Annotated in this window: 53 protein-coding genes and 2 tRNA genes (2 of these 55 only partly in view); 19 read left to right on the forward strand and 36 right to left on the reverse strand. The window is 73.2% G+C overall.

What is annotated here, in order from left to right:
• A protein-coding gene (locus BCAV_RS13445) for an ABC transporter ATP-binding protein (RefSeq protein WP_015883153.1) crosses the window boundary here: on the reverse strand, positions 1-686 show its 5' portion. It extends 355 nt beyond the left edge of the window; 686 of the gene's 1041 nt are visible here — the first part of the coding sequence; it begins with the start codon at positions 684-686; its stop codon lies off the left edge, out of view.
• A gap of 105 nt (positions 687-791) precedes the next feature.
• Between BCAV_RS13445 and BCAV_RS13450 the strand changes: the two genes are divergently transcribed.
• From BCAV_RS13450 to BCAV_RS13460, 3 genes are all read left to right on the forward strand, one after another.
• Entirely contained in the window at positions 792-1496 is a 705-nt protein-coding gene (locus BCAV_RS13450; protein ID WP_015883154.1) for an ABC transporter permease, read from the forward strand.
• 10 nt (positions 1497-1506) lie between these two features.
• Entirely contained in the window at positions 1507-2199 is a 693-nt protein-coding gene (locus BCAV_RS13455) for an ABC transporter permease (RefSeq protein WP_015883155.1), read from the forward strand.
• A 130-nt stretch (positions 2200-2329) separates the two neighbouring features.
• A complete protein-coding gene (locus BCAV_RS13460) occupies positions 2330-3340 on the forward strand; it encodes a glycine betaine ABC transporter substrate-binding protein (RefSeq protein ID WP_015883156.1) in 1011 nt (336 codons plus the stop codon).
• 55 nt (positions 3341-3395) lie between these two features.
• On the opposite strand, the gene BCAV_RS13465 is transcribed toward BCAV_RS13460, so the two are convergent.
• Positions 3396-3471, reverse strand: a tRNA-Lys gene (locus BCAV_RS13465).
• A 171-nt stretch (positions 3472-3642) separates the two neighbouring features.
• On the opposite strand from BCAV_RS13465, the gene BCAV_RS13470 reads away from it, so the two are divergent.
• Both BCAV_RS13470 and BCAV_RS13475 read left to right on the forward strand, forming a co-directional pair.
• On the forward strand, positions 3643-4119 hold the full coding sequence (locus BCAV_RS13470) for a peroxiredoxin (RefSeq protein WP_015883157.1): 477 nt from the start codon (positions 3643-3645) through the stop codon (positions 4117-4119).
• Positions 4120-4161: 42 nt separating this feature from the next.
• Positions 4162-4566, forward strand: coding sequence for a RidA family protein (locus tag BCAV_RS13475; protein WP_015883158.1), 405 nt, complete (start codon positions 4162-4164; stop codon positions 4564-4566).
• A gap of 1 nt (position 4567) precedes the next feature.
• Here the strand turns inward: BCAV_RS13475 and BCAV_RS13480 are convergent, their stop codons facing one another.
• The 6 genes from BCAV_RS13480 to BCAV_RS13505 all read right to left on the reverse strand — a co-directional run bounded on the left by BCAV_RS13480 (position 4568) and on the right by BCAV_RS13505 (position 9826).
• The gene (locus BCAV_RS13480) at positions 4568-5449 is read right to left on the reverse strand and encodes a MurR/RpiR family transcriptional regulator (RefSeq protein ID WP_015883159.1); all 882 of its coding nucleotides are present in this window, start codon (positions 5447-5449) and stop codon (positions 4568-4570) included.
• Positions 5450-5453: 4 nt separating this feature from the next.
• Complete coding sequence (phnE, locus tag BCAV_RS13485) at positions 5454-6347, reverse strand: phosphonate ABC transporter, permease protein PhnE (protein ID WP_015883160.1); 894 nt, start codon at positions 6345-6347, stop codon at positions 5454-5456.
• Positions 6344-7162, reverse strand: a complete 819-nt coding sequence (gene phnE / locus BCAV_RS13490; RefSeq protein WP_043347235.1) for a phosphonate ABC transporter, permease protein PhnE — start codon at positions 7160-7162, stop codon at positions 6344-6346. The genes phnE (BCAV_RS13485) and phnE (BCAV_RS13490) overlap by 4 nt, the downstream gene beginning before the upstream one ends.
• Positions 7159-7941, reverse strand: coding sequence for a phosphonate ABC transporter ATP-binding protein (gene phnC / locus BCAV_RS13495; protein ID WP_015883162.1), 783 nt, complete (start codon positions 7939-7941; stop codon positions 7159-7161). Before phnC ends, phnE (BCAV_RS13490) begins: the two co-directional genes overlap by 4 nt.
• Positions 7942-7960: 19 nt before the next feature.
• On the reverse strand, positions 7961-8968 hold the full coding sequence (locus BCAV_RS13500; RefSeq protein WP_015883163.1) for a phosphate/phosphite/phosphonate ABC transporter substrate-binding protein: 1008 nt from the start codon (positions 8966-8968) through the stop codon (positions 7961-7963).
• A gap of 93 nt (positions 8969-9061) precedes the next feature.
• Positions 9062-9826 (reverse strand): HAD family hydrolase, encoded by a 765-nt coding sequence (locus BCAV_RS13505; RefSeq protein ID WP_015883164.1) that lies wholly within the window; start codon positions 9824-9826, stop codon positions 9062-9064.
• 153 nt (positions 9827-9979) lie between these two features.
• Between BCAV_RS13505 and BCAV_RS13510 the strand changes: the two genes are divergently transcribed.
• A tRNA-Leu gene (locus tag BCAV_RS13510) sits at positions 9980-10061 on the forward strand.
• Positions 10062-10095: 34 nt separating this feature from the next.
• Here BCAV_RS13510 and BCAV_RS13515 read toward each other — a convergent pair.
• From BCAV_RS13515 to BCAV_RS13530, 4 genes are all read right to left on the reverse strand, one after another.
• On the reverse strand, positions 10096-10425 hold the full coding sequence (locus BCAV_RS13515) for a hypothetical protein (RefSeq protein WP_043347238.1): 330 nt from the start codon (positions 10423-10425) through the stop codon (positions 10096-10098).
• A gap of 122 nt (positions 10426-10547) precedes the next feature.
• Positions 10548-11237, reverse strand: coding sequence for a VIT1/CCC1 transporter family protein (locus BCAV_RS13520; protein ID WP_187292819.1), 690 nt, complete (start codon positions 11235-11237; stop codon positions 10548-10550).
• A gap of 38 nt (positions 11238-11275) precedes the next feature.
• Positions 11276-12109, reverse strand: a complete 834-nt coding sequence (locus BCAV_RS13525; RefSeq protein WP_015883167.1) for a DUF72 domain-containing protein — start codon at positions 12107-12109, stop codon at positions 11276-11278.
• Positions 12110-12162: 53 nt separating this feature from the next.
• The gene (locus BCAV_RS13530; RefSeq protein ID WP_015883168.1) at positions 12163-13077 is read right to left on the reverse strand and encodes an NmrA family NAD(P)-binding protein; all 915 of its coding nucleotides are present in this window, start codon (positions 13075-13077) and stop codon (positions 12163-12165) included.
• An 82-nt stretch (positions 13078-13159) separates the two neighbouring features.
• Between BCAV_RS13530 and BCAV_RS13535 the strand changes: the two genes are divergently transcribed.
• Together BCAV_RS13535 and BCAV_RS13540 are read left to right on the forward strand one after the other, a co-directional pair.
• Complete coding sequence (locus BCAV_RS13535; protein ID WP_015883169.1) at positions 13160-13963, forward strand: NAD(P)H-binding protein; 804 nt, start codon at positions 13160-13162, stop codon at positions 13961-13963.
• Between the two features lie 33 nt (positions 13964-13996).
• Positions 13997-14779, forward strand: coding sequence for a deoxyribonuclease IV (locus BCAV_RS13540; RefSeq protein ID WP_015883170.1), 783 nt, complete (start codon positions 13997-13999; stop codon positions 14777-14779).
• Here the strand turns inward: BCAV_RS13540 and BCAV_RS13545 are convergent.
• The gene (locus BCAV_RS13545; protein WP_015883171.1) at positions 14755-15687 is read right to left on the reverse strand and encodes an alpha/beta fold hydrolase; all 933 of its coding nucleotides are present in this window, start codon (positions 15685-15687) and stop codon (positions 14755-14757) included. The two genes, BCAV_RS13540 and BCAV_RS13545, sit on opposite strands and share 25 nt — an antisense overlap.
• Before the next feature lie 126 nt (positions 15688-15813).
• Between BCAV_RS13545 and BCAV_RS13550 the strand changes: the two genes are divergently transcribed.
• On the forward strand, positions 15814-16422 hold the full coding sequence (locus BCAV_RS13550) for a TetR/AcrR family transcriptional regulator (protein WP_015883172.1): 609 nt from the start codon (positions 15814-15816) through the stop codon (positions 16420-16422).
• Positions 16423-16495: 73 nt separating this feature from the next.
• On the opposite strand, the gene BCAV_RS13555 is transcribed toward BCAV_RS13550, so the two are convergent.
• The 3 genes from BCAV_RS13555 to BCAV_RS13565 all read right to left on the reverse strand — a co-directional run bounded on the left by BCAV_RS13555 (position 16496) and on the right by BCAV_RS13565 (position 19943).
• Positions 16496-17848, reverse strand: a complete 1353-nt coding sequence (locus BCAV_RS13555) for an FAD-binding oxidoreductase (RefSeq protein ID WP_187292820.1) — start codon at positions 17846-17848, stop codon at positions 16496-16498.
• An 89-nt stretch (positions 17849-17937) separates the two neighbouring features.
• Positions 17938-18609, reverse strand: a complete 672-nt coding sequence (locus tag BCAV_RS13560) for a response regulator (RefSeq protein ID WP_015883174.1) — start codon at positions 18607-18609, stop codon at positions 17938-17940.
• Positions 18606-19943, reverse strand: coding sequence for a sensor histidine kinase (locus BCAV_RS13565; protein WP_015883175.1), 1338 nt, complete (start codon positions 19941-19943; stop codon positions 18606-18608). Before BCAV_RS13565 ends, BCAV_RS13560 begins: the two co-directional genes overlap by 4 nt.
• A gap of 126 nt (positions 19944-20069) precedes the next feature.
• Between BCAV_RS13565 and BCAV_RS13570 the strand changes: the two genes are divergently transcribed.
• The 4 genes from BCAV_RS13570 to BCAV_RS13585 all read left to right on the forward strand — a co-directional run bounded on the left by BCAV_RS13570 (position 20070) and on the right by BCAV_RS13585 (position 25306).
• Positions 20070-20585 carry a YqeB family protein gene (locus BCAV_RS13570; RefSeq protein ID WP_015883176.1) on the forward strand — a complete coding sequence of 172 codons (516 nt, stop codon included), beginning with the start codon at positions 20070-20072 and terminating at the stop codon, positions 20583-20585.
• A 4-nt stretch (positions 20586-20589) separates the two neighbouring features.
• A complete protein-coding gene (locus BCAV_RS13575) occupies positions 20590-21348 on the forward strand; it encodes an ABC transporter ATP-binding protein (RefSeq protein WP_015883177.1) in 759 nt (252 codons plus the stop codon).
• Complete coding sequence (locus tag BCAV_RS13580) at positions 21333-23033, forward strand: hypothetical protein (RefSeq protein ID WP_015883178.1); 1701 nt, start codon at positions 21333-21335, stop codon at positions 23031-23033. The genes BCAV_RS13575 and BCAV_RS13580 overlap by 16 nt, the downstream gene beginning before the upstream one ends.
• 233 nt (positions 23034-23266) lie before the next feature.
• On the forward strand, positions 23267-25306 hold the full coding sequence (locus tag BCAV_RS13585; RefSeq protein ID WP_015883179.1) for a HelD family protein: 2040 nt from the start codon (positions 23267-23269) through the stop codon (positions 25304-25306).
• A gap of 9 nt (positions 25307-25315) precedes the next feature.
• On the opposite strand, the gene BCAV_RS13590 is transcribed toward BCAV_RS13585, so the two are convergent.
• The gene (locus BCAV_RS13590) at positions 25316-27505 is read right to left on the reverse strand and encodes an alpha/beta hydrolase (RefSeq protein ID WP_015883180.1); all 2190 of its coding nucleotides are present in this window, start codon (positions 27503-27505) and stop codon (positions 25316-25318) included.
• On the reverse strand, positions 27502-28578 hold the full coding sequence (locus BCAV_RS13595; RefSeq protein WP_015883181.1) for a class I SAM-dependent methyltransferase: 1077 nt from the start codon (positions 28576-28578) through the stop codon (positions 27502-27504). Before BCAV_RS13595 ends, BCAV_RS13590 begins: the two co-directional genes overlap by 4 nt.
• 167 nt (positions 28579-28745) lie before the next feature.
• Here BCAV_RS13595 and BCAV_RS13600 point away from each other — a divergent pair, with 167 nt between their 5' ends.
• The gene (locus BCAV_RS13600; protein ID WP_015883182.1) at positions 28746-31478 is read left to right on the forward strand and encodes a LuxR C-terminal-related transcriptional regulator; all 2733 of its coding nucleotides are present in this window, start codon (positions 28746-28748) and stop codon (positions 31476-31478) included.
• Positions 31479-31499: 21 nt separating this feature from the next.
• Here BCAV_RS13600 and BCAV_RS13605 read toward each other — a convergent pair whose 3' ends face one another.
• The 11 genes from BCAV_RS13605 to BCAV_RS13655 all read right to left on the reverse strand — a co-directional run bounded on the left by BCAV_RS13605 (position 31500) and on the right by BCAV_RS13655 (position 43093).
• On the reverse strand, positions 31500-33584 hold the full coding sequence (locus BCAV_RS13605; protein WP_015883183.1) for a hypothetical protein: 2085 nt from the start codon (positions 33582-33584) through the stop codon (positions 31500-31502).
• Positions 33585-33632: 48 nt separating this feature from the next.
• Positions 33633-34898: an enolase C-terminal domain-like protein gene (locus BCAV_RS13610; protein ID WP_015883184.1), complete on the reverse strand. Its 1266-nt coding sequence runs from the start codon at positions 34896-34898 to the stop codon at positions 33633-33635.
• A complete protein-coding gene (locus tag BCAV_RS13615) occupies positions 34895-35701 on the reverse strand; it encodes an SDR family NAD(P)-dependent oxidoreductase (protein ID WP_015883185.1) in 807 nt (268 codons plus the stop codon). The genes BCAV_RS13610 and BCAV_RS13615 overlap by 4 nt, the downstream gene beginning before the upstream one ends.
• A gap of 29 nt (positions 35702-35730) precedes the next feature.
• On the reverse strand, positions 35731-36576 hold the full coding sequence (locus BCAV_RS13620; RefSeq protein ID WP_015883186.1) for a carbohydrate ABC transporter permease: 846 nt from the start codon (positions 36574-36576) through the stop codon (positions 35731-35733).
• Between the two features lie 2 nt (positions 36577-36578).
• Positions 36579-37478: a carbohydrate ABC transporter permease gene (locus tag BCAV_RS13625; protein ID WP_015883187.1), complete on the reverse strand. Its 900-nt coding sequence runs from the start codon at positions 37476-37478 to the stop codon at positions 36579-36581.
• A gap of 74 nt (positions 37479-37552) precedes the next feature.
• Positions 37553-38824: an ABC transporter substrate-binding protein gene (locus BCAV_RS13630; protein ID WP_015883188.1), complete on the reverse strand. Its 1272-nt coding sequence runs from the start codon at positions 38822-38824 to the stop codon at positions 37553-37555.
• Between the two features lie 112 nt (positions 38825-38936).
• Positions 38937-40109, reverse strand: a complete 1173-nt coding sequence (locus BCAV_RS13635) for a DUF4185 domain-containing protein (RefSeq protein WP_015883189.1) — start codon at positions 40107-40109, stop codon at positions 38937-38939.
• 121 nt (positions 40110-40230) lie between these two features.
• Positions 40231-40956: a FadR/GntR family transcriptional regulator gene (locus BCAV_RS13640; protein ID WP_144016783.1), complete on the reverse strand. Its 726-nt coding sequence runs from the start codon at positions 40954-40956 to the stop codon at positions 40231-40233.
• Positions 40957-41002: 46 nt separating this feature from the next.
• On the reverse strand, positions 41003-41773 hold the full coding sequence (locus BCAV_RS13645) for a PIG-L deacetylase family protein (RefSeq protein ID WP_015883191.1): 771 nt from the start codon (positions 41771-41773) through the stop codon (positions 41003-41005).
• Positions 41774-41783: 10 nt separating this feature from the next.
• The gene (locus BCAV_RS13650) at positions 41784-42389 is read right to left on the reverse strand and encodes a class I SAM-dependent methyltransferase (protein WP_015883192.1); all 606 of its coding nucleotides are present in this window, start codon (positions 42387-42389) and stop codon (positions 41784-41786) included.
• A 23-nt stretch (positions 42390-42412) separates the two neighbouring features.
• Positions 42413-43093, reverse strand: a complete 681-nt coding sequence (locus BCAV_RS13655) for a M15 family metallopeptidase (RefSeq protein WP_050761737.1) — start codon at positions 43091-43093, stop codon at positions 42413-42415.
• Between the two features lie 173 nt (positions 43094-43266).
• Here BCAV_RS13655 and BCAV_RS21680 point away from each other — a divergent pair, with 173 nt between their 5' ends.
• Together BCAV_RS21680 and BCAV_RS13665 are read left to right on the forward strand one after the other, a co-directional pair.
• On the forward strand, positions 43267-44460 hold the full coding sequence (locus BCAV_RS21680; RefSeq protein ID WP_015883194.1) for a sensor histidine kinase: 1194 nt from the start codon (positions 43267-43269) through the stop codon (positions 44458-44460).
• Positions 44457-45149: a response regulator gene (locus BCAV_RS13665; protein ID WP_015883195.1), complete on the forward strand. Its 693-nt coding sequence runs from the start codon at positions 44457-44459 to the stop codon at positions 45147-45149. The genes BCAV_RS21680 and BCAV_RS13665 overlap by 4 nt, the downstream gene beginning before the upstream one ends.
• On the opposite strand, the gene BCAV_RS13670 is transcribed toward BCAV_RS13665, so the two are convergent.
• Complete coding sequence (locus BCAV_RS13670) at positions 45133-46563, reverse strand: MFS transporter (protein ID WP_015883196.1); 1431 nt, start codon at positions 46561-46563, stop codon at positions 45133-45135. The genes BCAV_RS13665 and BCAV_RS13670 overlap by 17 nt on opposite strands.
• A 109-nt stretch (positions 46564-46672) precedes the next feature.
• Between BCAV_RS13670 and BCAV_RS13675 the strand changes: the two genes are divergently transcribed.
• Positions 46673-47608, forward strand: a complete 936-nt coding sequence (locus BCAV_RS13675; protein ID WP_015883197.1) for a hypothetical protein — start codon at positions 46673-46675, stop codon at positions 47606-47608.
• A gap of 80 nt (positions 47609-47688) precedes the next feature.
• Positions 47689-48132 (forward strand): VOC family protein, encoded by a 444-nt coding sequence (locus BCAV_RS13680; protein WP_015883198.1) that lies wholly within the window; start codon positions 47689-47691, stop codon positions 48130-48132.
• Here BCAV_RS13680 and BCAV_RS13685 read toward each other — a convergent pair.
• The 6 genes from BCAV_RS13685 to BCAV_RS13710 all read right to left on the reverse strand — a co-directional run bounded on the left by BCAV_RS13685 (position 48116) and on the right by BCAV_RS13710 (position 56478).
• Positions 48116-49672: an APC family permease gene (locus tag BCAV_RS13685; protein WP_050761738.1), complete on the reverse strand. Its 1557-nt coding sequence runs from the start codon at positions 49670-49672 to the stop codon at positions 48116-48118. The two genes, BCAV_RS13680 and BCAV_RS13685, sit on opposite strands and share 17 nt — an antisense overlap.
• 46 nt (positions 49673-49718) lie before the next feature.
• A complete protein-coding gene (locus BCAV_RS13690) occupies positions 49719-50975 on the reverse strand; it encodes an MFS transporter (RefSeq protein ID WP_015883200.1) in 1257 nt (418 codons plus the stop codon).
• Positions 50976-51037: 62 nt separating this feature from the next.
• Positions 51038-53344: a beta-xylosidase/alpha-l-arabinosidase gene (locus BCAV_RS13695; RefSeq protein ID WP_015883201.1), complete on the reverse strand. Its 2307-nt coding sequence runs from the start codon at positions 53342-53344 to the stop codon at positions 51038-51040.
• 13 nt (positions 53345-53357) lie between these two features.
• Positions 53358-54188 carry a carbohydrate ABC transporter permease gene (locus BCAV_RS13700; protein WP_015883202.1) on the reverse strand — a complete coding sequence of 277 codons (831 nt, stop codon included), beginning with the start codon at positions 54186-54188 and terminating at the stop codon, positions 53358-53360.
• Positions 54185-55177: a carbohydrate ABC transporter permease gene (locus tag BCAV_RS13705; protein ID WP_015883203.1), complete on the reverse strand. Its 993-nt coding sequence runs from the start codon at positions 55175-55177 to the stop codon at positions 54185-54187. The genes BCAV_RS13700 and BCAV_RS13705 overlap by 4 nt, the downstream gene beginning before the upstream one ends.
• Positions 55174-56478, reverse strand: coding sequence for an ABC transporter substrate-binding protein (locus BCAV_RS13710; RefSeq protein ID WP_015883204.1), 1305 nt, complete (start codon positions 56476-56478; stop codon positions 55174-55176). The genes BCAV_RS13705 and BCAV_RS13710 overlap by 4 nt, the downstream gene beginning before the upstream one ends.
• A gap of 153 nt (positions 56479-56631) precedes the next feature.
• Here BCAV_RS13710 and BCAV_RS13715 point away from each other — a divergent pair, with 153 nt between their 5' ends.
• A protein-coding gene (locus tag BCAV_RS13715) for a LacI family DNA-binding transcriptional regulator (protein ID WP_015883205.1) crosses the window boundary here: on the forward strand, positions 56632-56791 show its 5' portion. It continues 854 nt past the right edge of the window; 160 of the gene's 1014 nt are visible here — the first part of the coding sequence; it begins with the start codon at positions 56632-56634; its stop codon lies beyond the right edge, outside the window.

Genomic DNA, 56791 nt, shown 5'->3' on the forward strand with positions numbered 1-56791 from the left:
CCGCCCTGGCGGAAGACGGCGACACGGTCGCCGAGCAGCACCGCCTCGTCGATGTCGTGCGTGACGAAGATCACGGTGGTACCGAGCTCGGCGTGCAGGCGCCGGAACTCCGCCTGGAGCCGGCGGCGCCCGACGGGGTCGACGGCGCCGAACGGCTCGTCCATGAGCAGCACGGACGGCTCGGCCGCGAGTGCGCGGGCGACCCCGACCCGCTGCCGCTGGCCCCCGGAGAGCTCGTGCGGGTACCGCCGCGCGTGGAGATCGGCGTCCAGGCCGACGAGCTCGAGCAGCTCCCGCGACCGCGAGCGGGTGCGCTCGCGGGACCAGCCGAGGAGTGCGGGGACGACTCCGACGTTCTGCTCGACGGTGCGGTGCGGGAAGAGGCCCACGTTCTGGATGACGTAGCCGATCCGGCGCCGCAGGCGCACGGGATCGACGTGACGGACGTCCTCGCCGTCGACGAGCACGCGGCCCGCGGTCAGCTCGACGAGCCGGTTGACCATCCGCAGGGACGTCGACTTCCCGCACCCGGACGGCCCCACGAAGACCATGAGCTCGCCCGCGGACACCTCGAGGTCGAGGTCCTCGACGGCGACGGTGCCGTCGGCGTACCGCTTCGCCGCTCCCTCGAACGAGATCGCGGCGTGCGGGGCGTGGCCGATGGGGTCCGTCTCGTCCGCGGGCATGGCACGACGGTAGCCGCCCCGTGCGACACCGCGCAGCCGTGGCGAACCGGCGGACGACGTCGCGGGGAGCGTGCCGCTGTCGGCGCACCCCGGTACGGTCGCTGGGTGCTTCTGGCAGACGCGGCATCCGTACCGGCGAACCCGTGGGTCTCCTGGACGTACGTCCAGAACAATTCCGAGGAGATCGCGCGGGCGCTCGGCCAGCACGTCTCGATGACGCTGCAGGCGGTGCTCGTGGCGCTCGTCATCGCGATCCCGCTCGCGCTCGCGGCGCGGTTCCGGCCGCGCCTCGCCGGGGCCATCCTGGGGACGACGGCGGTGCTGTACACGATCCCGTCGCTCGCCCTGTTCATCCTGCTGGTGCCGTTCACCGGCGCCTCCCGGACGACCGTCGTCATCGGCCTGGTCCTGTACGCGCTGCTCCTGCTCGTGCGGAACATCCTCGCCGGCCTGCGCGACGTCCCCGCTGAGCTGCGCGACGCGGCGCGCGGCCAAGGCATGGACAGCCGCCAGCTGCTGCTCCGGGTCGACGCGCCGCTCGCGACGCCCGCCGTCGTCACCGGTCTGCGCCTCACGACGGTGAGCACCATCGCCCTGGTGACGGTCGGCGTCGCCGTCGGGCACGGAGGGCTGGGGCAGCTGATGTTCCGGGGGTTCGCCTCGAACTACCGTGCGCAGGTCTTCACGGCGACGGCCCTGTGCCTGCTCCTGGCGTTCGCCGCCGACCTGCTGCTGTGGCTGCTCGGGCGCGCCCTCACGCCGTGGACGCGCTCGAGATCCGGCCCGGTGCGGCAGGCGGTGGCGGCATGAGGGAGCTCGCATGAACCCCGCCGAGGTGGCACGCGACGCCGTCACGTGGCTCAACGACCCCGTGAACTGGACGGGACCGCAGGGCGTCCTCGCCCTCACGGGTGTCCACCTGCAGATGACGCTCATCGCCGTGCTCGCGGCGGCGGCGATCGCGCTCCCCCTCGGTACGTGGCTGGGGCATACCGGCCGGGGCGGCGGCGTCGTCGTCGCCTTCTCGAACGTCACCCGGGCGATGCCGACGTACGCGCTGCTCATCCTGTTCTCGATGAGCCCGATCGGGCGCGGCAACCCCGCGACGGTCATCGCCGTCGCCATCTTCGCGATCCCCCCGATGCTCTCGAACGCGTACGTCGGGGTGCGGGGCGCCGACGCCGACGCGAAGGACGCCGCGCGTGGGGTCGGCATGTCCCCGGCGAGCGTGCTGGGCCGGGTCGAGCTGCCGCTCGCGGTCCCCCTCATCGCGGCCGGCGCCCGGACGTCCGCCGTCCAGACCATCGCGACCATCCCGATCGCCGCGCTCGCCGGCGGCCAGAACCTCGGCACGCTCATCACGACCGGCTTCGCGACGCAGAACTACGGCAAGGCGATCGCCGGCGCGATCCTCGTGATCGGGCTGTGCCTGGTGTGCGAGGCCGTGCTCGCCGTGGCCCAGCGCGTTCTCACGCCGCCCCCGCTGCGCCTCGCGGAGGCGGCCGCCGCATGAGACACACCCGTCCTCGGACTTGCCCCACGTCCGTTCGTACGTTCGAATGGATCCCGCCGTTCACGCGGCGGCGGCTCGGCCGCCAACCGGCACCGGCCCAGAACACCATCACCGACGAAGCGAGAGCACCATGCGCCTGACAGCACGTCGACTTCTCACCGCGAGCGTGGGCGCGCTCGCGATCGCGGCCCTGGCCGCCTGCGGCCAGCCCGGGTCGTCCGGCGACGGAGCGACGGACGGCGAGACGTCCGCCGCCAGCGAGACCGACCTGGAGGCGTGCGAGGGCATCGCCGACCAGGCCCTGGTCGTGCTCGAGGACGACCAGGGCCTCCAGACGGCCGACAACATCGTCCCGGCGATCCACGCGGACTCTGCGGAGCCGGCCCTGGTCGCCGCACTCGACGCAGTCTCTGCCGCGCTCGACACGGAGCAGCTCATCGAGCTGAACAAGGCCGTCGACATCGACCGCCAGACGTCCGCTCAGGCGGCCGAGGCCTGGTGGGACGCGTCGGGTGTCGAGATCACCGACACGTCGGGATCGGGCGACATCGTCGTCGGCAGCGCGAACTTCTCCGAGAACATCACGCTGGGCGAGATCTACCGGATCGCGCTCACCGAGGCCGGCTACTCGGCGACCACGCAGGACGCGGGCAACCGGGAGATCTACCTGCCGTCGCTCCAGTCCGGCGATCTGACGGTCGTGCCGGAGTACCTCGGAACGCTGACCACGTTCCTGGTGGGCCAGGCGGACGACCCGGGCGACCTCGCCGCGAGCAGCGACGTCGACGCCACGTACGAGGCGCTCAGCACGCTCGGGGAGGAAGCCGGCCTGGCCTTCGGGCAGCCGTCCGCGGCCGCCGACCAGAACGCGTTCGCTGTGACCCAGGCGTTCGCCGACGAGCACGGCGTCGCCACGCTCAGCGAGCTCGCCGAGGTGTGTGGTGATCTGGCGCTGGGCGGTCCCCCGGAGTGCCCGGAGCGGCCCTTCTGCCAGCCGGGTCTCGAGGAGACGTACGGCCTGCAGATCGGCGAGTTCACGTCGCTCGACGCCGGTGGTCCGCTGACGAAGAGCGCGCTGCAGGACGGGTCGATCGCCCTCGGCCTCGTGTTCTCCTCCGACGCGGCGCTCGCCACCGAGTGATCCGTCGGTGACGCACGAGAGCCCCGCACCGGATCCGGTGCGGGGCTCTCGTTGCTGGTACACCCCCTGGGACTCGAACCCAGAACCCACTGATTAAGAGTCAGTTGCTCTGCCAATTGAGCTAGAGGTGCGCGCCTGGAGTGACCTCCGGCGACTGGAAACTCTAGCACCGCGCCCGGCCGCTGAGCGAACCAGGAGCGTCGTCGTGACGGTGGTCCCCGTCACTGGAGCGGCTGGCCCGTCGGATGCTCGAGGAGTGCTCGATAGGCTGGCCACCCGCCTCGTTCATGAAGGAGCCCGCCATGCCCAAGCTCGCCGTCGGCGACGTCGCCCCCGACTTCACGCTCCCGGCCGCCGGCGGCGGTGACGTGTCCCTCGCGAGCCTGCGCGCGGACGCCGAGAAGGGCGTCATCGTGTACTTCTACCCCGCGGCGGGCACCCCGGGCTGCACGACGCAGGCGTGCGACTTCCGCGACTCGCTCGCCTCGCTGCAGGGGGCGGGCTACGCCGTCGTCGGCCTCTCCCCCGATACCGTGGGGGCCCTCGAGAAGTTCGCCGACGCCGAGTCGCTCACGTTCGCGCTCGGGTCCGACCCCGGCCACGCCGTGCTCGAGGCCTACGGCGCCTGGGGCGAGAAGACCCTCTACGGCAAGACCGTCGTCGGGGTCATCCGCTCCACGATCGTCGTCGCCCCGGACGGGACCGTGTCGCTCGCCCAGTACAACGTGAAGGCGACCGGCCACGTGGCGAAGCTGCGCCGCGACCTCGGGATCGACTGACCCGGACGGCGGGTGTCCGGGTTGCGCCCTAGCGTGGCCACCATGGACGAGATCACACTGCTGCGGCCTCCCGGGCTCGTCGCGAGCCCCGCATTCAGCCACGTCGCGGTCGTGCCCCCGGGCGCGACCACCATCCTCGTCGGCGGCCAGAACGCCGTCGACGCCGAGGGCGCCCTCGTCGGGGGCGACGACGTCGCGGCCCAGGTGACCCGGGTGATGGAGAACCTCGTCGTCGCGCTCGAGGCCGCCGACGTCGGCCTGGCGGACGTCGTCAGCATGACGATCCTGTTCCTGGACGGCGTCGACCTCGACGCCGCCTACGGCGCAGCCATGCCGTTCCTCGGGTCCCTCACCGAACCGCCGCTGGTGACCGGAGCGCGCGTCGCGGGGCTCGGAGTACCCGGCGCTCTGGTCGAGGTGTCGGCCGTGGCGGCCGTCGTGCGCTGAGTCACGGTGGGTCCTGGACCAGCGCCTCGCCGATCACCTCGAGCAGCCTGGCCTGCGCGTCCTGCGCACCCGCCGGGTCCCGGCGGCGCACTGCACCGACGAGCGCGTTGAGGAGCATCCCCTGCGGGATGCGGGTCGTCGTCGTGATCTCGTCACGGAACGACGTCGCACCCATCCCCGCGACGAGGGTCACGCTCGCGAGCTCGCCCAGCGGCGAGCCCGTGAACGCGGTCAGAGCCACGATCTCGGCGCCGGCACTCCGGGCGGCCCGTGCCGCCTGCAGCGTCGGCGTCGTGCTCCCGGTGCCGCTCACCACCAGGCACACGTCCTGCGGGCGGAGCAGCCGCGCCTTCACCGACTGGCTGACGTAGTCCGCCGGCGCCTCCGCCGACCTGCCGATGGCGTTGAGCCGCATCGCCGCCTCGGCGGCCAGCGTCGAGGAGAGCCCGTTCCCGATCACAAGGGTGGTCGCGGCGCCGGCGAGCAGGTCGACGGCGCGGCGCACGTCGTCGGCGGCAAGGAGCGCCAGCATGCCGTCGACGGCGCGCGCCACGTCGTGGAAGTACGCACGGACGATCTCGATCGGCTCCTCCGGCTCCCCCGACGTCCTCGTCCACGCACCGGACAGGCCGACGTCGCGCGCCAGGAGCACCCTCAGCTGGGGGTAGCCGGCGAACCCGAGCCGCTGCGCCGTCCGGACGACAGTCGCTCGGGACACCCCCGCGGCGTCGGCGACATCCTGCGCGGATGCCTCGATCGTCCACTCCGGGCGGTCGAGCACGACGTGCGCGACGCGCTGCTCGCCCGGGTGGAGCTCGCCCGTGTGGGCACGGATCCGCGCGAGCACGGTCCCGGCGGCGGGCGGGAGCGAGGGCAGCGTCATGGCGTCACCCCAGCAGTGCTGCCGTGTCGACCTCGGCACGCTGGTGCCCAGAGCCTGCGATGATGCGGTGGCGCACCCACGCCGAGATCTGGTCCACGAGGATCGTCACGAGGATGATCACGACGAGCGTGACGCCGATCCGGTCCCACTCCCGCTTGTCGAAGAGCTGCTTGAGGATCGAGCCGATGCCACCCGCCCCGACGGCACCCAGGATCGCGCCCGCCCGGATGTTGATCTCGAAGCGGTACAGCCAGAACGCGAGGATCTCCGGCATCGCCTGCGGGATCACTCCCCAGGCGAGCACCTGCGCCTTCCGCGCGCCGGTCGCGCTCACCGCCTCGACCGGTCGGGAGTCGATCGCCTCGATGGCCTCGCTCGACAGCTTGCCGAGCGTCCCGATGGACCCGATTCCGAGGGCGAGCGCACCCGCGAGGGGACCGAGCCCGAAGATCGGCATCATCACGACGATGGCCAGGATCAGCTCCGGGATCGCGCGGATCACGTTGAGCACCATCCGTGTCACGAACACGACGGGCGCCGGCGCGATCGTCCGCGCGGCGAGGAACGCCAGCGGGAACGAGAGCACGGCGCCGATGAGCGTGCCCATCCAGGCCATCTGCAGCGACTCGAGCATGTACTCGAAGGCGGAGGTCCACTGGAACGACGCCGGTTCGACCGTCGGGTTCGTGAAGATCCCCTGCGACATGAGGCGCAGGTAGTTCCCGAGGACGCCCGGCGCCTCGAGCAGCCGCGACCACTGGGCGTCGAGCGTGACGGCGCAGACGACGACGATCGCCCCGGAGACCAGCAGCCCGATCGTGCGTGGCAGCTTGCTCGGCGGCGTCGGCCGTTCGGAGCGCACGCCCGGCGTGCTGGGCGCCGTCGTGCGCGCGCTCATATCAGCCTCCGGCGGAGCCACCGCGAGAGCTGGTCGAGAACGAACACGACGAGCACGAAGACGTAGATGATGCCCGCCACGTTCTCGAACTGGAACCGGCTCGTCTGCACGATGATGACCGTGCCGATCCCGCCGGCCCCGACCGCCCCGAGGACGAGGGAGGCCCGGATGTTGAGCTCGAACACGTAGAAGCAGTACGAGAGGAAGTTCGGCATGACCTGCGGGACGACCGCCGTCGTCGCCCGCTGCACCGGGTCGGCGCCGACGGCCCGCGCGGCCTCGACAGGGCCGGGGTCGACGGCGTCGATGCTCTCCGCGGTGAGCTTCGCCGCCACCCCGATGTTGAACGCCACGAGCGCCAGCAGACCCGCGAGCGGTCCGACGCCCACGACGGCGACGGCGAGCAGCGCCCACGCGACATCGGGGAGCGACCGCTGCACCGCGAGGACGATCTTCACCGTCCGGTACACCCACGGCGATGCGGTCACCTGGCTCGCGAGCAGCGCGAGGACGAGCGCGATCGCGCAGCCCACCGTGGCTGCGAGCACGGCGACCTGCAGCGTCTCGGCCCAGGCCGGCCAGCTCGCCCAGACGAACGCCCAGTCCGGGTGCAGGAACCGCCGCAGCACGTCCACGCCCCGGTCGTAGTTGGCGAGCAGCGGCTCGAGCGTGAACTCGACACCGCGCGCCGACCAGAGCGTGAGGGCGGCGACGACGACGACAGCCGCGTACGTCGTCCAGCGCGGGCGGGGCTTGCGCGGGCGCACCGACCCGGATCCTGCCGCGTGGGCGAGGCTCGGGGTCGAGGTCGTCACAGGATGGGTCCGACGTCGACGGTGGACACGTCCTCCGCGGTGAGCGAGCGACCGTAGATCTGCTCGAACACGGCGTCGTCGGCATCGGCCGCGACGCCGTCGAACACGACCTTCCCGGCGCGCATGCCGATGATGCGGTCGGCGTACGCCTTCGCCAGGTCGAGGAAGTGCAGGTTGACGATCGTCGTGATGCCCAGCTCGCGCTGCACGCGCCGCAGGTCGCGCATGACGGCGTTCGCCGTCGGCGGGTCGAGCGAGGCGACCGGCTCGTCGGCGAGCACGACGTCGGGCTGCTGCGCCAGCACACGGGCGATCGCCACCCGCTGCTGCTGCCCTCCGGAGAGCTGCGACGCGCGCACGTACGCCTTCTCCACGATGCCGACCCGTTCGAGTGCCTCGAACGCGATCTCGCGGTTCGCGGCGCCGTATGCCCCGACCAGGGTCGCGAGCGTGCTGGTGCGGGCGAGCCTGCCCATGAGGACGTTCTTCAGCACGCTCACCCGGGTGACCAGGTTGAACGACTGGAAGATCATCCCGACCCGGGCACGCAGGCGGCGCAGCTCACGCTTCGAGGCGGAGTCGACGCGCTGCCCGTTGACCTCGAGCTCGCCGGAGGTCACGGGCACGAGCCCGTTCACGGCACGCACCAGGGTCGACTTGCCCGCGCCCGAGAGGCCCACGACGACGACGAACTGTCCGTCGGGTATCTCGAGCGTGACGCCGTCGAGCCCCTTGGTGCCGGTCGGGTACACGACGCTCACGTCGCGGAAGGTGATCACGTCCCCGCCGCCCCTCGCCTCACTCCTCGCCGAAGTTCGCCGCGACCTGACGTGCGGCGTCGAGCGCCTCCAGGTCGGCCGGGACGAGCCCTTCGATGCTGTACACGGCGTCGAGCACGGCGAGGCCCTCGTCCGTCTCGGCGATCGCGAGGAACGCGTCGGCGATCTGCTGCTGCGCCTCCTCGGACAGCTCCCCCGAGACCGCGACGCCGTCGTTCGGGATCTCCGGGGAGGACGCGAACACGGTCACGGCGGTGCCGATCTCGGGGTCCTCCTCGATCAGGTCGGTGCGCGCGTCGTTGAAGGACACCCCGACGGGGGCGTCGCCACGTGCCACGTTCTGCACGGAGTTCGGGTGCCCGCCGGCGAAGACCGTGTTGATGTCGTTGACCGGGTCGATGCCCTGGACCTCGCCGAGCTGCGTGGCCGGGTAGTAGTAGCCCGACGCCGATGCCGCGTCGACGAACGAGATCGGTGCGCCCTCGGGGACGAGCGCGAGCGCGTCCTCCCCGGTCGGCCCCTCGCTCGCCTCGGCGCCGTTGCAGAACGCGTACTCGCTGCCCTCGTCGTCGGGCACCGTGATGGCCTCGTCCAGGCAGTACGTCCCCGGGTCGTTCGTGAACCACTGCGTGTGGTACGTCGAGCTGCCGAACCGGACGGACTGGAGGATCGCGACGGCGTCCGACTGGTCGACGGCGTTGACGAGCGCGATCGGGCCGAACATGCCGATGTCCGCCTGGCCGGTGCCCATCGCGACGACGAGCGCGGTGAAGTCCGTCGTGACCTCCGCCTCGACCTCGACGCCGAGCTCGTCGCTCAGCATCGCCGCGAGCTCGCTCGCGTCCTCCGTGAGGGCGTCCACCTCGACCGACGGGACCAGGCCGAGCACGAGGGTGTCGGGCAGGTCGCCGCCGCCGCCCTCGGCGTCGCCGCCGGTGGCGTCGTCGTCACCTCCCCCGCTGCCGCACGCGGCCAGGACGAGTGCGGTGGCGGCAGCCAGCGCCGCGGCGCTCAGGGATCGCTTCATGCTGGGAGTCCTCTTCTCGTGCGTGGGCGGGGCGTCGTCGCCACCGCGCAACGGCGTTGCACCGGCGCGCGTGGCATGAACGCGCGTTGCACGCTACTCCCGCCCGCTGCCCTGCGGCACCCGTTCCGGTGACGCCGCGGTAAACACTTCGGCCCCACCGGCCGTCGCCCATGCGAGCAGCGGCTCGTACAGCTCGACGAACGTGGGTGCGCGCCATGTCGCCGGGCCGGGGACGCGGGCGAAGCGGTCGATGTGCGCGGCACGGGCGCCGCGTGCGACGGCCGGAGCGATGTCGTTGGCGTAGACGTCGCCGACGCTCGCCAGGAGCTCGGGCTCGTCCTCCGCGCCGGCCTCCTCCAGCAGCGCGTCGAGCACGGCCGGCATGCGGACCGGCTTCCCGGCGTCCGGCACGATCGCATCGAGCCGGCGGGCGACGTCGTGGGCCGCGAGCCAGCGTTCCGCCCCGAGCAGCGGCGCGTTGGTCACGAGCACCACGCGGGTGCCGGCGGAACGGACCTCGTCGAGGAACCCGGTGAACCCGTCCGGGGTGTGCATCTCCCCCTCGCCGACGTCCACGCGGGCGCGGCTCGCCCGGTAGCTCGCTCGCAGGTCGTCGCGCTCCAGCCCGGCGAGCCCGCCGAGGACATGGATCGCCTGGTACCCGTCCTCGACGGCGAACGGTGCGGCGTCGGCCCCCTCCACGCTCAGCACACCGGTGCTGAGGAAGCCGGCGAGGCCGACCGTGAGGTCGACGCCGGCGCGCCGGCTCGCCTCCTCGGCGTACAGGTAGACCGGGTCGTCGCCGAGGCAGACGGTTCCGTCGAAATCGAGCACGAGCGTGAGGCGTGGTTCCGGCACGGCACCAACGCTACGGCGTCCGGCGGCGTCGGCGTTGCGGCGTCCTACGGCGTCGGCGTTGCGGCGTCCTACGGAACTGACCCACCTGGCGGGTCAGTGCCGTAGGCGCCGCGAACAGCCGAGGCCCCTGCCGGGCCGTAGGCTGGCCCGCGAGCGCGAGTGGCGTAACTGGCAGCCGCGCAGGATTTAGGTTCCTGTGCCTTCGGGCGTGTGGGTTCGAGTCCCACCTCGCGCACCGCCCGACCGGCGTGGGCGGCCCCTCAGCCGCGTCAGGCGTCGTCGCCCGCGGACGCCGGTTGCAGCGTGGCCGTCCCGTCGCCGACGACGATGCGCTGGTCCGGGCACACCGGCCCGGGGAGCACGACGTCGGGTCCGGACGCGAACGTGACCGTGACGTCACCCGGCGTGCAGCCGTAGTCGAGGAGGAGGACTCCGCCGTCCGCGGTGACAGTGGTCTCCTCGTCTCCGGTCGAGACGACGACGTCGCCTGGACCGTTGTTCTGGATCGCGAGGTCGCCGGGGTCGCTGCATGCCGTCGAGATCACGGCCAGCAGGGCGCCGATGACGCTGCCTGTGGCGCGTCGCGTCGCGCGGTTCATCGCACTCACCCGCCCTGCGGTCGACCGGATTCCCCGACGATAGGTGGACGGCAGCCGCTCGGCCACGGGCTTCACCAAGCCTCCGGCACATGCGCACAGCGTCCTCCGCATCCGCTGCTACGTCACGATCCGATGAGAGTTCCGACAGCCCAGGTGGCGAGCATCGTCCCGGCGCCGATCGCGACGGTGCGGGCCACCGCCCGCGGGACGCTCGAGTCGGCGGTCCGTGCCGCGATCGTCGCCGTGATCGTGAGCGCGACCACGACCACCACGAACGTCATCGGGACGCGCGCGGACGGCGGCGCGAGCTCCATCACGGCGAGAGGGATCAGCGCCCCGAGCCCGAAGGCGAGGGCGCCGGCGAATCCGGACCGCCACGCGGGCACCTCCTCCTCCGCGAGGTCGAGGCCGTGCTCCGCCTCCAGCTGCGCCGCCAGCGCGTCATGCGCCGTGAGCTCCGTGGCGACCTCGCGGGCGAGCCGAGGCGAGAGCCCCTTCCGCTCGTAGATCGCGGTGAGCTCGGCCAGCTCCTCGTCGGGCGCCTCGGCGAGCCGACGGCGCTCGTCCTCCACCAGCGCGTCCTCGGCGTCCTCCTCGACCGCCGCCTCCGCGTACGCGGCCCCACCCGCCGCGGCACCGCCGGCGAGCGCGATCGCGAGCCCGGCCACGAGCAGCGTCTCGTCGCCCCCGCCCGCACCGGCGATGCCCTCGACGACCCCCGCCGCCGCGATGATCCCGTCGTTCGCCTCGATGAGACGAGCACGCAACCACCAGCGCCGGGTCGGTGACTCCACGCCGTCGTCAGCCGCCATGCGGCGCATCCTGCCGCCTCCGGGGTCGGCCCGCCCGCTCAGGGCGAGCGGTCCGCCTGATCACCACCGAGCAGGGCGATGAGCGCCTGGGCGTCGTGAGGCGCCCGGACCTTCGCGTCGTTGTCGAAGTAGACGACGACGTCGCCCCGCCCGGCCCAGTCGCTCACCTTCGCGGCCCAACGCCGCAACGCCTCGTCGTCGTACCCGCTGGCGTACAGCTCGTCCGCACCGTGCAGTCGGACGTAGGCGAAGTCCGTGGTCAGGTGCTCGAACGCCGGCCACGCCGTCCCGCCGTCGGACACGACAGACGCGACGCCCGCCTCGCCCAGGATCGCCGCGAACTCCGGATCGGCGAAGGAGGCGTGGCGTGCCTCGATCGCGTGGCGGAGCGGGCGGTCCTCCTCGACCTCGGTCCAGGCCTCGGCCTTGAGCTTGTCGTCGTGCTCGCCGGCGAGGCGAGCGGCCTCGGCCGTCGTGCGCGGCAGCTCGGCACAGAACGCCGCGATCCGCTCCGCGTCGAACGCGAAGTTCGGCGGCAGCTGCCACAGGATCGGCCCGAGCTTCGGTCCGAGAGCCAGCACGCCAGACGCGAAGAAGTTCGCCAGCGAGGCGCGCGGGTCCTGCAGCCGCTTCAGGTGCGTGATGTAGCGGCCGCCCTTGACCGAGAACACGAAGTCGTCAGGCACCTCGGCGCGCCACGTCTGGAAGCTCGACGGCCGTTGCAACGAGTAGAACGTGCCGTTGATCTCGATGGACGTGAGGTGCTGTGCCGCGTACTCCAGCTCACGCCGTTGCGGGAGGCGGGGCGGGTAGAACGTGCCGCGCCACGCCGGGTAGCGCCACCCCGAGATCCCCACGCGCACCTGGCCCATCGCCCGAGACTAGGGCGCCAGGTCGGACGTGGCGGGCTTCTCCGTTCCGCGCGTCAGGAGCCTGTGCCGCGCAGGTGCGCCCACGCCGCCGGGTTCTCGCCGAGCCAGGCCACGAACGACTGCGCGGGCCGGCCTGCGAGGGTCTCGACGGCGTCGCTCACCACCCCCAGCTCGCCGGCGGCGATCGCCGTGTAGGACGAGACCCACCCGTCGACCTCGACCTGCGGGGCGGCGTACCCGGCCCGAGACGCGTACGCCTCGTCGACCGTCTCCGCGTGGTACGTGATCCGGCGACCCGCGGCGCTGGAGAGTGCCTCCGCGACCTCCGCCATGGTGAGCGGGGCGGGACCTGTGACGTCGTAGGCGCGGCCGTCGTGGCGGCCCGGGTCCGCGGCGAGCAGCACCGCCGTCGCGACGTCCGCGACGTCGTCGTGCGCGACCGACGCGACCCGGCCCTCGCCCGCGGGTCCGCGGATGACGCCGTCGTCCCCCACCATCCTCGCCAACCCGAGGTGATACAGGTTGTCGCGCAGGAACGTGTGCCGGAGACCGGAGGCCCGGATCGCCTCCTCCGTAGCGGCGTGGTCGCGCGCGAACGTGAACACCGCGTCCGAGGCCGCGCCGACGAACGACGTGTACACGATCCGTTCGACACCCGCGGCCACGGCGGCGGCGATCGCTGCCCGGTGGGTGGTGACGCGGTCGGCCTCCTCGCGCGCCGAGACCAGGAACACGGTGCCGACTCCACGGAACGCCGCTTCCATCCCCGCCTGGTCGCGGAAGCCGGCGGCGACGGCGACCTCGGCTCCCGGGATCGGCTCGCCGGCCGACGACGGCGCCCGCGCCGCGTCCCGTACGACGAGCCGCTGCGCAGCGCCCTCCGAGGCGAGCCGGAGAGCAACCCTCCGGCCCAGCTCACCGCTCGCCCCGGTGACGGCGACGGGCCGGGACGGCACAGCGATGGTCATGGCGTCACCGTAGACCTCAGCACGTTCCCGTATGCTGTACGGTTAATCGGCTCGACTGTCCCGACACGGAGGTGTGCCCGCCATGACCATCCTCGTCACCGGCGCTACCGGAACCGTCGGACGCCTCGTCGTCGACGCGCTCCTGGACCGCGGCGCCACCGACGTCCGGGCGCTCACGATCGACCCCGTCCGAGCGGCCCTGCCGGCGGGCGTCGACGTCGCGATCGGGTCGGTGCTGCGGCCGGAGACGCTGCGGGGGGCCTTCGACGGCGTCAGGTCGTTCTATCTCGCACCGCACCCGCCGACGACCGCTGCCGTGATGGCGGTGGCCGTGTCCGCCGGGGTCGAGCGCGTGGTCGACCTGGCCGGCGCGGAGGGCACGGGCTGGGAGACGATCGAGCCACCGGTCGAGGAGAGCGGTCTGGGGTGGACGCATCTCGAGCCGGGCGAGTTCATGGAGAACGCGACGATCTGGGCCGAGCAGATCCGCGAGCGGCGCGAGGTGCGGGACGCCTTTCCGTCCGCGGCGAACGCACCGATCGCGATGGCCGACGTCGCGGACGCCGCCGCCGCGTGCCTGCTCGACGAGACCCACGCCGGCCGCCGCTACACCCTCACCGGGCCCGAGACCCTGACGAGCGTCGAGAAGGTACGCGTGCTCGGCGACGCGATCGGCGCTCCCGTCACGTTTGTCGAGGTCCCCCGGGCGGACGCGATCGCTCAGCTCGAGGCGTCGATGGGCGAGTACGCCGAGTGGTACGTCGACGGCTACGCGGCGCTGGTCGAGCACCCGCAGGCGGCCGTGCCCGCGCTCTCCGAGGTGCTGGGCCGTCCGGCGACGACGTTCGCGCAGTGGGCGCGTGCGAACGCCGCCGCGTTCACCTGACCCGCTGTCGGCGCCGCGCCGTAGGTTGGGGCCATGCAGATCGGAGCGCACGTCGACCAGAGCGACCCCGTCACCCAGGCCCGAGCGATCGGGGCTGACATCGTGCAGATCTTCCTCGGGGATCCGCAGTCGTGGAAGGTCACCGGCCCGGACTACCCGGGTGGCGCGGAGGCCCTGCGCGCCGCGACCGAGGAGGCGGGCATCGACGTCTACGTGCACGCGCCGTACGTCATCAACGTCGCGAGCCCGAACAACCGGATCCGGATCCCGAGCCGCAAGCAGCTCCAGGGCGTCGTCCACGAGGCGGCGAAGGTCGGCGCGAAGGGCGTCGTCGTGCACGGAGGCCACGTCACGGCCGGCACGGATCTCGCCGTCGGCTACGACAACTGGCGCAAGGCGATCGACCAGCTCGACGCTCCGGTGCCGATCTTCATCGAGAACACGGCGGGGGGCGAGCACTCCATGGCCCGTCGCCTCGAGAGCATCGCCCGGCTCTGGGACGCCGTCGGGCAGGCGGACGGAGGCGACGCGGTCGGGTTCTGCCTCGACACGTGCCACGCCTGGGCCGGGGGGATCGATCTCGCCGACGCAGTCGAGCAGGTCCGCGGGATCACCGGTCGCGTGGACCTCGTGCACGCGAACAACTCGCGTGACGCGTTCGACTCCGGGGCGGACCGGCACGCGAACGTCGTCGCCGGGGAGATCCCGCCGGAGGCGATCGCCGGCGTGATCCGCGACGCCGGCACTCCCGCGATCTGCGAGACCCACCGCGACATGGGCCCGGACATCACCTACCTGCGGTCGCAGCTCGGCTGAGTCGGCAGGACGGGGCGGGCGGGCGGCGGGACCTCCTCGACGCGGTCGTGCCGTCCGGCGAAGTCCACGACACGGGCGAGCACCTCGTCCCGGATCTCGCCGAGGACGCCGTGCCCGCGGCCCGGGTACACCTCGACCTCAGCGGTCGGCGCCAGCTCGGCGAGCCGACGCACGGCCCGCGAAGGATCGCTCAGCACGGAGGCGCCACCGTAGATCGCGAGCAGCGGCACGTCGATGCGTCGGATCGCGGAGTCCTTCAGCGGCCGCGCCCAGCCGAGGCCGGTGCGGTAGCCCTGCGCGGCACGGGCGAGCTCGAGCAGCTCGTCCTCCAGCTGGACGCCGGGCGTCAGCCACTCGTGCATCCTGCTCCAGGCGTCCTCGCTCGGGCGGGCGCCGAGGCGCAGCATCCGCGACAGGGCGCTCAGCGGCGTCCGCGCGAACACCCCGTTGGGCTCGACGAGCGACACGCTCGCCACCCGGGCCGGCGCGTGCACGGCGACGAGAGCCGCGTGCCAGGCACCCTGCGACTCACCCACGAGGTGGACGCGATCAGCACCGAGCCCGTCGAGCACCTCCTCGAGCCACCGCGCGATGTCGGCGTCGCCACGCAGCGGGGCCGTCTGCACCGACCGTCCCGCGGCGCCGATCGTGTCCGGCGCGTAGACACGGCGCGCGGCGGCGAGCGTCGGCACGCAGGCGTGCCACGTGGGGCCGGTGCCACCGAAGCCGTGCAGCAGCACGAACGGCGACCCGGCGCCGTCGCCCGACGAGCGCACCCGGGTGGTACCGAACGACGTGGGCACGTCGACGTCCGTGGCCGGCATCGGCCACAGATCCGCGACCGCGTCGTACGCCCGCAGGTAGGCCGCGCGCGCCTCGTCGTCCTTGAACCGTCCGATCCGTGCCATCGGGCCCTCCATCGCCATCTTGATGATACAGTCGTACCATCAATTGTTGGTATGACCGTATCACGAGGGTCGCGTCTCTGAGATTGGGGCATCGACCGGACGAATCAGCGATGCGAGGAGGACGCCGTGCCGCGACTGGCAGACCACGACGAGCGCCGGCACCAGATCACCGACGCCGCACGCAGGGTCGTCGCTCGGGGCGGGCTGCCGGCCGCGACCTTTCAATCGGTGGCCGCCGAGGCTGGGGTCTCCGTGCGCCTCGTGCAGTACTACTTCGGCAGCAAGCGCGAGTTCCTGCTCGCCACTCACCGGGCAGTCGTCATGGACGCAGCGGAACGCTTCGCCGGCCGGCTCGCGGACCTCGGCGAGGGCGCAGCACCCCACGACGTGGTGCGAGGCGTGCTCATGGAGCTGCTCCCCACCGATCCGGCCCGCCGCGAGGACGCGATCGTGCTGGAGGCGTTCCACAACGCGGCGTTGACCGGGTCAGAGGCGAGCGCGGGCGACCTGCTCGGGGCACCGCGCGCCCTCGTCGACCTGGTGGCGGGCCAGGTGCGACGAGCGCGCAGCACGGCGTCCGGGTCGGCAGAGGCGACGGACGCCGAGACGGACGCGTGGATCGTGGTGCTGGCGGCGAGCGGCCTCACCCAGGCGATGCTCATCGACGCCGGCTTCGCGGCGGACGCCGACACCCTCGTCGATCGGATCCTCAACAGGTTCCTGCCCCGGCACTGAGTGCGAGGCAGTGACGGGCGGGCGCCCAACCCCCGCGGTGTGGCGGGCCGCCGCTGCGGCCCGCCACCGCCGCTCAGAGCGGGAAGCCGAAGCGCGCGTCCGGGTCGTGCTCGCGACGCACGCCCGCCAGCCGTTCCCGCACCTCGGGCGCCCACGCGAGGGCCGCCTTCTCGGCCGTGAACGCACCCGAGACGAAGTTGATGTTCGTCTCGGGAGCCCGCCATCCGGCGAGGGACGCGGCCACGGCATCCGCTCGCTCGGCCATCGCGTCATGGCGCGTCGGGTCAGGTCCGATGTGGGCCACCGAGAACGGCGCCGAGCGGCCACCGACGGCGCTCCCGCCGGCGACATCACCAGCCCACGCCGCCCCGAACGCGCGAATCTCCGTGACCACGAACGGCGTGTCGGTCCCTGGCCCGACGAGCTCGAGCAGCCGCGAGGCGGCGTCCTGGCCGAACGCCGTGAGCCCGCCGCCGCGGATCCAGGCGGGTCCAGGATCCTCGGGGTCGTTGTGGATGGAGCCGACCGCGGACGCCGGCATCTCGCCCACGAGGTCGAGGTGCAGGGGTGCCGCGGCGCGAAGGGGAGCGAGTGCCGCGGCGCCGTCCTCCTCCGAGCCGGGGTACCCGACCCGCACCGCGAGCACCGTTCGCCCACGCAACGGCTCCGGGACGAACGGCAGCGGCGGGAGCGCCATGTTCGCCACCGACGTCGACATATCGGCGGGCTTGTGCTCCAGCCAGTCGACCCACGCCGTCAGGGCGGCCTCGATGTGGGGGGCGTCGAAGAACAGCACGCCGCCGTAGAGCCGCGCGAGCGGCACGAGCTCGACGTCCATGCTGACCACGACGCCGAACGGCCCCTTGCCACCGCGCAGGGCCCAGAACAGGTCGGGATGCGTGGACGCGTCGACATCGACCACCGAGCCGTCGGCCAGGACGACCCGGAAGGCGCGCGCGTAGTCCGACGCGGCTCCGTGACTCGCGCTCAACGGGCCGAGCCCGCCACCGGCCACCAGACCGACGGTGCCCACATGGCCGGACGCGCCGGCGATGGGGAGCAGCCCGTGCGGCGCGCCGGCCGCGATCACGTCCGCCCATCGCGTGCCCGCGCCGACGCGCGCGATGCGGGTGGCGGGATCGACGCTCACGCCGCCGAGGCCGCCGGTGGAGACGAGCAGGCCACCGGTGAGGTCCGCATGGATCCCGTGGCCGGTGGCCACGACACGGATCGGCAGGTCCTGGGCGGCGGCGAAGCGGACCGCCGCGACGACGTCGCCCTCCGCGGCCGGCTCGACGACCACGTCCGGGTCCACCGAGAAGAGGGTGTTCTGGATCGGGAAGGATCCGGCGAGCCCCGCGTCGCCACGCTCGTGCACCGCCCCGATCGTGCGGTCGGTCAGTTCCTGCACTCCCTGTGAGGTCATGCGCATGACGTTACGGGCACCGTCCGACACGGCACCATCGTCACTCGACGTATATCCGTCGACGTCGGGTCGGGTCGGGTCGGGTCGCGTCAGCGGCCCTCGGCGTCCGGACGGCGGGAGGCGTGCGCCAGGATCGCGAGCTGGACCCGGTTCACCAGGCCGAGCTTCGTCAGCGCGCTCGACAGGTGGGTCTTGACGCTCGACGTCGAGAGGTAGAGCCGGGCGGCGATCTCACCGTTCGAGAGCCCGTCGGCGACGGCGTCGGCCACGTCGCGCTCGCGCTCGGTCAGCGCCGCGAGCGACCGGCGCGCCGCAGCGCCGGCCTCGGGCTCGGAGTCGGCCGCCGTCGCGACGTCGATGAGGCTCCGCGTGACGGCGGGCGAGAGGACCGCCTCCCCGGCGGCCACGCGGCGCACCGCCTCGACGATCTCGGCCGGCGGGGTGTCCTTGAGGACGTATCCCGCGGCGCCCGCGCGCAGCGCGTCGACGACCGTACGGTCGGCCCCGAACGTCGTGAGGACGAGCACTGCGGGCGTCGCACCGGGGCGATCCACCAGTGCGCGAGTCGCGGCGATGCCGTCCAGGACGGGCATCCGGATGTCCATGAGCACGACGTCGGGCGCCCAGCGAGCCACGGCGTCGACGACCTCCGCCCCGTCCCCCACCTCACCGACGACGTCGAGATCGCCGGCGGACTCCAGCATCAGGCGCAGGCCGGCGCGCACGAGAGGGTCGTCGTCGACCAGGAGCACACGCGTCACGGCTCCCACGGTATCCGTGCGTCGAGGCGGAACTGTCCGCCGTCGATCCCGTGCGTCACGGTTCCGCGGTCGCCATCGCGTCCGACGTGCAGCCGGACCCGCTCGCCCAGGCCGTGCAGCCCGGTGCGGGCCCCCGGCAGCTCGCTGGACGTCACGCCGATCGGCACGGGGTTGGCGACGGCGACGACGGCGAGTCCTCGCTCCACCTGGATCCGCACGTGCACCTCGGCCCCCGGCGCGTGCTTCCGCGCGTTCGTGAGCCCTTCCTGCACGACGCGGTACACGGTCCGCTGGACGCCGTCCGGGATGGCCTCACCGACGCCGATCGGCCGGAGGGCGTCATCGGCGCCGTCCCCCGGCACGTCCAGCGTGAACCGGACCCGCTGACCGGCCGACTCCGACTCCTGCACGAGGCGCGGGAGACCAGCGAGCGTCGGCGCGGGAGGCGCCGCGCCGTCGTCGTCCTCGCCTGAGCCGCGCAGCACCTGCAGGACGCCGCGCAGCTCCTCGAGCGCCAGGTGGGCGTTGCTGCGCACCACACCGACCGATCGCTCCAGGTCCGCCGGCGTGAGCGGCGGCGCTCCCGCGGCCGCCACCTGGTTCACGCGGTACTCGAGCGCGCCCGCGTGCACGGCGAGCAGCGACAGCCGGTGGGCGAGGACGTCGTGCATCTCGCGGGCGATGCGCTCCCGTTCGGCGTCCCTGGCGCGTTCCAGCCGGAGCCCTTCCTCACGCCGCGCCGCATCCGCACGCTCGCGCAGCACGAGGAGGACCTGACGCCGCGCCCGGACCGCGAGCCCGGCGATCATCACGACGAGCAGGAGGAGCGCGACGAGGACGACCCACGTGACAGCGGAGCCGACCTCGGCCGGGAAGTACGTCGTGAGGTACGGGAGCCCGAGCGCCAGGGCCAGCGCGGTGACGGGCAGCGACCAGCGCCAGCCGCGGTGCAGCGCCAGCGAGAAGAGGCACACGAGGGAGGCGCCGGTCGCGCTGTTGGAGAACGAGCCGACGACGGCGGCCATGAGCCCGAGTGCGACGGGGAACCGGCGTCGCCACCACATGGCCACGCACATGAGCGCGCCGGCCATGAGGTCCACGCGGAACAACCAGGCGGGGATGTCGAAGCCGCTGAGGAGCGCTCGCGTCTCGGCGAGCCAGATCCCGACGGCTACCACGAAGAACACCGAGTCGACGATCCAGTCGCGCGTCGTGCGGGGCGCCGCGCGCCGCGGGTCGAGGAGCGACGGCTCGTCGACGGCGCGGGCCAGCTCGCCGGGGAGCGCCCACGACTCCACGGCGCCCGGCGAGGAGCGCCCGGCCGACGTCGTCATCCCCCGAGCCTAGGGACCGCCGCATCGTTCGTCCTCGGCCGGACGGTCGGAGCACTGGCCGATCGGCCGGTCGTCGTGGCCGACCGACCGATGCCACAGGACGGGCACGCTAGGAACACTCGAGGCGTGCCTGCCCCTACCCGCCTCGAGCCGAGCTCCACGGACCGCGCCCTGACCTGGCTCCTGCTGGTCGGGGGCGGGGCGCTGCTCGGCTGGGGCGTCTTCGCGATGCACGGCTGGTTGCTCGACCTGGAGTGGTTCCCGTGGCGTGGACCGGTCGAGCTGGTCGGCCGGTTCGCCGACGCGACGGGTCCCTGGGCGCCCGCGGTCTTCGTGGGCGCGGGCATCGTTCTCGGCGCCGTCCTGGCTCTGCTCTCCGTGGCGGACGAGGTGAGGGTGACGGTCGCCGACGACGCCGTAACGATCGTCAAGGGCGACTCGACGCGGACGCACCGGGCCGAGGACGTCCGCGAGGCGCTCCTCGACGCGAAGCACCTCGTGCTCGTGGCTGAGAACGGGACCGACCTCGCCCGCGTCAAGGTCGAGGTCGGGGGCGACGCCCTCGCCTCCGCCTTCACCCAGCATGGCTACCGATGGACCGACCCCACCCACCCCAAACCACCGACCCCGACGGACGGATGATCACATGACGGCGTTCGAGCTCGACGCCTTGACCAAGGACTTCTCCGGCACGCTCGCGGCGGACGCCGTGTCGGTGAGCGTGCCGGTCGGGTCCCTCACCGGCCTGGTCGGCCCGAACGGCGCCGGCAAGACGACGTCGCTCTCGATGGCCGTCGGCCTGCTGCGCCCGGACTCCGGCACCGCCCGGGTGCACGGCATCGACGTCTGGGCGGACCCGACGCGCGCGAAGGCGATGCTCGGTGTCCTGCCGGACGGCCTCGCCCTCCCGGAACGACTGACCGGCGCGGAACTGCTGCGCTACTGGGGACTCCTCCGCGGCATGGCGCCGGACGTCGTCGCCTCACGGACCGCCGAGCTGCTGCGGATCCTCGAGCTCGACGAGGCGGAGGCCAAGGGCGTCCTCGTCATCGAGTACTCCACCGGGATGCGCAAGAAGATCGGGCTCGCGACAGCGCTCCTGCACTCCCCCAAGGTGCTGGTGCTGGACGAGCCGTTCGAGGCGGTCGACCCCGTGTCGGCGCGCGTGCTGCGCGCCATCATGCGGCGGTTCGTCGCCGCCGGCGGGTCGATCGTCATCTCGTCGCACGTGATGTCGCTCGTCGAGGACCTGTGCGACCGCGTCGCGATCATCGCGAAGGGCGAGGTCGTCGCCGCCGGCACGCTCGACGAGGTGCGCGGCGACGGCTCCCTCGAGGACGTCTTCGTCCGGCTCGTCGGCGAGCGCAGCATCGGAGAGGAGGAGCTCGCATGGTTGGGATCCTGATCCGGCTGCGCTTCACGATCCAGCGGCACACGCTGAGCTGGAAGCGCCACCTCGGCCGAGCCCTGGGTCTGGTGGCCGCGGCGCTCACGTGGGCCGCCGTCCTCTTCGCGGAACCAGCGGCGCGGCACGACGTGCTCGTGGTCGCGCTGGCGATGTGGCTCGTCGGTTGGGTCATCGGGCCGATCCTCACGTCCGGCGCGAGCGTGCTCCGTCCCGAGTACTTCACGCTCCTGCCCCTCCCGGCGAGACGGCTGGGCCTCAGCCTGCTGGCCTCCGTCTTCGTGGGCGTCGGCGCCGCCGCCACCGGCGCGGGCTTCCTCGCCATCGCCGGCTACGGCGCGGTGAGCAGCCAGGCGTGGACCGCCGTCGTCGGGCTGCTGGCCGCCGCCCTGTTCCTCGTCGGCGTCGTCGCACTCTCCCGCACCGTGTACGCGCTGCTCGGCGCCGCGATGCGGTCCCGGCTCGGCCTCGAGCTCGCCGCGATCCAGTACGGGGCCCTCTTCGCCGGCGTGTTCGCGGGCTGGCTCATCGTCTCGCCCATCGTCACGGCGGTGCCGACGTTCCTCTCGGAGGGCCTCGGCGGCACGCCGGCAGCGGTGCTCGACGCCTCGCCGGCCGGCTGGCCCGTGCGCGCCGTGGATGCGGCCGCTGACGGCGACGTGGCCGCCGCGCTGGGGTGGCTGGGCCTGCTGGCCGCGTTCGCCGCACTCGCCGTCGCGGCGGCGGTCCGGCTCCTCACCCCGTACGTCGGGAACCGGACGTCCCGACGACGACGGCGTCCCCTGGGTTCCCGGGTCATGTCGGGCCGGGCCCTGCTCCCCACGACGCCCACGGGCGCCGTCGTCGGCAAGGAGCTCCGGATCTGGTGGCGGGACCCGTGGCGCAGTCTCGAGGTCCGCTCCTCCATCTGGTTCGGCATCCTCATCGCGCTCATCCTCTCGGTGACGGGCGGGAGCCCGTACGCGCCGTGGGCCGGCATGGCGATCGCCCTCATGGTGGGACTGAGCGGCGCGAACCTCTACGGCCAGGACGGAACGGCGCTCTGGCAGCTCGTCGTCGCCCAGTCGCCGCGCGCGATCCGCGCCGATGTGCGTGGCCGCCAGATCGGGATCGCCCTCGCGCTGGGGCTGCCCGCGCTCGTGCTGGTTGCCGCGGTCAGCGCTCTGGCGTCGTCGTGGACGTTCACCATCCCGATCGTCGCCGTCATCCTCGCCCTGCTGGGCGCTGGCAGCGGGGCCTCGGCGTTCCTGTCGGTGGTCGCGGTCACGCCGGGTGTGGAGCCGGCCAAGCGGGTCAACGCGAACGATGCCGGTGAGAACTCCATGGCGATCCAGATCGGCCTGTACACCACGTTGGTCCTCGCCTCCCCCACGCTCGCCGCTGTGGGCTTGCACCTGTTCGCCGGGTGGGGTGCCGGGGCGCCGTGGGCCGGTCCGGCGCTGCTCGGCATCGCCCTCGTCAACGCGCTCGTGGTCCCGTGGTGGCTCGGCGGCGTCGCCATCCGCACGCTCTCGCGAAGTCTGCCCGAGACGTTCGCTCGCCTGCGCTACCCCGGCATGAAGGTGGCCTCGGCCGGGAAGGCCACCGGCGGCGTCGTCGACTTCCTCGCCCGGACGACGGAGCAGAGCGCGCACGAGGCACGGAAGGCCGCCGCGGGTCAGCGCACCACGCCTGCTGCGAAGTAGGGGCGGGGTCGGCGTGCGACAGGCGCCGGCACCCGTCGCCACCGTGCGGCCAGTCCCCTGAACGTGGCCGAACGAGGGAACAACCACACGGTCGCCACCAGGGTGGCGACCGACGGACCCCTGCCGCGACGCACCGCCGCGCGCTAGGCTCCCCGGATGCCCACCCCCACCTGGGCCCGGCCATGCCCGGGCGCCGTCGTCGTGCGTGCCCTGCGGCCCGTCGCGGGGCCTCGATGAGCGCCGCGGACGTCGACCTGACCCGCGAGCTGGACGCGGAGCGCGCGCACCTCGTCGCCGCGCGGGAGGCGCTCGGACGGATGCGGGCTCGCGCCCAGCACGTGCTCGAGATCGGCTCCGGTGTCAGCGGGGACGCGTACGCAGCGGAGCGCCTCGGCTTCGCGCTCACGCGACGGGTCGCGGAGCTGGCAGACGACCCGGGCACGCCGCTGTTCTTCGGGCGGCTCGACTTCTCGCAGCCGCCCGACGGCGAGCACCCGCGGTGCTACATCGGCCGCCGGCACGTGACCGACGAGCGGCACGACCCGCTGGTGCTGGACTGGCGGGCACCCGTCTCGCGGGCGTTCTACCAGGCCAGCACGCGCACGCCGCACGGTGTGGCGACGCGACGCCGGTTCGGGTCGTCCGGCGGCGTGCTCACGAGCTTCGAGGACGAGCACCTCGACCGTGGGGAGTCCAGCGACGTCGCGTCGAGCCGCATCCTGACGGAGGAGATCGAGCGGCCCCGCGTCGGGCCGATGCGGGACATCGTCGCCACCATCCAGCCCGAGCAGGACGACCTGGTGCGTGCGGCGCTGAGCACGTCCCTGTGCGTGCAGGGCGGACCGGGCACCGGGAAGACCGCTGTCGGGCTCCACCGCGCGGCCTTCCTCCTGTACACCTACCGCTCGCAGCTCGAGCGCTCCCGGGTGCTCGTCGTCGGTCCGAACAGCGCCCTGCTGGCCTACGTCAGCGGCATCCTCCCCGCGCTCGGCGAGCTCGACGCCGTACAGGTGAGCATCGATGAGGTGTACACCGCTCCGGGCGAGCCCGCCGGTGCCTCCGACCCGCCGGCGGTCGAGTCTCTCAAGCACGACGCGCGGATGGCCGAGGTGCTGCACCGGGCGCTCTGGGCGCACGTGACACCCGCCGCTGACGTGCTCGCCGTCGCCCTCGGCGCGGACCGCTACACGCTCGGCCCCACGGAGCTCGACGGCGTCGTGCGCGAGGTCCTCGACCGCTCCCCGACGTACACCGGGGGCCGCGAGCTGGTGCGGGCGCGCATCGCCGCCCGGCTCGAGCGCGCCGTCGAGCTGCGGCGCGCTGAGAGCCCTGGCGAGGCGTGGGTGCGACGGACGGCCCGCAGCCGCCCGGTGACGGCGTTCCTCACCGGCGCCTGGCCGGCCGTGACGCCAGCGCAGGTGCTGCGGCGGCTGCTCGGCGACCCGGCCGTGCTAGCCGCGGCGGCCGAGGGCGTGCTCGACGAGGCGGAGCAGGAGGTGCTCGTCTCGACCTTCCGCTCCCGCTCCCGGCGGGCGGGCTGGAGCACCGCCGACGCCCTCCTCCTGGACGAGCTCGCCGCTCTCATGGAGCGACCCGCCACATACGGGCACATCATCGTGGACGAGGCCCAGGACCTCTCGCCGATGCAGTGCCGCGCACTGGCCCGGCGCAGCACGCACGGCTCGCTGACCGTGCTCGGCGACCTCGCCCAGGGGACGACGCCGTGGGCGGCACGCACGTGGACCGACGTGCTCACGCACCTCGGCCGAGCGGACGCCACCGTCGAGCACCTCACCACGGGATTCCGCGTGCCCGCTGTCGTGATGGACGTCGCGAACCGCCTCGTGCCGACGCTCGGCGACGACCTTCCGGTGACGCGCTCGTTGCGCCGGGACGGCGACTTCCGGGTGCGCCGCACCGGCGACCTCACCGCCGCCTACGTCGACGAGGCCCGTGCGGCGCTGGGCACGGAAGGGTCCGTCGGGCTGATCGTCCCGGACGCCGTCGCCGCGAGCGCCGGCGCGGCGCTGACAGGGAGCGGGCTCGCCTGGGGAGCCGCCGACGACCTCGAGTCGGCCGAGCGCCTCACGCTCGTCCCGGCGTCGCTCGCCAAGGGCCTGGAGTTCGACCACGTCGTCGCCGTCGAGCCGGCGCAGATCGTGGCCGCGGAGCCGCGCGGGCTGAACCGCCTCTACGTCGTCCTCACGCGGGCCGTCTCGCGTCTCGTCGTCGTGCACGCCGAGGACCTGCCGGCCGCCCTCGCCGTCGCCTGACCCCGCTCGTCACAGCAGATCCGCGAGGAGCCGCGCCGACCGCGCCGCGCCGTCGGTCTCCACGGGGCGGTAGTCGATGTCCCGGCCCAGCTCCTTGACGAGCGCCTCCGCGAGGCCGTCGGCGTCGGTCGCGGCGGCGTAGGGCAGGTGGGTGCCCGCGCGGTAGCGCTCTAGCCGGTGCCGCACGTGGAAGTTCTGCTCGAAGTGGTGCTCGAGCGGCACGTACAGGAACGGCCGCCGAAGCGCCGTCAGCTCCATGCACGTCGTCAGCCCGCCCTGCACGACGGCGACGTCGGACGCGGCGAGGAGCGCCGTGAGGTCGCCGCGGTATCCGTGCAGGCGGACGCCGCGACGTCGCGGGAGCGTGCGCGGATCGATGCGCGGGCCGGTGACGATCTCGAACCGGAGACCGGGCGCCAGCCGGCGCGCCACGGGCACCGCGTCCAGCACGCGCCGCAGCAGGTCGCCCCCGACGCCGGACCCGCCCACCGTGACGACGCACACCTGCTCGTCCGGCCGGTAGCCCAGGCGCTCGCGGATCTCCTCACGCTCCCCCAGCTCGCCCGGGTCGAAGCCCGTCACGTAGCCGGCGAAGGAGAAGTTGTCCTGCACCCAGCCGCGGATCTCCGGGAGATCCGGGCCGAACCGGTCGGGGACGACGTCGTCCGCGCTCCCGACGAAGATCGACGCGTCGCGGAGACGGCGGTACCGCGCCCGGTGCTCGATCATCTCCGCGTTGTAGTCGGCGGTGAGCGCACTTTCGTGCGCCCCGCCGTCCGGCATGGGCAACCACCCGACGAAGTCGGTGAACCAGGCGTAGGCCGAGCGCTTGAGCTCGGGGTTCTCGTGCAGGAAGTAGTCGACGTCCCACGCCTCGTCGCCGATCACGAGGTCGTAGTTCTCGGTCTCGGTCACCTCGTCGAACGTCATGAAGTTGCTGACGAGGATCTCGTCCATCCGCCGGATCGCGGCGAACGCATGCAGGTCGTGCTCGCCCGACTCGTGCTCGATGTGGCCGGACTCGCTCGCCAGATGGGCCGACGCCGGGTGGACGCGCTCGCCGGCGGCATCGAGAACTCGCGTGACGGGTTCCTGCGCCAACCAGTCGATCTCGAGCTCGGGGTGCAGGGCGCGGAGCTCCCGGGCGACGGCGAGGTCCCGCCGGGCGTGGCCGAGGCCGATGGGTGACGAGATGTAGAGCGCGCGCGCCCGGCGGTTCCGCCCGCGCGTCCACCGACGGGGTGCCGATGTCGGCGCGAGGCTCTCGGCGAACCGCCGGATCTCGTGGTTGACGAGAACGGGGTCCCGGAGATTCGGCCCGTGCCCGCCGCCTTCCACGCGGACGATCGTCCCGCCCGTCAGCTCGGCCAGGCGCTCCCCGTACTGGATCCCGCGCACGCGGTCGTCGGTGCCGTGCACGACGAGCACCGGGCACCGCACCTGCTCGCAGAGCGGCTCGATCAGGTCGCACACGGCGCCGTCGCACCCGAGGCGGCCGGCGGTCGTGTCGGCGAGCGTGGCCGGGCTGATCTCGTGACCCCAGGCGACGGCGTCCTCGATCTGCTTCGTCGAGTGCGGCTCGCTGAACATCTCGCCGAAGAAGAACCGCAGGAACGTGTCGTAGTCGTCGTCGTCGCCCTCGGTCCAGAAGTAGCGGTTGTACATCGCCCAGCCGTCGTGGTGGGAGTACCTGGCGTCCCAGGCGTACGTGTCGCGGTGCGAGCGCGGCACGTCGAACCCGCACGACGGCGCGATCGCGACGATGCCCTGCACGCGGCCGGGGTTCTCCGCGGCGACGTGGACGGCCCACGCCACCCCGCACGACAACCCCACGAGCGCCGCACGCTCGATGCCGGCGGCGTCCATCACGGCGACGGCGTCGGCGGCGTACTCGGCGTTCGTGTACGCCGCCGCACCTTCAGGGCGCCCGGAGGCACCGCTCCCCCGTCCGTCGAACGTGACGACCCGGAAGTGCCGCGCCAGGTAGGGCACCTGCGCCTTCCAGATGCGCGAGGGCACGATCGACCACGTCGGCAGCAGCAGCAGGGTCTGCGCGCCCGGCTGCCCGTAGGACTCCCACGCGAGCGCCACGCCGTCGCGCTCGACCACCCCCGCCGCGTCCGGCAGCCGGGCACGGCTGGCCGGGTCGCGCGCGTCGCCGAGCCGGGCCGGGGGTGTCTCCGATTCGGTCGCGCTCACTTCCTGACCTCGAGCACGTTGTTGAACGGCGTCTGGGCGGCGACGCGGAAGCTGGTGAAGCCTGCCGCGGTCACGATGTCGCGGATCTTGGCCGGACCGGCCTGGGTCCCGATGGCGAGGCCGACGTCCTGCGAGAGCGACGACGGCGTGCAGAGCAGCGTGGAGAACCCATAGTAGGCCCGCCCGACCGGGTTGAAGTTGTCCTCGACCCGGTCCCCTGCCGCCGGCTCGACGATCATCCAGGTGCCTTCCTCGGCCAGCGCGGCGTGCACGTGCCGGGCCGTGCCGACCGGGTCGCCCATGTCGTGCAGCGCGTCGAACGTGGTGACGAGGTCGAAGCCCGTACCGGTGAACTCGCCTCCTGAGGCCACCTCGAGCGACACGCGAGAGCTCAGGCCCGCGTCCTCGATGCGCTGACGTGCCGTGTCGATCGACGCGGCGTGCGCGTCCGAGCCCACGAACGTCGACTGCGGGAAGGCTTCGGCCATGATGACGGTCGACGAGCCGTGGCCGCACCCCAGGTCGGCCACACGTGCCCCGGCCTCGAGCTTCGCGACCACGCCGTCGAGCGCGGGGAGCCAGGAGCTCACGAGATTGGCGACGTAGCCCGGCCGGAAGAACCGCTCGCACCCCACGTGGACGTCGGTGCTGTGGTCTCCCCAGGCCAGCCCGTCTCCGTCGCGCGCGAGCTCGAAGATCCGGCTCGCATCGCTCACCGTGCCGAACGCGATCTGGAAGAAGCCGGGCAGGAACGCGGGCGACGACTCGTCGGCGAGGGCGATCGCGTGCTCGGGCGGCAGCGTGTACTCACCCGTCGCGCTGTCGTAGGTCACGAAGCCGCCGGCCGCCTGCGCGTTGAGCCACTCGCGCGCATACTTCTCGCCGGTCTCCGTGCGCGCGGCGAGCTCCGGTGCCGCGAGCGGGCCGTAGTCGGCCAGCGCGCGGTAGTAGCCGAGGCGGTCACCCATGACGACGAGCGCACAGTTCAGGGTGGCGCCGACCTCGTCGACGGCCCGGAACACGAAGCTCATCAGCTTGCCCTCGTCGATGACGGCGGTGTCGGTGGTGGTCATGGCGGTTCCTCTCGGGCGCGACCGGCGACCGATTCGCCGGCTGCTCGACGAGAATCCGCCGCGCTCGTCACGGAGGGCATCCGGGGACCCCCCTAGTCGTGCGCGAGGCGATCGATGCCCGCGCTGCCCGGGTACCGGGGCCACGGCGCTCCTAGACTCGATCCGCCATGTTGCTGGGGCGGGAGGACGACCAGCGCGCCATCGACGCGCTGATCGCCGCTGCCCGGTTGGGCTCGGGCGGCGCGCTCGTGGTGACCGGCGACGCCGGGATCGGCAAGAGCGCCCTGCTCGACGACGCCGTGGCCCGTGCCGAGGGGTTCCAGGTGCTGCGGGTCACGGGCACGGAAGCGGAGCGCGACCTCCCGTTCGCCGGGCTCGCCGAGCTGCTCCGGCCGGTCACCGACCGGATCGAGGACCTGCCGCACCCGCAGGCCACGGCGCTGGCCACCGCCCTGGCTCTGCGCGACGGCGACGAGGTCGACCGGTTCGCGGTCTCCGCCGGGGTGCTGACGCTCGTCGCGTCGCTGGCGGAACGACGCCCGGTGCTCGGGGTCGTCGACGACGCGCTGCTGCTGGATCGTCCGTCGGCGGAGGCGATCGCCTTCACGTGCCGGCGTCTGCTGGCCGACGCCGTGCTCGTGCTCGTCGCGGTCCGCGATCCAGATGCGGCGCCGTGGTCCTCCGCGACGCCGCACCGACGCACGCTCGCGCCGCTCGCCCCGGACGCCGCGGAGCTGCTCGCCGAGGCCGCGGCGCCCGCCGGTCTGGACCCTCACCAGCGACGACTCGTGCTCGAGCTCGCCGAGGGCAACCCGCTGGCGGTGCGCGAGCTCGTCCGGGATCCCGGGCGCCTCATCGGGCCGGTTCCCGATGCCCCGCCGCTCGTGCCCCAGGTGCTCGCCGAGGCGTTCGGTGAGCGCCTGTCGAGGCTGGCCCCGCAGGACGTGGCCGTGCTCCTGGCGGCGGCCGTCGCCGCCGGCGACCTCGCCGTGGTGGCCCGGGCCTGCGCCGCCGACGCGCTCGACCTGCATGCCCTCGAACGGGCGGAGCACCTCGGCCTGCTCACCGTCACGAGCGCACGCGTCGCCTTCTCGCACCCGCTCGTGCGCTCCGCCGTCTACGCCGCCGCGAGCACGGAAGACCGGCGCCGCACCCACCGCATCGTCGCCGACGTGCTCCCGGCGGGAGACGCGGACCGCCGGGCCTGGCACCGGTCCGCAGCCGCGCTCGGGCCCGACGCCGCCGTCGCGGACGAGGTCGAGGCCGTCGGGCGCCGCGCCGCGCGCCGCGGCGCCCACGCCGTCGCGGCCACCGCCCACGAGCGCGCAGCACACCTCTCGACGTCCGAGACGGTGCGCGCACGCCGCTTCCTGGCCGCCGGCGACGCCGCCGCGTCGGCCGGTGAGGACGCCAACGCCCTCGTGCTGCTCGATCAGGCTCTCCGCCACGATCCCTCACCCCACGTCGCGGCCCGTGCCCGGCTCGTCGAAGGGACGGCTGCCGCGCGTGGCGGGCACCTCCGCGACGCCCGCGACGTACTCACCGCCGGCGGCGCCGAGGCTGCCGACGCCGCCCCCGGCCTCGCGCTGCGGATGTACGCGGAAGCGGTGGACGCGTGCCTCTACCTCCTGGACGTCCCGGGCGCGGTGCGAGCCGCCGACGCGATCGAGCGCCTCCTGGCGGCCGGCGAGACGGACGACGACGCGTCGGCGGTCGCCGTCGCATCCGTCGCCGTCGGGATGGCCAGGATCCTCGCCGGCGGAGGGGGCATCGCACCGATCCGCCGCGGCGTCCAGCTCCTGGCGACGTTGCCGACGCGTGACGTCCCGCCGGGATGGGACGTGATCGGCTCGCTGTTCCTCCGCGAGAGCGGAGCAGCCCGGTCGCTCGTCGCGGACGCGCTCGAGCAGGGCCGCGCGGCGGGCGCCGTCGGTACCCTCCCGCACCTCCTGCACCACGTGGCCAGGGACGACGCGACGACCGACCGCTGGCAGCAGGCCGCGGCCGGCTACGGGGAGGCGATCTCGCTCGCCCGCGAGTTCGGCCAGGTCACGGAGCTCGCGGCGTCGCTCGCCGGGCTCGCGTGGGTCATGGCGCGCCAAGGGCGGACCGCCGAGTGTCTGGCTGCCGTCGACCAGGCACGGCAGCTCGACGCCGCTGACGACGTCCGGATGGGTGAGGCGTGGATCCGGTTCGCCGTGGCGGAGCTGCACCTCGGCGCCGGCGAGGTGACCACGGCGATCGAGGAGTTCGCCGGCGTCACGGCGTGGCTGGAGGACCTCGGGGTCGCCGACGTCGACCTCTCCCCCGTCCCGGAGCTCGTGGAGGCGCTGTGTCGCGGCGGCCGGTCCGACGAGGCACTCCCCTTCGCCGTGCCGTACCTCGAGCAGGCGGAGCGCAAGGGGCAGCCCTGGTCGCTCGCACGCGCCGCTCGCGTGCGTGGCCTGCTCGCTCCCGTCGACGACGTCGACGGCCCGTTCGCCCAGGCGCTGGAGCTGCACGCCGGCACGCTCGACGTGTTCGAGGTGGCCCGCACGCACCTCGTGTACGGCGAACGGCTCCGCCGCGCGCGTCGCAGCGTCGACGCCAGGGTCCACCTCCGCGAGGCGCTGGAGACGTTCCATCGCCTGGGTGCCGCGGCATGGGCGGACATCGCCACGGCCGAGCTGAACGCGACCGGCCTGAGCGTGCGCCGCCGCGAGGCCGGCCCGGTCACGGAGCTGACGCCGCGCGAGCTGCAGATCGCGCTGCTCCTGGCCGACGGGAGGACGACCCGCGAGGCCGCGGGTGCCCTCTTCCTCAGTCCGAAGACCGTCGAGTACCACCTCCGCCACGTCTACACGAAGCTCGGGATCGGCTCCCGGCGAGAGCTCGCCGCAGCGCTGCGCGAGTCGCCCTGAGCACCCCGGGGGGCAGGCCGCTCAGCGCGCGACGAGGCCGCTCGCGTCGACGTCGTACGTCCGCCCCGCCACGCGCAGCCCCGTCAGGCGCGCGCCCGGATCGAGCCCGGGCACGGGTCCGCTCGCCGTGACGGAGCCGTCGAGCCCCACCTCGACCCCGAACAGCGCGCCCACTACGAGCTCGACCCAGGATCCGGCCGACGAACAGGCCCAGTCGATGAGGTACGGGAACTGCGGCGGCGTCTTGCGCGCGCCGCCGTCCACCGGCTCGGCGGCCTCCTCCACGAAGTGCGCCTGCCCCGGCGGGCCCTGGTTCGCCGTCCGCGCCAGGCCGGGCAGCCACTCCAGCACCGCCTCGGGGTGGCCGAGCGCGATCGCGGCCCGGGCGCTGTCCGCCGGCCACGCCGGGTACGCCCCGTTCCACTGGTGGTCCGCGCGCAGCGAGTAGGCGGCGTCCGGGTCCCAGGGCGAGAGCGCTCGCATCCACGACGGCGTCCGCAGCTCCCGCACGAAGAAGGCCACCATCTCGTCGCGCACGTGCTCGGGCAGGTCCGCGGCGATCGTCGTCCCCACCGTCGCGAAGTCGTAGCAGTGGCGCGTCGGCACCTCCGAGCCGTCGCTGCGCCCCGTGAGGAAGTAGCCGGCTCCGTCGACGTAGCGCCCGAGCACCAGCGCGACGAGATCCTCCGCCTCCCCGCGCAGCCGCGCCGCGCCGTCGGAGTCCCCCTCGAGGTCGGCGACGTCGGCCGCCGTGCGCAGGCACCACACGTTGGCGGCGTTGAGGCTCGCGACCTCGTGCGTGTACGTGCTCACGCACTCGAGCAGGTTGTCGATCTCGCCGTAGTCGGCCAGCCCGGAGGCCCCGCGCAGCCGGTGCCACGCGCGGGCCCACTCGCGCACGTGGTCGCCCATCCGGCGTTCGCCGCCGTCCGCCGTCGCCACCACCTCGTCGAGGAACGCCACGTCGCCCGTGAACGCCACGTAGTCGCGCACGAGCCGCGTCATCGCGTAGTGGTTGACGGAGTACCAGTAGCCCACCGGCCCGCCCGTCAGCCACTCCGTCCCGAAGTGCTTGTCCAGGTCGAGGCTCACCCAGTGCCGGATGTGCCGCTTCATGACGTCCGGCTCGAGCTGCGCGTGCACGTGCGAGCTGAGCGAGTAGTCCCACAGGAACGTCGTCGTGACCCAGTACCGGGGCATGAGCGTGTCGTACGTCGTGCCGAGCACGCTGGCGGGGTTGGTCCGGCGGAACCACAGCACCCCCATGGCGCCCCACCAGTACAGGGTGCGCAACGCGTCGTCGTCCGTGTGCAGCACGGGGAGGCTGCCGGCGAACGTCTCGTCGTCGTCGTCGAACAGCGCCGCGAGCTCCCGGTTCCACTCACGCTCCGACGCCGCGACGGCCAGCTCGGGCGCGGCGAGCAGCGCGTCGAGCTCCGTGACCGCCGCCTCCGCGTCGGTCCCGAGAACGACGGCGAACGTCAGCTCCGCCGAGCCGCCCGTGAGCGTGAGCTCGACCTGGAGCAGCCGCGGCTCGCCGACGATCACCGTTCCCGACGGCACGTCCACACCCTGCACGCACACGGCCGCCCCGTCCTGAGGCGCACCCACCACGACGGTGCCCTCGCGGCCCGGGGCGAAGGCGAGCGTGTTCGGCGTGGTCGGCGTCTCCGCGTTGCGCCACGCCTGCGCGCGCGTCACCGCCGAGTCCAGCCAGAAGCCGAGCTCGACCATCGGGTGCTCGGACTCCACGCGGACGTGGACGACGACGCCGTTCGCGCCGGGCGGGCACACCGTGGTCGTCGCGATCTCGTACCCCGCCACGCTCGTGCGGCGCTCGACCCGGTCGGGCCGCCACTGCGTGGCCACGGCGCCGCCGTACGAGCGCGCGAGCCGGCCCTCGACGAACAGCTGGCCGGTGATCCGGTCCCCACCGACGAGCGGCGGCGCGTGCACGCTGCGCACGGCGACGACGTCGTGGTCGACCTGGGCGGTCACGACGTGGTTGGTCAGCCCGGGCGGGTTGACCATGTCGTCGTAGGCGTCGACGACGACGGCGCTCGCCAGTGCGGCACACGTCGGGATCGTGGGGGTGTCAGCGGGCATCGGGGCCGCCCTCTCGGCTCAGGTGGTGGGTGAGGAACGGGGCGCGCCTCAGCGCGCCCGCGCGTACCCGAGCGCCTCGGGAACGCCGTCGTCGTCCGGGTCGGCGAACTCGGTGTTCGGCAGCAGCGGGTACCAGTCCGGCCGGCCGGGGTCACGGTCGTACGCGTACGGGCCGAGCTCGCGGTACAGCGCCGCGTACTCCGCGACCTTGTCCTCGTCGAGCTCCACGCCGAGCCCGGGTGCGTCGGGCACGGCGATCCGCCCGCCGACGTACGGCACCTTCCCCCCGACGATCACGTCGTCGACGAGCTCGTGGTAGTGCGCGTCGGCCGCGAAGACGAGGTTCGGCAGCACGGCCCCCAGGTGGAGCATCGTGGCGAGCTGGATGCCGAGCTCGCCCGAGGAGTGCACGGCGACGGAGGTCTGCACGGTCTCGCACACGGCCGCCGCCCGCAGGCACGGCCGGATGCCGCCCCAGAACGTCGTGTCGAGGAGCACGACGTCGACGGCGGCGTCCCGCACGTTCGTCGCGAGCTGCTCGAAGTTGACGACGACGGTGTTCGTCGCGATCGGCAGCGTGGTCTTCTCCCGGACCCGGCGCAGTCCGTTGAGCCCCCAGGTGGGGTCCTCGAGGTAGTCGTTCGGCAGGTCCTCGACGGCCTTCGCGAACCGCACCGCCTCCTCGACCCCCAGCGCGCCGTTGGGGTCGTACCGGAACCGGTCGTCCGGGAACTCCTCGGCGAGCGCCCGGTAGCAGGCGAGCTCGTAGTCGGGCGGGAAGACCCCTCCCTTGAGCTTGTGCACGCGGAACCCGTGACGCTCGCGCAGGTCGCGCGCGTGCGCGACGAGCTGCTCGGGAGTGCGCACCTCCCCGGTCCCGTCCGGCCCCGGGTACCGGAAGAAGAGGTAGGAGGCGAACTCCACCTCGTCGCGGACGCGGCCGCCGAGCAGGTCGTGCACGGGCAGCCCGGCGTGCTTGCCGAGCGCGTCGAGGCACGCGAACTCGATGGCCGCGAGCAGCTGGGTGCGGTTGTTGTACAGGCTCGCCGTCGGGTTCGCGATCATGAAGCGCAGCGCCTCGGTGCGCGCCACCTCGTGCCCCACGAGGTACTCGCGCAGCGCGGCGATCGCGGCCTCGGCGCTCTGGCCCCCACCGCCCATCTCGCCGACCCCGACGATCCCGGAGTCCGTGGTGACCTCGACGATCGTCCGTACGAACCGACCCCAGTGCGCGCCGTTGCTGTGCCGCAGCGGCGCCGCCAGGGGCACCGTCACGGTGGTCGCGCGGACGTCGGCGATCCGCGGGCTGCTCACGACTCCCCCTCGAGGACGACGGCGTTGCCCGCCGTCAGCCCGCCGTCGACCTTGAGGTCGGCACCGGTGACGAACGACGCGGCGTCGCTCAGCAGGAACGCGACGACCTCGGCTACCTCGTCCGGGCGCGCCACCCGGCCCAGCGGGTGCGCCCGGCCCCACTCGGCCACGACGTCGTCCACGCTGCGCTCGCCCCGTACGAGATCCGCGGCCCAGCGCAGCATCGGCGTGTCCACCGAGCCCGGGCAGACCGCGTTGACCCGGATGCCGTCGCGGGCGTGATCGACGGCCATCGCCCGGGTGAGCGACAGCAGCGCGCCCTTGCCGGCGGCGTACGCGGCGACGCCGGTCTGCGCGACGTACGCCTGCACGGAGGAGACGAGGACGATCGCGCCGCCGCCGCGCTCGCGCAGGCGCGGGACGGCCAGCGCCGACGCCCGGAACGCTCCGCCGAGGTTGACGTCCATCACCTCCGCGTACGTCGCGGCGTCCGTGGCGTCGACGGTGCCGTAACGCTGGATCCCGGCGGCGCACACGAGTCCGTCGAGGCCGCCGAACCGCTCGTCGGCGACGGCGAACGCCCGGCGCAGCGCGCCGTCGACGCGCACGTCCGCGAGTGCGTGAGCCACCCGGTCGCCGTCCGCTCCGGTGCCGGCGAGGGTCGCGAGAGCGTCGGGGTCCCGGTCGACGGCCACCACGCGGGCGCCGCGGGCGAGCAGCAGCTCGGCGACCCCGCGGCCGATCCCGGCGCCCGCTCCGGTCACGAGCACGACGCGGCGCTCGAGCGCGCGCGGGTCGGTCATGTCGGGTCCTCGATTCGTCGGAGGAGTCATCAGAACTGGCCGAGCGACAGCCCGCGGGAGAACACGCGCTGCGTCAGCAGGAACAGGGCGACCGTCGGGATCGAGACCAGCAGGCCGCCCGCGAGCACCGTGGGCATCGTCGAGCCGCCGTACGTGCTCTGCATGGCCGACAGCGCCGGCATGAGCGGCCGTGTCGTCTCGGACTGCGCGAGCGTGAGACCGAGCAGCAGGTCGTTCCAGATGAGCGTGGCCTGCAGGATGTACACGGCGACCAGGGCGCTCATCGACATCGGGAGGTAGATCCGCCAGAAGATCCGCCACGTCCCCGCGCCGTCCACGACGGCCGCCTCGAACACCTGGTGCGCGATGCCGGAGAAGAAGTTCCGCATCACGAACGCCGCGAACGGCACGCTGATCGCCGTGTAGACGAGGATCATGCCCTGGCGGCTGTCGTACAGGCCGGTCTCCGCGTACCCGAGGAACAGCGGCATGAGGATCATCTGCAGCGGGAAGATCGTGGACGCGAAGATGACGACGAACCAGACGAACCCGTGGCGCAGCCGCAGCGCCACGATCGCGAAGCCGGCCGCGGCGCCGACGACGACGGCCAGGAGCGGGGCGACGAGCGCGTAGACGGCGGTGCTCAGGAAGCCCCTCGAGAGGCGCCCCCGGTCCCAGGCGTCGGCGATGTTCGACCACAGGCCGGCGATCCCCTCGGGCGCCCAGACCGAGGAGATGCCGTAGGACTCCGTCGTCTTCGCGGCGTTGGCGAGGAACAGGTAGACGGGGACGAGCCAGATCAGCCCGAGCACGACGAGGACGATGCGGCGGACCCACAGCGAGGCGGTGGAGCCCTGCGAGACGGAGGCTGCCATCGTCACACCACCTTGTCCTCGGACAGCTGCCGGCGCAGGTAGAGCACGGAGGCGATCACCGTGACGACGGTGAGGAAGACGGCGACGGCGGCGCCCAGCCCGTAGTCGTTCGCGAGGAACGTCTCCTGGTACATCGTCAGCGCGAGCGTCTCGGACACGCGGCCCGGCCCACCCTTCGTCATGCCCCAGACGATGTCGAACGTCTTGAGGCTGCCGACGATCGCCAGGCCGACGACGACCGTCGTCAGCGGGGCGAGCATCGGCCAGGTCATCGAGCGGAACATGCGCCAGCCGGACGCGCCGTCGACGCGGGCCGCCTCGATCGGCTCCTTCGGGATCGACTGCAGCCCGATGCCGAACAGCAGCGCGTTCACCCCGGCGCCTTGCCAGGTGGAGGCCAGGATCATGACGATCGTGTTGAGCGGAGCGTCGAGCAGCCAGCGCAGCTCCGAGCCGGGGAGGTGGAGGAACGCCAGCGCCTCGCTGAGCGCGCCGCCCGTCTGCAGGATGAACGTCCAGATGACCCCGACGGCGATGCCCGAGATCGCGTACGGCAGCAGGAACGGCAGCTTGAACCAGAAGCTGCCGGGCAGCCCGTGCACGAGCACGGCGATGAGCAGGCCGAGGCCGACGGGCAGCGCGATCGTCCCGACCACCCACAGCAGCGTGTTCCGCAGCGAGACGAGGAAGTTCGGGTCCGCGAACATCGCCGGATAGTTCGCGAAGCCGATCGGCTCCGGCGTGCCGAGCCCGCTGTACTCCGTGAAGCTGATCCACGTCGTCCACACGAACGGCAGGTACAGCACGACGGTCACCACGACGAGCGCCGGCAGGATGAACCCTCGCGCCTGCCACCGGTACGAGTGGCCGCCGGCGCGTGGTCGGCGGGTGAGCTGGGTCAACGTCGACTCCTCGGGTCGGGCGCGGCGGGCCGGACGAACCGGCCCGCCGCGCGAGCGCTACTGGCCGGCGGTCGTCACTCGCTCGCCCAGTAGGAGTCCGCCTCGGCCTGGATCTGCTCGAGCGCCGGCATGACGTCGTCGGGGTAGTTCGTGACGAAGTCGCCGAACACGCTCGCCGACACGGTGTAGATCGGTGCCGGCGTGGCCTCGAGGTAGCGCTGCTGGAGCTGGAAGTCGCCGGCGCCGACGGCGTCCGTGATGGCGGACAGCTCCGGGTCCTCGATCGTGACGGCCGGGTTGAAGCTGATCTCGCCGCGCTCGTCGGCCCAGGCCTGCTGGGCGTCCGCCGTCATCCACCACGCGCTGTAGTCGAGCGCGGCATCGACGTCGGGTCCTGCGGCGGCCGCGCAGAGCGGACCGGTCTCGACCACCATCTGCGGCCCGACGCCGTCGTCCACGCTGGGCATCGGGAAGATGCCGTAGTCCTCGCCGGAGACCTGGTCGATGGCGGTGAGCTGGCCCGTGAAGAACGTGCCGAAGTACGCCATGGCCACCTCACCGGTGGACAGCAGCGTCTGCGGGTCCGTCTGCACGCCCGGGTCGATGAAGTAGCCGTCCGCCATCATCGACTGCCAGTTCTCCATGGCCTCGACCACGACGGGGTCGGTGTAGGACGTGTCGCCGGTCGACAGGCCCTGGTACGCCTCCGGGTCGAGACCGAGCAGGTTCGCCTGGAACCACACGAACTCGAAGATGATGTTCATCTGGTGGAACGGGATGACGCCCGCGGCCACCAGCGTGTCGGCGGCGGCGATGAGCTCGTCCCAGGTGGTCGGCACCTCGATCCCGTTCTCCTCGAAGATCGCCTTGTTGTAGTACATGACCCAGTAGGCGATGTTGAGCGGCACGCAGTACTGCTTGCCGTCGTAGGTGTAGTCGGCGGCCAGGTCCTCGGGCACGTCGCCGTTCTCGATCGCGGCGTCCCACAGCTCCGTGGTCTCGGCGACCAGGCCCTCCTCGACCAGCTCCGCGAGCGAGTCGCCCGTGTGCCAGGTGAACAGGGCCGGCGGGGCGTCCGTGCGGAACGCCTGCTTGATGAACGCGTCGTACGCCGCCGCGTCGGAGTAGCCGGTGAACTCGAGCGTGAGGTCGCCGGACGCCTCGTTCATGGCGTCGAAGCTCGGCTCCCACGCCGCCTTGTCCGTGTAGAACGCGATCGGCCCGGCGGGTGCCTCGCCGCCGTCGTCGCCGGTCCCGCCCTCGTTCCCTCCACCGCCGGAGCAGGCGGCGAGGGCGAGCGCCAGCGTCGCCGTCGTCGCGGCCACGGCTGCTGTGGTCTTGCGCATGCGTCACCTCGATGTGAGTCGGATGCACCCGGCGTTCCGCCGAGCCTGTAGACGTCGCGTACTGATCTAGTGATCTAATCAATCCTGGGTCGACTTGTCGAGCCCACCGGCCTCACCGGTCGACGTCGATCTCGAGCTCCACGAACCGCGGGCGGTAGATCGTCACGTCCTCGTACAGCTCGGCGGAGACGAAGCTGTTGACGTTGTACGTGAGGATCGTGCGGTCCGCGTGGCGCAGCTCGGGGTGCTCGTGCGCGTTGTAGCCGAAGATGTTCGGGTTGCCGTAGCTCCCCAGCGGGCCGACCTCCGGCATCGTGTACAGCGTGCCGATCTCGCGGAACGGCCCCGTCGGCGAGCACGCCACGTATCCGACGATGCGCGCGCTGAACGCCTCGTGCGTGTCCTGGGTGACCATGAGGTAGCCGTCGCGGAACCGGGCCACCGAGTACTCGTTCGCGACGCCGTCCATGATCCGTGCGCTCGCGGACTCCTGACGCGACCAGCCGGACCCGGTCCAGTACTCCCACGTTCCCGAGAGGCCGGAGCCGCGCACGCGAGCGAGGTGCATGTACTTCGACGCACCGAGGTCCTCGACGCCGTACACGTAGGTGTACCTAACGGCGGGCTCGATCCAGCTGGCCCACTGGATCCCGGCGCTCGACGGGAGCGGCTCGAGCGAGACCAGGTCGAACGTCTCCGGATCCAGGGTCGCGAGGTACGTCGAGTCCCAGCCGAAGTCGAAGGCGCCGCCGCCGCCGTACCAGAACTTCAGGGCGACGACCTGGATCTCGCCGCGTCGGGTCTCGACGCCGTCGCCGAGCCAGTACCAGTGGTTCGGCTCGTCCGGCGGGATGATCGCGGCCGGCTCCTCGGGCGTGCCGCCGTGGAACGTGGTGAGGTCGCCACGACGATCCTGCACCACGACGCTGTTGTTGAGGAACGGCGCGTCGAGCGGACGCGACCCGTCGTCGTTCACCGGGCCCAGGAACGTGTCGGAGAAGATCCACGCGGTGCGCCCGTCGCGCAGCGGGATCGAGTAGGTCGAGTCGCCCCCGGTCCACCCCTCGCCGGAGTTGCCGTACTCGGCGACGGCCTCGTCGTAGCCCGTGGCCGGCTCTGCCCTCGTGGTGAACTCGGCGTCGGACAGGCTGCACCGGCGCTCGTGGCCACCTCCGCCGGGTCGTTCGCCGGCACCGGCGGGGCCGACGACGGTGCAGGTCGCCGCGAGCGCGGCGGTCAGCGAGATCAGGGCGAGGGTGCGGCGCCGCGTGGTTCCGTTCGGCATCGGTCATCTCCTTCGATGGCGTGCGTCGGCCGCGGGACACCGTCCCGCGCAGGCAGGTGCGTCTGGATCGGACCGCCGGCTCGGCCGGCAGGGCGTGCGCGTCGCGCGGCACGCCGGGCGATCAGGTCGCGTCACCTCCCGTGCGGGTCGAGCGGATGATGCGGACGACGTCCTCGAGGTGCGTGTGCATCGCGTCGCGCGCACCCGCGCCGTCACCGGCGGCGATGAGGTCGACGATCGCGCGGTGCTCGTCGAAGTCCGCCCGCGGGTCGCCGTGGAGTCGCAGGATCTGCCGCTGGTCGTCACCGTGGACCTCGGCGAGCGTGTCCATCGTGTCGCCGAGGACGGCGTTGCCCGTCGCGCGGGCGATGGCGCGGTGGAGATCCATGTTGACGTGCCACAGGTTCGCCGCCCCGGTCTCGAGGCAGCGCTCCGCCTCGGCGAGCGTCTCCTCGACGAGCTGCAGGGCCGGCGCGTCGTGCGCCCGCGCGGCGAGCTCCGCGATCCCGGGCTCGATGACGAGCCGCGCCTCGAGCAGCTCGACGAGCTGGTCGACGTCGGCCGGCGGGTTCATCGTGTTGGCGAGGACCATCCGGCCCGCGTTGGGACCGACGTAGATGCCGGACCCGTGCCGGAACTCCAGGATGCCGAGCCCCTCGAGGCGGCGCAGCGCCTCACGAACCGTGGGCACGGCCACCTCGAACCGTGTGGCGAGGGTCCGCACGGAGTCGATGGACTCGCCGACCTGGAGTCCGCGCTCGGCGATGAGCCGGACGACGCGGTCGGCCAGCTCCGCCGACAGGTCCTTCCGCACGACCGGGTCCATGCGCGCCGCCGGGATAGTCACCAGGTGATCTAATCACTTGGCCCGGACGCGCGTCCAGGGGTTGCCGTCAGTCCTCGGCGTCGCCCCACGCCAGGGAGACACGCTCGAACGCGACCGCGTAGCCCACGCCGAGGCGCTCCCCCGCTGCCCGCGCGAACCCCCCGAGGAACTCCTCCGGGTCGAAGTCCGCCCAGCCCAGCCCCTCGATGTAGGCGCGATGCTCCGCGAGGGACGCGACGCCGTCGTCGAACGTCTCGGTCACGTCCACGCCGTGCCGGGAGAACGGCGACGCCGCCACCCACACCTCGCTCACGCCACCCCACGGCTCGAGCCCGTCCGTGAGCTGGTCGTGGAAGACCCACCGGTTGCCCGCGTCCCGGACGGCGTCCAGCACCGCCCGTCCGGTCGCGATGTGGTCGGCCTGGTTCGGTGCCGAACCGGGGCCCCAGGAGTCGTGGAAGTTGCCGGTGATGACGATGTCCGGCCGGTGCCGGCGGACCGCCTCGGCGATCACCCGCCGCATCGGGAGCCCGTACTCCAGGACGCCGTCGTCCAGCCCGGCGAACTCGACGTCGCTCACGCCCACGACGGCGCACGACGCCCGCTGCTCCGCCTCCCGCACGACCCGCGCCTCGTCCGGGTGCATCCCGTCGATCCCGGCCTCACCGCTCGTCAGGAGGAGATAGGCCACCTGCTTGCCCTGGCGCGTCCACCGCGACACCGCGGCGGAGCCCCCGAACTCCATGTCGTCGGGGTGGGCGACGACGGCGAGGGCTCGCTCCCAGTCCTCGCGCAGCGCTCGCAGGGGTTCTGTCGGCGTCGGCGTGTCGGTGCTCATACCCGCGAACCTACGCCGCGCTGAGCACCGCCACCAGGAAGTCCCCGGACGCGGTGAACGGGCGCAGGTCCCATGTCGCGAGCCGGACGTCGATGGCGAGTCCGGCCGCGCCGACGTCCGCGTCGAACCGCTCGAAGGGATACCCGCGGCCGGCACCGAAGCCGACCACCGCGCGGCCGCCGGGCGCGAGGTGCGCCCGGAACCGGCGCAGCACCTCGGCCTCCGATCCGGGCGCGAGGAACGTCATGACGTTCCCGGCGCACACCACCAGGTCGAACGGCTCAGGGATGTCGCGGGACGGGAGGTCGAGTTCCGCGAGATCGCCGACCAGCCACGTCGGGCCGGGATGGTCGGCCCGGGCCGCCTCCACGAGCACCGGGTCGACGTCCACGCCGACCACCGTGTGCCCCCGCGACGCCAGCGCCGCGCCCACCCGCCCCGGCCCGCACCCGGCGTCGAGGATCCGTGCACCGCGCGGCACCATCGCGTCGGCGAGCCGCGCCTCGCCGTCCAGGTCGGCGCCCTGGGCCGCCATCGCACGGAACCGCTCCACGTACCAGGTCGAGTGGTTCGGGTTGGCGGCGGTGATCTGTTCCCACTGGCTCGGCTCGCGCACGGGACCATTCTCGTGCCGCGACGTCAGTCCCAGCCGTGCGACGCATCGGCGAACATCTCGCCGCAGGTGCCGCCGGGTTCGATCGTCGCCTCGAAGTGCCACACCTCGTTCGCGTAGGTGCGGCAGAGCCCGAACTCCCACCCGTGCTCCCCGAGCCAGAGCGCGCCGTCCGTCGGGCCGACGTCGATCGCGGCGCCGGCCACGTGCTCCGAGGTGTCGGGCGGGAGCACCCACCGGTGCGCCTCGTCCACCGAGCCGTAGCGGCGGACGGCGTCGTCCACGAGCGCCTGCTGCTCCTCGGCGGTCCGCCAGCCCGACGTCAGGGTCAGCGGGACGCCGTCCTCGGCGGCCGCGGCCTGCGCCAGCTCGAACCGACGCTCCAGCTCCGGGTCCAGGCCGGTCGCGGCTTCGCCGCCGGTCGACGCCGGGGGCCGGTCGGGCTGATCCGCGACCGGGGACCGGTCCGTGGGCTCGGCGGCCGGCGACCATTCGGTCGGCTCCGTGCCCGGCGCGAGGAGCCGCGCGGCCCCGAACGCGCCGGCCACCAGCACCGCGGCGAGCACGGTGGCGACGAGGCCGCGGCGACGCCGCGCGGTGGCGCGCGACCGGGCGACCCGCGGCCGTCCCGAGAGATCCCGGCCGGACGAGCGGGCAGGGCGGCGAGGCTCCGGAGGGGCGGGCGGGGTCGAGCGGAGGTGTGTCATGGCATCGAGCGTCGCCGGAGAGCGCGCCCCGCGTCGTCGGCCCGGGACCCGAGATCGGGCACCGTCCGAAGGGCGGAGTTCTCTTCCGGTCTCCGCCCCTGGGCGGAGGCCCGGTGCGGCGCACCCCACCTGCGGACGACGCGTGAGCGGCGCCGGCAGCCTAGCCTCGACACGTGGCCAGCGACCGACCCAGGAGCCCTCTCCTCGAGGACGCCGGGATCGCGCTCGCCGCGGGGGCGGTGTGGTTCGGGGCCATCGCCCTGCTGACGACGAGCGAGATCTGGAACCCGCGCTGGCTCTCGGCGTACTGGTGGACCGGAGCCTGGATCGTCGTCGCCCTGGCCCTGCGGCGCGTCGCGCCGGGGCCGCTGTTCTGGATCACCGTGGTGGGCTACCCGCTCGTCCAGCGCACGGGCCTGCAGTCCTACTTCGTGGTGCTGCCCCTGATGGTCGTCGCGTTCGCCGCCACGCGCGCCGGCGCGGTCCAGCCCGCGCTCGCCGCCATCACGGGCGCCGCGTCGTCCGCCGCCCTGCTCTTCGTCGGCGGATTCGTCCCGCTGACGGGCGGCCTCACCTGGTTCGGCCGGCCGTGGTTCTCCGGCAGCCCCTCGGAGGTCGTCACGCTCGCCGCCCTCGTGGGCGGTTCTGCCGTGCTCGGCACCGTCATCCGCCGTCTCGACCTCACCACGCAGTCGCTGCGGGAGAGCAACGCCGAGCTCCGCGCGCTGCACGCGATGCGCGCACGTCAGGCGGTCGCCGCGGAACGCACCCGGATCGCGCGCGAGCTGCACGACGTCGTCGCGCACCACCTCACGGCGATCGTGGTCCGCGCGCAGGCGGCGGACCGGGTCGCGGCGCACCAGCCCGCGGCACCGTCCGAGGCCGTGCGCTGGATCGCGCAGGAGGGCGGCACCGCCCTGACCGCGATGCGCTCCGTGGTCCGGGTCCTCCGCGACGACGCCCCGGCGCCCGCCGTGCCGGCACCGTCGCTGCACGCCGTCGTCGCCACCGCCGACCGCATGCGAGCCGCCGGGCACACGGTCGACCTCACCCTGCCGGCCGAGCCGCGGAGCCTCGCGCCCGAGATCGAGCTCGCCGTGGTCCGCATCGTCCAGGAGGGACTCACGAACGTGCTGCTGCACTCCCGCGCCGAGACGAGCGTCGTCGTCGTCGACGACGCCGGAACTCACGTCGACGTCACCGTGCGTGACCCCGGCCCCGCTCGGCCCGCCGGCCCGGACGAGGGGGGCGGTCACGGCATCGCGGGGATGCGCGAACGCGTCGAGGCGCTCGGCGGCTCGTTCGCCGCGGGGCCTGACGGCGACGGCTGGGTCGTGCACGCGCGGCTCGGCGGGGCGGCGTCGTGACCGGCGCGGAGCCGCAGACCCCGATCCGGCTGCTCGTGGCGGACGACCAGCCGACGATCCGGCTCGGCCTGCGCATGATCCTCGACAACGAGCCCGACCTCACGGTCGTGGCCGAGGCGGACGACGGCGAGGCCGCCGTCGCCGCGGCCCGCGAGCTGCGCCCGGACGTCGTCCTCATGGACGTCCGCATGCCACGCGTCGACGGCATCCAGGCGGCCGCGCGCCTCACCGCCGACCCCGAGCTGGCCGGCGTGCGCACGATCGTGCTCACCACGTTCGACGACGACGCGTACGTGTACGGCGCGCTCCGTGCGGGCGCGGCCGGCTTCCTCCTCAAGGACGTCGGGCCGGACGCGCTCGTCGACGCCGTCCGTCGCGTGCACGCCGGCGACTCGCTGCTCGACCCGAGCGTCACGCGGCGCGTGATCGAGCGGTACGTCGAGCTCGCCGACGCCGCGCCCGTCCTCCCGGGCGCCGCGGCCGCCGCTCGCCTCACGCGTCGCGAGCACGAGGTGCTCCTCGCCGTCGCGCGGGGCAGCTCGAACCGGGAGATCGGTGCCGCGCTCGACGTGTCCGAGGCGACGGTCAAGAGCCACGTCAGGTCGCTGCTCGCGAAGCTCGGGCTGGCGAGCCGGGTCCAACTCGTGATCTTCGCGTACTCCGAGGGCCTGGTCAGCGCGCGCCGGTGACGCCCGACCCGGCGGTGCGGCGGAGCGCCACCGCCTCGGCCGCCGGCAGCAGCATGACGACGGCGAGCGCGAGGAACGCGATCCGGAAGGGGGCGGCGGGGCCGCCGAGCACACCGCCGAACCAGCCGGCCTGCGCGGCCACGTCGCCGAGCCGCACGAGCAGGGCGCCGACGGCGATGCCGAGCCCGGAGCCGAGCTCCTGGACCGTCGCGTTGAGCGTGTTCGCGTCGCGCAGGTCGTCGGCGTCGACGTCGCTGAACGCGAGCGAGTTGTAAGCGGTGAAGCCGATCGAGCGGGCGACGCCGCTCGCGCACAGCACGGCGAGCACGATCCAGGTCGGTGTCGTCGGCCCGAGGAACGCGATGGCCACGAGGCACCCGATCGAGCCCGCGATCGAGGCGAGCAGCACCGACCGGATGCCGAACCGGCGCATGAGCGGCGTCGTCGTCGGCTTGATGGCGACGTTCCCGACGAACAGCGCCACCACCACGGCTCCGGCCGCTGCCGCCGTCCAGCCGAACCCCAGCTGGAAGAACAGTGCCAGGAGGAACGGGATCGCCGTGATGACGAGGCGGTAGACCGAGCCCCCGGCCGCCGTCGCACGGAAGGACTCGATGCGCAGGATGCGCAGGTCGAGCAGGGGTCGCCGCGCCCGGAGCAGGTGCCGCACGGCCAGGAACGCGACGATCGCTGCCACCGCGAGCAGCACGGCGACGTGCCATCCGACGGCGGTGCCGGAGCCGACCTGCTCCATCCCGGTCACCAGCGCGAGGGTCGCGACGGCGACGAGCGCGAAGCCGGTCAGGTCGAGGTGCAGTCCGCGCTCCCCCGCCACGTCGGGCAGGATCCGCCGGCTCAGGACCAGGGCGAGCGCGCCCAGCGGCACGTTGATGAGGAAGATCCACTGCCAGGACGCGTACGTGCTGAGCACACCGCCCACGAACGGGGCGATGACGGGCGCCACGAGTGCGGGCCACGTGAGGAACGCGATGGCGCGGACGAGGTCGTGCTTGGGGGTGGTCCGCAGCACGACGAGGCGGCCGACGGGGACCATGAGCGAGCCGCCGACGCCCTGCAGCACCCGGGCGGCGACGAGCATCGGCAGCGACTCCGCGAGCGCGCACCCCACGGACGCGACGGTGAAGATCGCGACGGCGACCATGAACACGCGCCGTGGTCCGAACCGGTCGGCGACCCAGCCGCTCGCGGGGATGAGCACGGCGAGGGTCAGGAGGTACGCCGTCATCGCGACGTTGATGTCGACGGCGCGCACGCCGAGATCCGCGGCGATCGCCGGCGCAGCCGGCGCGAGGATCGTCCCGTCGAGGATCTCCATGAAGAACGTGCCGGCGACGAGCAGCGCCGTCGCACGCGAGAACGCCGGCGCTGTCCTGGCGCTGTCGGACGTCGGCACGGCGGGCTCCCTCGGGTCGCCCGCACGGTACTCGTGCGAAGCGCCGGCGATGCCGTCGCGTCCGCGACGTGACCGCCACGGCGTCGGGCACGTGCGACCATCTCCTCTCGTGACCGAGGACGACGGCGCGCGCAGGCGCCGCGCGCGGAGCCGCCGCTCAGGCGGGGCGGGCACGTCGGGGCTGCGTGCGCTCCGCGGCCGGTTCGCCGTGCGCAGCCGGCGCGAGGAACGCGGCCTGCCGTACGTCGACGCGGACGGCGCCGACGCCACCGGGAACGAGGCCGCGGAGACGCCGGTCACGCCGGATCGTCCGGCGCGGTCGGTCTCGCCGATCTCGTCGTACGCCGGCGACGGCGACTCGGAGCCACGGAAGGCCGGCAAGAAGCGCCGCTCCACCCCGGTCGGCAGGCGGGAGGAGCTCGACGTGGGGCCGGGCTGGTACGTCAGCCAGCTCGTGGGCTGGCTCGCCGTGGCCGTGGTGTCGTTCGCCGGCGGCGCCCTCATCCCCGTCATCTTCGCCACGGGTCCGCTCACGCTCCTCGAGACGAAGCTGACCGACGGCGTGTACGTCTACGAGCGACCCGTCATCGGCGCCATCGGGCTCTCCCTCGTCGCTCCCCTGCTCGGCGGGATCATCTGCGTGCCGCTCGTCTCCGCCCCCGCTGCCGCGCTCGGCCGCGTGGCGCTGGCCGCCCTCGCCCTCGCGCGCTCGTGGGGCACCACCGACGCCGTGACGTTCACGCGCCGGCCCGGCCCGCGGGGGCTCGTGCCGGTGCGGCGCACCCGGATCTCCGACGCCGTGCTCACGTTCAGCATGGGCAGCTGGTCGGGCGGCGTGGCCGCCGGCGCCTGGGCGATCTCGACGGCGGTGCTGTACGCGATCGGGATCGTGCGCTGGCCGGTCACGAGCCCGGTCCTCATCGTGGTCCTCGGCCTCGTCCCGCTGGGCCTGGCCGGCTGGGGGACCGCGCGGGCCGTCCGCGGCTGGCGCCGGGGGGCGGACGGCGTCACCCTCGGCCGCCTGTACGCACGCTCGGGTCGGTAGATCGGCCCGGGGCCGCTGCGCGGACGCGCCCTCGCGGGACTAGCGTGCGAGCCACAAGCCGCGAGCCGCGAGGAGTCATCGTGAAGATCCAGTTCGTCGCCGGATTCGGCCCGATCACCCGCGACGAGGCGGCCGCCGAGGGCTTCTGGGCGCAGTCTCTCGGGATCCCGTTCGACGAGCCGGTGCCCGGGTACTTCACGAACGACGACCTCGACGGCGTCAAGGCGTTCGCGCGCTGGCCGCTCACCCAGGCCGCGGAGGCGACGTTCGGCACGACCGACTGGCCGAGCGACCTCCCGGTCCCCCAGGCCTGGCTGGAGCTCGACGTCGCGACGGCGGACGACGTCGCCGCGGCCGTGGGCGAGCTGCGGGCAGCCGGTGCGCGGGTCCTCACCGAGGCGCACGAGGAGCCGTGGGGCCAGACGACGGCGCGGGTCCAGAGCCCCGAGGGTCTGCTCGTCGGCGTGACGTACACGCCGTGGATGCACCGCGAGGCGGGCGGGGAGGTTACGCCGGTGGAGTAGCGGCGTCGTCCTTCGGCGGGTCGGGCGCCGAGCCTGCCGCCGCCCGGGCCAGCACGCTGTGCCGGTAGGAGTAGCCGAGGTAGATCGCGACCCCGAGGGCGAGCCACGCGAGGAACCGCAGCCACGTCAGCGTCGTCAGGTTCGTCATCAGCCACAGGCAGGCGACGCCGGACACGATGGGCAGCACCGGCGACCACGGGACGCGGAACGACCGCTTGAGGTCGGGCCGCCTCCGGCGCAGCACCGGGATGCCGAAGGAGACGAGCACGAACGCCGACAGCGTGCCGATGTTGATCATCTCCTCGAGGAGCTCGACCTGGGCGAGCCCGGCGATCAGCGCCACGACGATCCCGGTGCCGATCTGCAGCCGCACGGGCGTGTGGAACCGCCGCGAGGTGCGCGAGACGCCGCGCGGGAGCAGGCCGTCCCGGCTCATCGCGAACACGACACGGGTGAGTCCGAGCAGCAGCACCATGATCACCGTCGTCAGGCCGATGAGGATGCCGACGGAGATCACCCGCCCCGCCCAGTCGGCGCCCACGAGGATGAACGCCGTCGTCAGCGACGGGGAGTCGCTCGCCGCGAGCTCCCGGTAGGACACCATGCCGGTGACCACCAGCGTCACGAGCACGTACAGCACCGTCACGATCGCGAGCCCGCCGAGGATGCCCCGCGGGATGGCGCGCTGCGGCTCCCGGGTCTCCTCCGCCGTCGTCGCGACCACGTCGAACCCGATGAACGCGAAGAACACGAGCGCGGCCCCGGCAAGGATCCCGAGCGTCCCGTACATCGAGGGCTCGAGCCCCGTGAGGAACCCGAACAGCGGTTGCTCGACGTTCGACCGCTCCGGCGCGGGCTCGGCGGGCGGGACGAACGGGGAGAAGTTCTCCAGCCGGACGTACGCGAACCCGGCGACGATGACGAACAGCGTGATGCCGACCTTGATGATCGTGAACACCGAGTTCACGCGCGTCGAGAGCTTGGTGCCGATCGCGAGCAGGGCCGTGAAGACGGCGACGATGAACACCGGTCCCCAGTCGAGCGCGACGCTGCCCACGTGCACGGTGGTGGGCACGTCGATCCCGAAGAGCGAGAACGCGTCGCCGAGGTAGACACCCCAGAACTTCGCGATCACCGCGGCGGCGAGGAGCATCTCGAGGATGAGGTCCCAGCCGATGATCCACGCGACGAACTCCCCCATCGTCGTGTAGGAGAACGTGTAGGCGGACCCCGCGACCGGGATCGTGGAGGCGAACTCGGCGTAGCACATCACGGCGAGCGCGCACACGACCGAGGCGATGAGGAACGAGACGATGACGGCGGGTCCCGCGTAGTTCGCTGCCGCGTTCGCCCCGACGGAGAAGATCCCCGCACCGACGGCGACGGCGACGCCGAGCACCGCCAGGTCCCAGGCGGTCAGGTCCCGTTTGAGCGAGCGCTCCGGGTCGTCGACGGACGCGAGCGCGTCCTCGATCGGCTTGCGTCGCAGGAAGCCTCGTCCCTCTGCCTGCGTCGTCCCTGCCCCGGTCGCCCCTGACATGCCTGCCATCGCACCAGACTCGGGCGCGGTGCGCCTCCGGGGCGGATCAGGCGGGCGGCGTCGGCCCGGCGACCGACGTGTCGGCCGGAGCGCGCTCCCGCCGGCTCCCGACCAGGAACGGCACGGACAGCGCCTGCACGATGGCCCCGAGCGCGAGCGACGTCGGGTATCCGTACAGGTCGGCGGCCCGCCCGAGTGCGGGCTGGATGACGACGCCGCCGCTGCTCCCCATGAGCGAGTCGAACGAGAGCACCGTCGCCCGTTGCCGCGACGGGATGAGGTCGTTGAGGTAGGCCTGCCGCACCGGCATCTCCGCGGCCCCGATGAGGGCCCAGAGCACGAGGAGCACCAGGGCGACCCAGAACACGTCGGTGACGCCGAGGAGCGCCAGGATGACGGCGGTCACCACCGCGCCGGCGATGAGCACCGTGGTGCGGCGGCGGACCAGGGCGCGCACGCGAGGCGCCGCGTACCCGCCCAGGACCTGCGCGCCGGCGATCGCCGCCGCCGCGAGCCCGGCCACCGAGTAGGCGCCGGGGTCGCCGTACAGCTCGAGGAGGTACGGCTGGAGCGCGTAGAACGTGTAGAAGCCGACACCGGAGGCGAACGGGGCGGCCAGCATGATCCACCGCACCGGGGGGTTGCGCAGCCCGTGCTCGATCGACGCCGACAGGGTGGCGCGGACCTCCTGCCACGGCCCGGCGGACCGCTCGGGCGCGAACCCCAGGTCGCGCATCAGGGCGTAGGCCACGACGAACATCGCGAGCAGCACGCCGACGCGGAGCAGGAACGGCACGCCCAGCGACGTGGCCTGCGCGATCACCCCACCCGCGACGGAGCCTCCGAGCATCGCCACACCCGAGACCATCGCCCCGCGCCCGAAGACCGTCTCGAGGGCGCCGTCGTAGCCCGTGTGGTGCAGCGCGTCGACGAGCCAGGCCTCGACCGCCCCGGAGAAGAACGTGAACCCGAGGCCGAGCAGCGCCGAGACCACCGCCCACGCCCAGAACGGCGCCCCCACCTGCCACATGAGGTAGTACAGCGCCGTCGTCGCCGCGAGCGTCACGGTGCCGAGCAGGTAGGACGTCCGCCGGCCGCGCGTGTCGGCGACGACGCCGGTGGGCACCTCGAACAGCACCATGCCCACGGTGAAGAACGCGTTCGCGCCGAACGCCTCGAAGTTCGTGAGGCCGGCGTCGAGGAGGAAGAGCGTGTTGATGCCCCAGATGAACGACGCGGCCAGCGTGTTCCCGAGCATGAGCGTGAGGTACACGCCCTGCACGCGGCGGGCCTGCGGATTCATGGCACGGGGTCTCCCCTCCGGCGGGCGCGCGCCGCCACGGCGCGGCACCCACCGGAGAGAACCTACGCCCGACCGCCGACGACGACGCCCGTCTCGCGCGCATCCCGCCGGGAGACCACGTGCACCGGGCCGACGAGGCGCACGGACGCCGTCGTCTCCTTGTCCGCGCACGAGGCACCCACCCAGAGCTCGACGTCCCCGGGCTCGACGACGCGCACCAGGTCCCGGTCCGAGAAGGCCAGCCGCGCCGTCGGGACCCGGAAGGTGACCTCGACCTCCTCGCCCGGCTCCAGCTCCACGCGCGCGAACCCGACGAGCTGCGCCACCGGGCGGGTCACCGAGGCGACGGGGTCACGCGCGTAGAGCTGGACGACGTCCTGGCCGTTCCGCGCACCGGTGTTGGCCACGCGCACGCGGGCCTCGACGACGCCGTCCGTCGGCACCTCGGCGGGCGTGGTGAGGTCCTCATGGGCGAACGTCGTGTACGACAGGCCGAAGCCGAAGGGCAGCGCGGGCGCCGTCGGGACGCTCGAGACCTCCGTGTCGCCACCGAGCGGCGGGTGCAGGTACGTGGCCGGCTGCGAACCCGCCGATCGCGGCAAGCTCACGGGGAGGCGCCCGGACGGCATGACGGCGCCGGAGAGGATCCTCGCGAGAGCGCCGGCGCCCTCCTCCCCGGGGAAGAACGCCTGCACGACGGCGCCGCACGCCTCGAGCGCCCAGCCGACGGCGTACGGCCGGCCGGTGAGCAGCACGAGCACCGTCGGCGTCCCTGTCGCGACGACCGCCTCGACCAGGACGCGCTGCACGCCGGGGAGCTCGAGGTCGTCGGTGTCGCAGCCCTCGCCGACGGTGCCGCGGCCGAACAAGCCCGACGAGTCGCCGACGACGACGATCGCCACGTCCGCGTCGCTCGCCGCCGCCACGGCTGCGCCGAGCCCGCCGGCGTCGTCGGGCAGGCTCCCCGCCACCGTGCACCCCGGCACGTGGGTGACGTGCGCCGTCGGCCACTGCGCGCGGACCGCCTCGAGAACGGTCGGGACGTCGATGCCCAGCTCGAGGCCCCGATGGTGCGGCAGCACGTGGTTGACGAACGCGTAGCAGCCGAAGAGCGCCTCGACGCGGTCCGCGTTCGGCCCGACGACGGCGACCCGCGCCGGTGCAGCGAGCGGCAGCGTCCCGTCGTTCGCGAGCAGCACGGCCGAGCGTTCGGCGAGGCGTGCCGCGATCCTGCGGTGGCCCGGCGGGTCGAGGTCGACCGGATCGTCGCGCTCGTCGGCCGCCGGCGCCTCGAACAGGCCGAGCTCGGCCTTCTGGCGCAGCACCCGCTCGACGGCGCGGTCGACGAGCGCCACGTCGAGGAGGCCGCCCTCCACCCGCGCCGCGAGCGGTTCTAGGTAGGCGTCGCCCGTGGGCAGCTCGACGTCGACCCCGGCCGCCAGGGCCAGGGCGGCGGCCTCGCCGAGGTCGGCGGCGACGCCGTGGAGGCGGTGGAGGAACGCCACCCCGAAGTAGTCGGCCACGAGCGTGCCCGCGAAGCCCCACCGCTCGCGCAGCAGGTCGGTGAGCAGCCGGGGGTCGGCGGCGACGGGCACGCCGTCGATCTCCGCGTACGAGTGCATGACGGAGCGGGCGCCGCCGTCGAGCACGGCCATCTCGAACGGGACGAGCAGCACGTCCGCCACCTCGCGCGGACCGGCCGCCACGGGCGCGAAGTTGCGCCCCGCCGTCGACGCCGAGTACCCGACGAAGTGCTTGAGGGTGGCGATCACGCCGGCCGACTGCAGTCCGCGCACGTAGGCGGTGCCGAGGGTGCCGACCAGGAACGGGTCCTCGCCGAGGCACTCCTCGACCCGCCCCCACCGCGGGTCGCGGACGACGTCGAGCACCGGCGCCAGGCCCTGGTGGACGCCCAGCTCGCGCATCGAGGTACCGATCGCCGTGGCCATCTCGGTCACGAGCGCCGGATCGAACGCCGCGCCCCAGGCCAGCGGCGTCGGGAAGGACGCCGCCCGCCACGCGGCCAGCCCCGTGAGGCACTCCTCGTGCACGATCGCGCCGACGCCGGTGCGCGCGACCAGGTCGCGCTGGACCTCGCGCAGCCAGCGCCGCCGCTCGACGGCGGCCACCGGCCGGGTGCCGTAGACCCGGGTCAGGTGCCCGAGCCCGTGCCGCGTCGCGTGCGGGAGGCCGTCGAGCTCACCCATCGCCCCCTGCATCGGTGCGACGACGCCGTCGTCGCTGTCGGCCCAGTAGCCGACCAGCTGGGCGAGCTTCTGCTCGAGCGTCATCTGCGCCAGGTGCGCAGCGATCCGCTCGGCGGCGCCGGCGGAGGGCGCGCCGACCTCGAGGTCCGTCAGCTCCGTCATCTCCCCTGGCCCCTCAGCCCTTGACCGCACCCTGGAGGCCGTTGACGATCCGGCGCTCCATCACGAGGAAGAACACGAGAGCCGGGATCATCGCGAGCGACGTGAACGCGAGCACGCCGGCGGTGTCCGCGGCGTGCTCGGTGGAGAAGTCGGCGACGCCGAGCGGCAGCGTCTTCGCCACCGGGTCGTTGAGGATCAGCAGCGGGAGGAGGTACGCGTTCCACGAGGCGACGAACGCCAGGACGCCGACCGTCACGAGTCCGGGACCGGAGAGCGGCAGCAGGATCCGCCAGAAGAAGCCGACGCGCGTCGCGCCGTCGATGAGCGCCGCCTCCTCGATCTCCGTCGGCAGGGCCGCGAGGAACGGGCGGAGGATCACGATCGTCAAGGGCAGCGCGAAGGCCGCCTGCGGCAGGGCGACGCCCCAGAAGGAGTTGTCGAGCTGCAGGTCCCGCACCATGAGGAACAGCGGGATGATCGCGACCGTGATCGGGAACAGCAGGCCGAGCGTGAAGATGCCGAACAGCGCCTCCCGCCCGCGGAACCGGTAGCGGGCGAGCGGGTACGCGGCCATCACGCCGAACAGGGAGCCGACGGCGGTGGTGACGATCGCGATGACGGTCGAGTTGAGCGCGTACCGCCAGAAGCTCCCCGACGTCAGCACGCCGGCGTAGTTGCTCCACACCCAGGGGTCCGGCATGCCGACGGGATCGCTCGCCAGCTGCGCGTTGCTCCGGAACCCGCCGAGGACGGCGTAGATCACCGGCCCCAGCGTCACGGCGACGACGACGAGAGCGATCGCGTACACGGCGGGATTTCCGCCGGAGAACGTCCTGCGCGTCATCGCCCCACCTCCGTCTCAGGCCGCCGTTCCGAGCGCGGCCGCAGGACGAAGGTCTGGTACAGCGCGGCGAGGACGAACGAGATGCCGAACAGCAGGACGGCGACGGCGGAGGCGTAGCCGTACAGGCTGCGGTCGGTGCCCTGGCTGATGAGGTACGTCGCCATCGTCGTCGTCGAGTTGGCCGGTCCACCCGCGGTGAGGATCCACACCATGTCGAACTGCTGGAGCGAACCGATCATCGACAGGAACACCCAGGTGCGGATCGTCGGGCTGAGCAGCGGGACCGCGATCCGCCGCTGCACCTGCCACCAGGAGGCGCCGTCGATCTGCGCCGCCTCGTACAGCTCCTCGGGCACGCCCTGGAGCCCGGCGAGCATGAGGATCACCGCGAGACCCAGGTACTTCCACGTGAGGACGACCATCACCGTGTAGAGGGCGACGTCGGGATCCCCGAGCCACAGCTGCACCACGCCGCCGAGCCCGATCGACTCGAGCAGCGCGTCGATCGCGCCGTTCGGCTGCAGGAGCATGAACCAGACGACGCTCGCGACGACCTCCGCGAGCACGTACGGCACGAAGATGATGACGCGCAGCGCCGTCCGGCCCCGGATCTCGCGGTTCAGCAGGAGCGCGATGCCGAGGCCGAGCGGCAGCTGGATCAGGATCGACAGGACGACGATCGTGAGGTTGTGACCCACGGCGCCGCGGAAGACCTCGTTCCCCAGGGCGCTCGCGTAGTTCGCCAGGCCGACGAAGTCGTCCATCGGACCCAGGCCGTTCCAGTCGTACAGCGAGTAGCGGCCCGCCTGGACGACGGGGACGACCAGGAACACGGCGAACAGCACGAGGGCGGGCGTGACGAAGAAGAGGATCTCCAGCCGCGTGCGCCACGGCGTGCGGAGCCGGCGCCGCGATCCCGGGCCACGGGCCGCCGCCGACCGGGCGCGGGCCCGGTCGGCGGCGGGGCCGTGGTCGGTCACCGCTGTCATGCGGTGCCGGCGGCCGACTGGATGGCGTCGACGATGTCCTGCGGCGACGCATCTCCGGCGAACATGAGGCCGATGGCGTCGTTCATGGCCCCGCCCACGTTCTCGCCGAACGCCGTGTCGAGGTAGAGCTGGACGTACGGCGCGGAGTCGCGCACCGTCAGGAGGTCGGCGAGCGCCGGGTCGGCGACGGAGCCGCTCGCCGCCTGGTTGGTGGGCAGGCCCATCGAGTTCTCGGCGAACCCGATCTGCACGTCGTCCGAGAGCAGGTAGGAGATGAAGTCCACGCACTCGGGCGGGGCGTCGGCGGAGCAGGCCCACGCGTCGCCGCCGCCGAGCGTGGCCGCGGGGTCACCCTCGCCGCCGTCGACCTGCGGGAACGGGAACCAGCCGGTGTTCTCGCCGAGTCCCAGCTGGTCCTCCGTGAGGCCCTGCATGACGCCCGGCTCCCAGTGCCCGGCGAGCTCCATCGCGACCTGGCCCGTGGCCAGGAGCGCCGACGCGCTCGTCGGTCCGGACTGCGCGGGCGTGGCAAGGAACCCCTCGTTGAAGGGCTCGGTCCCGATCAGGTGCTCGAGGTCCTCGCCCGCGCGCAGGAAGCACTCGTCCGAGAAGTCCAGGGACGTCACAGCCTCGCTCAGCACGTCCTGGGCGCACTGCCGCACCGCGAAGTAGTACCAGAAGTGCGCCGCCGGCCACAGGTCGCCCGCCCCCACGGAGACGGGCGCGATGCCAGCGTCCCGGAGCGCCGAGACGGCGTCGTCGAACTCGTCCATCGTGGTCGGGGCCTCCGTGATCCCGGCCTGCTCGAAGAGTTCCGTGTTGTACCAGAAGCCCACGACGCCGACGCTGAACGGCAGCGCGTACGTCCGCCCGTCCACCTGCCAGCCGGCGACGGAGCCGCCGACGGTCTCGACCGCGTCGGCTGCGACGTCGGTGAGGTCCATGGTGAGCTCGGCCTCGACGTGGTCGGCGAGCTCGCCGCCGCCCCGCTCCATGTAGACGTCCGGGGTGTCGCCGGTCTGGAAGGCCGCGTCCAGCTTCGTGAGCATGTCCTCGTGCTGGAGGGCCTGGATCTCGATCGTGACGCCGGGATGGTCGGCCTCGTAGTCGGCGGCGGCCTGCTCGTAGAAGCCGCGGCCGGGCTCGTTGTTGGAGTTGTGCCACCAGGTCAGGGTGACGTCGGCGCCCTCGCTCGCCTCGCCGGTGCTGCCCTCGTCCGATCCGCCGCTGCACGCGGCGGCCAGGAGGGCGATGCTCGCTCCGAGCGCCACGGCGGACGCCATTCGCGTGGGGTGCTTCATGGGTCTGCTCCTCGGTCGTCGTTGACGGATGACGGCGAGTCTGACAGCGGTGCCGACGAGGCGTCAATCGTTATCGATAACGATTTCGAGACGATGGTTCGCCACGGGTACGACGGCGTCGCCCCGGCGTCGTCACGCGGGTACGTTGCTCTCGTGACGACGCAAGGACGGGTGACGATCGCCGACGTCGCGGCGCGTGCCGGCGTCTCCGTCGCGACCGTCTCGAAGGTGATCAACTCGCGCTACGGGGTCGCCGAGGCGACGGCGCTCGTCGTCCGCGAGGTCATCGATGATCTCGGGTACGAGTCCAGCC

It is taken from the genome of Beutenbergia cavernae DSM 12333, from assembly GCF_000023105.1.
GTDB lineage: Bacteria > Actinomycetota > Actinomycetes > Actinomycetales > Beutenbergiaceae > Beutenbergia > Beutenbergia cavernae.

Coding starts and splice junctions, on each gene's coding strand:
- BCAV_RS13455 (WP_015883155.1), top strand. CDS start 1,507: ATGAACCCCGCCGAGGTGGCACGCGACGCCGTCACGTGGCTCAACGAC.
- BCAV_RS13460 (WP_015883156.1), top strand. CDS start 2,330: ATGCGCCTGACAGCACGTCGACTTCTCACCGCGAGCGTGGGCGCGCTC.
- BCAV_RS13470 (WP_015883157.1), top strand. CDS start 3,643: ATGCCCAAGCTCGCCGTCGGCGACGTCGCCCCCGACTTCACGCTCCCG.
- BCAV_RS13475 (WP_015883158.1), top strand. CDS start 4,162: ATGGACGAGATCACACTGCTGCGGCCTCCCGGGCTCGTCGCGAGCCCC.
- BCAV_RS13480 (WP_015883159.1), bottom strand. CDS start 5,449: ATGACGCTGCCCTCGCTCCCGCCCGCCGCCGGGACCGTGCTCGCGCGG.
- phnE (WP_015883160.1), bottom strand. CDS start 6,347: ATGAGCGCGCGCACGACGGCGCCCAGCACGCCGGGCGTGCGCTCCGAA.
- BCAV_RS13500 (WP_015883163.1), bottom strand. CDS start 8,968: ATGAAGCGATCCCTGAGCGCCGCGGCGCTGGCTGCCGCCACCGCACTC.
- BCAV_RS13515 (WP_043347238.1), bottom strand. CDS start 10,425: ATGAACCGCGCGACGCGACGCGCCACAGGCAGCGTCATCGGCGCCCTG.
- BCAV_RS13520 (WP_187292819.1), bottom strand. CDS start 11,237: ATGGCGGCTGACGACGGCGTGGAGTCACCGACCCGGCGCTGGTGGTTG.
- BCAV_RS13525 (WP_015883167.1), bottom strand. CDS start 12,109: ATGGGCCAGGTGCGCGTGGGGATCTCGGGGTGGCGCTACCCGGCGTGG.
- BCAV_RS13530 (WP_015883168.1), bottom strand. CDS start 13,077: ATGACCATCGCTGTGCCGTCCCGGCCCGTCGCCGTCACCGGGGCGAGC.
- BCAV_RS13535 (WP_015883169.1), top strand. CDS start 13,160: ATGACCATCCTCGTCACCGGCGCTACCGGAACCGTCGGACGCCTCGTC.
- BCAV_RS13540 (WP_015883170.1), top strand. CDS start 13,997: ATGCAGATCGGAGCGCACGTCGACCAGAGCGACCCCGTCACCCAGGCC.
- BCAV_RS13545 (WP_015883171.1), bottom strand. CDS start 15,687: ATGGCACGGATCGGACGGTTCAAGGACGACGAGGCGCGCGCGGCCTAC.
- BCAV_RS13555 (WP_187292820.1), bottom strand. CDS start 17,848: ATGACCTCACAGGGAGTGCAGGAACTGACCGACCGCACGATCGGGGCG.
- BCAV_RS13565 (WP_015883175.1), bottom strand. CDS start 19,943: ATGACGACGTCGGCCGGGCGCTCCTCGCCGGGCGCCGTGGAGTCGTGG.
- BCAV_RS13575 (WP_015883177.1), top strand. CDS start 20,590: ATGACGGCGTTCGAGCTCGACGCCTTGACCAAGGACTTCTCCGGCACG.
- BCAV_RS13580 (WP_015883178.1), top strand. CDS start 21,333: ATGGTTGGGATCCTGATCCGGCTGCGCTTCACGATCCAGCGGCACACG.
- BCAV_RS13585 (WP_015883179.1), top strand. CDS start 23,267: ATGAGCGCCGCGGACGTCGACCTGACCCGCGAGCTGGACGCGGAGCGC.
- BCAV_RS13595 (WP_015883181.1), bottom strand. CDS start 28,578: ATGACCACCACCGACACCGCCGTCATCGACGAGGGCAAGCTGATGAGC.
- BCAV_RS13600 (WP_015883182.1), top strand. CDS start 28,746: ATGTTGCTGGGGCGGGAGGACGACCAGCGCGCCATCGACGCGCTGATC.
- BCAV_RS13605 (WP_015883183.1), bottom strand. CDS start 33,584: ATGCCCGCTGACACCCCCACGATCCCGACGTGTGCCGCACTGGCGAGC.
- BCAV_RS13615 (WP_015883185.1), bottom strand. CDS start 35,701: ATGACCGACCCGCGCGCGCTCGAGCGCCGCGTCGTGCTCGTGACCGGA.
- BCAV_RS13620 (WP_015883186.1), bottom strand. CDS start 36,576: ATGGCAGCCTCCGTCTCGCAGGGCTCCACCGCCTCGCTGTGGGTCCGC.
- BCAV_RS13630 (WP_015883188.1), bottom strand. CDS start 38,824: ATGCGCAAGACCACAGCAGCCGTGGCCGCGACGACGGCGACGCTGGCG.
- BCAV_RS13635 (WP_015883189.1), bottom strand. CDS start 40,109: ATGCCGAACGGAACCACGCGGCGCCGCACCCTCGCCCTGATCTCGCTG.
- BCAV_RS13645 (WP_015883191.1), bottom strand. CDS start 41,773: ATGAGCACCGACACGCCGACGCCGACAGAACCCCTGCGAGCGCTGCGC.
- BCAV_RS13655 (WP_050761737.1), bottom strand. CDS start 43,093: ATGACACACCTCCGCTCGACCCCGCCCGCCCCTCCGGAGCCTCGCCGC.
- BCAV_RS13685 (WP_050761738.1), bottom strand. CDS start 49,672: ATGTCAGGGGCGACCGGGGCAGGGACGACGCAGGCAGAGGGACGAGGC.
- BCAV_RS13690 (WP_015883200.1), bottom strand. CDS start 50,975: ATGAATCCGCAGGCCCGCCGCGTGCAGGGCGTGTACCTCACGCTCATG.
- BCAV_RS13695 (WP_015883201.1), bottom strand. CDS start 53,344: ATGACGGAGCTGACGGACCTCGAGGTCGGCGCGCCCTCCGCCGGCGCC.
- BCAV_RS13700 (WP_015883202.1), bottom strand. CDS start 54,188: ATGACGCGCAGGACGTTCTCCGGCGGAAATCCCGCCGTGTACGCGATC.
- BCAV_RS13705 (WP_015883203.1), bottom strand. CDS start 55,177: ATGACAGCGGTGACCGACCACGGCCCCGCCGCCGACCGGGCCCGCGCC.
- BCAV_RS13710 (WP_015883204.1), bottom strand. CDS start 56,478: ATGAAGCACCCCACGCGAATGGCGTCCGCCGTGGCGCTCGGAGCGAGC.